Here is a 55536-nt window from a genome sequence, read left to right on the forward strand (position 1 = left end):
GTTTTGGACAGGGCTTCATACCCACGCCGCTCCACCGAAGCAAACACAGCAGGAGATAAAACAAGCCATGACGGTTGAATCGCAAAAAGAGACCCTGGGTTTTCAGACCGAAGTTAAGCAACTGCTTAACCTGATGATCCACTCCCTGTACTCCAACAAGGAAATCTTCCTTCGTGAATTGATTTCCAACGCGTCGGATGCAGAAGACAAACTGCGTTTCGCTGCCTTGAAGGACGACAGCCTGTTCGAAAGCGATCCGGAGCTGAAAATTCGCCTGGACTTCGACGCAGAAAAGAACACCGTCACACTGACCGATAACGGTATCGGCATGAACCGGGACGATGTTATCCAGAACCTGGGCACCATTGCCAAGTCTGGTACTGCCGAGTTTCTCAAACAGCTTTCCGGTGACGAGAAGAAAGACAGCAAGCTGATCGGTCAGTTTGGTGTTGGCTTCTATTCCTCATTCATCGTGGCCGATTCCGTGGAAGTGTTTACCCGTCGCGCCGGTACACCGGTAGAAGAGGGCGTTCACTGGCAGTCTGCTGGCGATGGCCAATTCACCATTGAGAACGTGGACCGGACTGAACGCGGTACGCAGATCGTCCTGCACCTGAAGGATGACGCCAAAGAATTTGCCGACGGTTTCCGTCTGCGCAACCTGGTGAAGAAGTACTCCGACCACATCTCTTTCCCGGTTGTCATGAAGTCCGAATCCGAGGAAGAGGGCGAAAAGGGCGAATATGAAACCGTCAACGACGCCACCGCCCTGTGGACACTGTCCCGCAGTGAGATCAAGGACGAGGAGTACAAGGAGTTCTACAAGCACATTGCCCACGACTTTGAAGACCCGCTGACCTGGTCCCACAACAAGGTTGAAGGCAAGCTGGATTACACCAGCCTTCTGTATGTGCCTGGCCGTGCGCCGTTTGACCTGTATAACCGGGAAGCGCCTCGTGGCCTGAAGCTGTACGTGCAGCGCGTGTTCATCATGGACGACGCAGAGCAGTTCCTGCCGTTGTACCTGCGCTTCACCAAGGGTGTGATCGATTCCAACGACCTGTCGCTGAACGTCTCCCGTGAGATCCTGCAGAACGACAGCACCGTTGAAAGCATCCGTACAGCGGTGACCAAGCGGGTTCTGGATATGCTGTCCAAGCTGTCCAAGAAAGAGCCGGAGCAGTACCAGAAGTTCTGGAATGAATTTGGCACTGTGCTGAAGGAAGGCCCGGCGGAAGACTTCAGTAACCGCGAGAAAATCGGCGGCCTGCTGCGCTTTGCGTCCACCCATACCGGTGAGCAGGCGCAGACCGTGTCTCTGGATGAGTACATCGGCCGTATGAAGGAAGGCCAGAGCAAGATCTACTACATCACCGCCGACAACTTCATGGCCGCCAAGAGCAGCCCGCACCTGGAAGTGTTCCGCAAGAAAGGCATCGAGGTGCTGATCCTCTCTGACCGCATCGATGAGTGGATGATGGGCTATCTGAACGAGTACGACGGCAAACAGTTCCAGGACGTTGCCCGTGGTGATCTCGACCTTGGCGAAGTGGAAACTGAGGAAGACAAGAAGCACAAGGAAGAGGCTGCCGAGGAACACAAGAACCTGCTGGAGCGCATCAAGACCGCACTGGATGACCGGGTGCAGGAAGTGCGGGTAACCAACCGCCTGACTGATTCACCAGCCTGCCTGGTAGTTGGCGACTTCGATATGGGCGCGCAGATGAAGAAAATCATGGAAGCGGCGGGCCAGAAAGTGCCCGACAGCAAGCCGATTTTCGAGATCAACGTTGAGCATCCGCTGGTTCAGCGCCTTGAGAACGAGCAGGGCGAGGACCGCTTCAAGGAGTTGTCTGCCGTATTGCTGGACCAGGCCACATTGGCCAGTGGTGAACAACTGCAGGACCCGGGCGCGTATGTAAGCCGCCTGAACCGCCTGCTGCTTGAGCTTGCCAACTAAGGCCGCCTGATGCAGCAGATTATCGTGGACGTCGATATCAGCCCTGATGAGTGGATCAAGCTCTATCAGGGTTCGGCGACGGACGTCCACACCAGGGCCCGGGACGGGCGTTCCGTCCGCTTCCCGGCCCGTATTCTCTCCCGCTTTTACCTTCGTGACGGCGTCCAGGGCAGTTTCCGTATCCTGTTTGATGACCAGGGCAAGTTCGTCAGCGTGGAACGCTTGTAATTCCGGCCTACCAACGCCCTTAAAAGTTCTCTACAATTCCCACCCGTTTATTCCTTGATCAATTCGTGGAGCCCCAATGCGAATAATCCTTGCCCCAATGGAAGGGCTGGTTGATGCACCCATTCGAGAGACACTGACAGCCGTTGGTGGCATCGACCGGTGCGTAACGGAATTTATTCGCGTGACTCAGGGCATGCTGCCGCCCCGTATTTTCTACAAATACGCCCCGGAACTGCACAACGGCTGCGAAACCCAGGTTGGCGTGCCGGTGGCCGTTCAACTGTTGGGCTCGGACCCCGTCCAGATGGGCCGGCATGGCGTCAAGGCGGTGGAGCTGGGCGCCACACAGGTTGATATCAATTTCGGTTGCCCCGCCAAGACTGTGAACAAGCACAAGGGTGGCTGTGTGCTCATGCGCGAGCCCGAATTGATGCAGCAGATTACGGAAGCGGTTCGTGCCGCCGTACCTGCCCATGTGCCGGTGACCGCGAAAATGCGTCTGGGGTACGATGACCGTTCCATGGGCGTTGCCTGTGGCCAGGCGCTGGAAGCGGCCGGCGCGTCCGAAATCGTGGTTCACGCCCGCAGTAAGGTGGATGGCTACAAGCCGCCGGCTTACTGGGAAGATGTGGCCCGGGTCAGGGAAGCGGTTAATGCCCATGTGATCGCCAATGGCGAGATCTGGACCGTGGCGGATTACTGGCGCTGCCGGGAGGTCTCTGGCTGTGACGATGTGATGATCGGTCGTGGGCTGATCGCCCGACCGGATCTGGCACGGCGGATTCGTGCCAGTCAACGTAAGGAATCGGTGGCGGATATGACCTGGCCCGAGGTGGTCAGGCTGGTAGAGGGCTACGCCGTTGCGCTGCAGGAACGCCTTGAAGACAGGTTCGTGACCGGCCGTATCAAACAATGGCTGAACTATCTGCGTGGCGGCTACGCGGAGGCCCAGTGGCTGTGGCCTGAAGCCAGAAAGATCCGTGACGTGGCACCCATGCTGGCTTGCCTGCGACAGCCCGTCCCGGTGACTGAAGCTGCATAGATCTGTTCACGTTTACTGCTCCGGAATTCCATTCTCCAGCTACACTGCTATGAAGTGACGCATCCATCGTATTGGTTACGGTACCGCCAAAAACCGTGGAGAGGGAGAAATGAACAACGCCTGCAAGAGCCTGGTTGCTGCCTTTCTGGTAAGCACCGTATCGCTGTCGGCTGCCGCCGACTCCGTCAAGGTCACCCCGCTTGGGAGCCATGATGGCGAATTCTGCGCCATGGACCGGGCGCTCATCTTTGAAGACCCCAATGGCACCCGTATTCTCTATGACGCCGGTCGAACCGTTGCGGGTGCCGATGATCCCCGATTAGGCAACATTGATGTGGTGCTGGTCTCCCACGTTCATGGCGACCATGTGGGGGATCGCCATATCCGCGACGTCAATCAGGGTAGCTGTGGTGGGCCGGAGGTTCCGGTGGTGGTGCTTCCTGAGTCCAATTCCGTGAACATCACCGCCGCCAAGAAGGCAAAGATCGTAACGGGTAGCGAAATGCCGGCGTTTTTCGCCAGCAAGCTCAAAAGCGTTGAGGGTAATCCAGAGGATTCACTGCTGGTGAGGTTCGGGGCTGAACGGGTGGTGGGCGGTGTGGCCATCACGACCGTGCCCGCCGTGCACAGTAACGGCCTGTCGCCGAGCTTTCTCACCGGCCCGCTGGCGGAATACCTGAAAGCGGCGGGCGTCGGCGCCAGTGTCGGACCGCCCACCGGCTACGTGCTCACGTTCACCAATGGCCTGGTGGTGTACCTGTCCGGCGATACCGGTATCACCGCTGAGCAGAAACTGGTTGTCAAAGACCACTACGGCGCCAGCCTTGTGGTTCTCAACATCGGTGACACCTACACCACGGGCCCGGAAGAGGCGGCCTACGTGGTAAATGACCTGATCACGCCAAACGCGGTGATCGCGTCCCACGCCAATGAGGCCGCCACACAGGATGGCATGGTCCGGGACGGAACGCGCACCAAACAGTTCATCAGCCTGTCCTCAATGCCCGTTCACGTTCCTCTTAGTGGCAAAACCATGAGCTTTGATGGTACTGCCCACTGCACCGACGGTTGTTGAAAGGAAGGCTGGCCGTAGCGGTCAGCCTTCCATTTCTGATGAGTATTGCCCCAGGGTGGCCAGGCTGTTCAACTTGGCACGTTTAACCATTGCGGCCTGGGCAGCTTCGCGGTTGGAGGAAATACCTGCCCAGGCTTTCTGGGCCGGCTCCTGCAGTGCCCGCCCGTAGGAAAAGCTGAGTGTCCAGGGCAGGGCCGGGCCACTGTTCATGGCGTTCAGGTTCAGGGTCGCTTCCGCCGGGGTCTGGCCACCGGACAGGAAGTTGATACCAGGCACCGCTGCCGGCACCACACGCCGGAACACTCCCAAGGTGTGTTTTGCCACGTCCTCTGGGCTTGCCTTCTGGCCATTGGCGTTGCCAGGCGTCACCATGCTGGGTTTGAGGATCATGGTCTCAAGCTCAACACGATGGCGTCGCAGGGCCTGAAATACCTCGTTGATAACGGCCTCGTTCACCTCCGCGCTTCGCTCGATGCTATGGTTGCCATCGATCAGCACTTCGGGTTCCACAATGGGCACCACGCCGCAGGACTGGCAGATGGCGGCATAGCGTGCCAAGACCTCGGCATTTGCCTCGATGGCAGCGCGACTGGGGTTGGTATCGGTGATGTGATATACGTTCCGCCACTTGGCAAACCGCGCACCGAGTTGTTTGTAGTCTTCAAGCCGTTGGGCTAGCCCATCCAGGCCCTCGGTAATCTCATCACCGGGTGCATTAATCATCGGGCCCTTGCCCTTATCCACCTTAATGCCGGGCACAATGCCCTGTTTTGCCGCCACAGAGGGCAGGCTGGCGCCATCGTCCGCGTGCTGTCGCAGGGTTTCCTCGAACAGGATCACACCACTGACGTACTCTCCCAGCCCCGGCGCAGCGAGAATCAGGTTGCGGTAGTGTCGTCGGTTCTCTTCGGTGGATTCCACACCAACCGCCTTGAACCGTTTGGCGATGGTTGGGTTGCTCTCGTCCGCCGCCAGAATGCCCTTACCTTCGCAGACCAGTTCACGGATGGTGCTTTCAAGCTGTTCCTGAGTGTTCATCCAAAACTCCCGTCGCTATGCCAGTGAACGTTTAAAACTCTGGTTTCAAACCCCGAGTGTTCAGTATAGATCTTCAGCAAGCAGATCACAGTTATCAACCGGTAACTCGCGGGAGATATAGTGATAAACAAAAACTATGACATTGGTACGAAAAAACAACCTGAACTAATAGTGAAAAATGGGAGTACATTGACTAGATTGGTAGCTGATTGGTTCAGTTTGTCAGTGCAACAACGATCAATGAAACAGTGAAATAGATGGTAGCAACCCACGGAGAGAGTGATATGAGCGGAAACGAAGGTAAATGCCCGGTTATGCACGGGGCCCGCACAAAGCTGCAGGACGAGGGTCCGGGTGTCAACGATTGGTGGCCGAACCAGCTGAACCTGGGTATTTTGCACCAGCACAACCCCAAGTCGAACCCGTTGGGGGAAGACTTCAACTACGCCGAAGAATTCAAGAAGCTTGACCTGCCTGCGGTCAAGAAAGACATCGAAGCCGTATTGAAAGATTCACAGGACTGGTGGCCCGCGGATTACGGCCATTACGGTCCGTTCATGATTCGCATGGCTTGGCACAGTGCCGGTACCTATCGAACCGGTGATGGCCGCGGTGGTGCCGGCACCGGCAACCAGCGTTTCGCGCCCATCAACAGCTGGCCTGACAATGGCAACCTGGACAAGGCCCGCCGCCTGCTATGGCCAGTCAAACAGAAGTATGGCAACAAGCTGTCCTGGGCCGACCTATTTATCCTGACTGGCAACGTGTCCCTTGAGTCCATGGGCTTCAAGACCTTTGGTTTTGCCGGTGGTCGTGAGGACATTTTCCAGCCCGAGGAAGACATTTACTGGGGTGCGGAAAGGGAATGGCTGGCCACCAGCGACAAGCCGAACAGCCGTTATTCCGGTGATCGCGATCTGGAAAACCCCCTGGCTGCGGTACAGATGGGTTTGATCTACGTGAATCCGGAAGGCCCGGATGGGAATCCGGACCCGCTGGCATCGGCTCGTGACATTCGCGAGACCTTTGCTCGCATGGCGATGAATGACTATGAAACAGCAGCCCTGACCGCTGGCGGTCACACCTTTGGTAAGACCCACGGGGCCGGTGATCCCGACAAAGTTGGTCCAGAACCGGAAGCAGCGCCGATCGAAGAGATGGGCCTGGGCTGGAAGAGCAGCCATGGCAGCGGCAAGGGCCGTGATGCTATCACCAGTGGTCTCGAGGGCGCCTGGACGCCCAGCCCCACCCAGTGGGACATGAGCTATTTTGACGTGCTGTTTGGCTACGAGTGGGAACTGACCAAGAGCCCGGCCGGCGCCCAGCAGTGGCGGCCGAAAGGATTGACCGAGAAAGACATGGCGCCTGATGCGGAAGATCCGTCCAAGCGCGTGGGAATCATGATGTCCACCGCCGATATGGCGATGAAGCAGGACCCGGAATACCGCAAGATCTGCGAGCACTTCCATAAGAACCCGGAAGAGTTTGCGGACGCCTTTGCTCGCGCCTGGTTCAAGCTGACGCACCGCGATATGGGCCCGAAAGCCCGCTATCTCGGCCCGGAAGTGCCGGCAGAAGACCTGATCTGGCAGGATCCGGTGCCAGCGGTCGATCACGAACTGATCAATGCCCAGGACATTGCTGACCTTAAGAGCAAGATCCTGGGAGCGGGCCTGTCGGTCTCCGAGCTGGTTTACACCGCATGGTCTGCCGCGTCGACGTTCCGTGGCTCCGATCTGCGCGGTGGGGCCAACGGCGCCCGCATCCGCCTGGCTCCCCAGAAAGACTGGGAAGTAAACGAGCCACAGCAACTGGCGAAGGTGCTACAGGCGCTTGAAGGCATCCAGAAGTCCTTTAACGATGCCCAGTCGGGCAACAAGAAGGTTTCCCTGGCTGACCTGATCGTGCTCGGCGGTAATGCCGCGGTTGAGAAGGCCGCCAAGGATGCAGGCCACAGCATCGACGTGCCGTTCTCACCGGGACGCACCGATGCAACCGATGACCAGACGGACGTTGAAGCCTTTGACTGGCTCAAGCCCGAAGCGGACGGCTTCCGCAACTATCGCCGCGCGGCGTTCACCGTTTCCGACGAGGAAATGTTGATCGACAAGGCGCAGTTGCTGAACCTGAGCGCACCGCAGATGACGGTACTGGTAGGTGGCTTGCGGGTACTGGGTGCCAATTACAAGCAATCGAAGCACGGTGTATTGACCAACTCGCCGGGCAAACTCACGAACGATTTCTTCGTGAACCTGACCGACCTTAACACCGAGTGGAAGCCAACATCGGCTGACGCGGACGTGTTTGAAGGGCGCGATCGCAAAACCGGCGACGTGAAGTGGACCGGTACGCGTGTGGACCTGATCTTCGGTTCCAACTCGCAGCTTCGCGCGGTGTCTGAGGTGTATGCCCAGGCAGACGCGAAGGAGAAGTTCGTCAAGGACTTCGTCACCGCCTGGAACAAGGTGATGAACGCGGATCGTTTCGATCTGTCGTGATTGAATGCCCGCACCAAAGTGCGGGCATTTCGATAGTAAAACGGCGTTTCAATGAAAGTTGAAACGCCGTTTTTTTATGCAAGTTCTGCTATTCAGAGCCCCTGGGCACCCCTGCGAAGCCAGTCATGCACAAACGCCAGCTTGTGGCGCGCGAAATCCGACAGAACAAAGGGGTACAGGTCAGACAGACCCATTGACCGGTTTACATGGTTCACGCCCATGGCGATGGACGCGGCGATATGGATCAAACGCTGGGCGTCTGGTTCTGAATAGGGATCCCAGTTCGGACCTGGCACTTCCGGAGAGGTTAAACCGGAGGCCACAAAGCTGTCGGTCAGGTCCGTCAGGTGTAACAGATGCGCCGCGGTTTCCGCCCAGTCTTCATGGGGATGGGCCGAGGCATAGCTGGTGAGGTAGAACTTTTTCCAGTCCTGCGGCGGGCCGTTCTCATAGTGGTGCTGAAGCGCGCCCGGGTAGCTGATGCGCTCGTCACCAAACATTGCGCGGAAGGCATCCAGGAAGTCCTCACGCAGGCTCAGACGCCACCAGAGCATGTGGGCAATCTCATGGCGCATGTGGCCAATCATCGTTCTGTAGGGCTCTTCCAGCGCCTCCCTGCGGGTGGTGCGCAGCACCGGGTCTGCTTCTGCGACACTGATGGTGACGACGCCTTGGGCGTGGCCCATTGGCACCGGAGTAGGGCCCTCGGCGAGCATATGGAACACCGGCCTTGCGCCGGGGTCTTCCGGGCGAAACCAGTGCCAGCGACCCAGATTATCGATCACCCAGCGTTTGGAGGCCTCGGTTTGGGCCCAGTTGGGGATGGCGTTGGCAATCGATGGGTCTGGTGCCAGCGCCGTCATTGCACAGGCGCGACAGAAAGCGCCTTGCTCCGGTGCGATCCAGTTGCAGCCAATCACGTCCCGGTTGGCGCAGAAGGGTGGCATCGGTAGAAATGCTCGCGCCTGGGGGTCGTAGGCCACCGGCGTACCGTCAGCCGTAGCAAGATTATCAAACCAGAGAGAGCCGGAACCGACGGGGTTGGCGAAAACGCGCATAAAGAAAGTCTTCCAGCGGAATGGACTTCGAGTATAGGAATTGACTGCGCCGGATGTCCAACGCTGCGTTGACGGGCTTGTCAGATATTTCACACGTGTAGTATATTTGATTCACATGTGAAGTAACTGGATGACTAATGGATAAACGGTTTTTCTATCTCCTGAACAAGGCCCGCCATCGAGTATACAAACACGCTGACCAGCGCAGCGAAGAAGCGCTGGGTATTTCGGTCACCCAGGTGGGGGCTCTGTTGCTGGTTGCGGGTGACGAGGGGTGTCTGCTGAAGGACCTGGCCCACAGCCTGCACCTGAACAGTTCCGCGCTGACGGGGCTGGCCGGGCGGATGGAGAACAAGGGCCTGTTGGAGAGACGCACCTGTGACAGGGATGGCCGTGCATCCCGCCTGTATCTCACCGATGTCGGGCGCGAGAAAATCGAGAGCGCCAAACCGCTGATCACGGAATTGAACAATCGTATGACCGAGGGTTTCAGTGACGAAGAAGTGACCGTCATCCTTAAGTTCCTCAATCATCTCGCCAACGATTTCTGACACCAGGGCAAGGTATTCGGCAAGTATCAGGAGAACTATCATGAGTGCCAGGGAGTCTTCATTACCCCCAACCAATAGAAAGGATGTGCCCGTCACAACACCGGGTGGTCATCGAATCCAGCTTCGGGTATTTCCTGCGGCTCAGTCCAGTTCGGTCGTCATCGTAGCTGGCGCTATGGGTGTGGGGCAGCATTGCTACGAGAAATTCGCACGCTATCTGAGCAGCCAGGGCTTTACCGCGATAACCTTCGATTATTTCGGTATGGGCGCCTCCCTGAACAGCCATCTTCGGGATTGCCCGGTCAAGGTGACGGAGTGGGGGAGTGAAGACTGCCGGGCGGTTATCGACTTCGCCCGTCAGCATTACCCGGGGCAGCGTCTTCAATGGATTGGGCACAGCGTCGGCGGCCAGTTGCTGGGTATGACGCCGAACGTAAACGATCTGGATCACGCGGTTACCGTCGCCTGTGGCAGCGGCTATTGGCGTGAGAATTCACCACCCACCAAACGCATTGCTTGGTTTTTGTGGTACTTCATGGCACCTGTCAGTGTGCGGATGTTTGGCTATTTTCCCGGAAAGCGCCTGAACATCGTGGGTGACTTACCGCCCAATGTGATACGCCAGTGGCGGCAATGGTGCCTCGACCCCGAATACGCGGTGGGGAAAGAAGGCCGGGCACTGCGCGAGCAGTTCGCTGCGGTAAAGGTACCCATTTCCGCCGTCGCCTTCTCTGATGACGAAATGATGTCCCGGCGGAATGTTGATTCACTGCACAGTTTCTACACTCACGCGGCTGTCACGATGCACCGAGTTCATCCGAAGGAGGTTGGCGAAAGTCGCATTGGCCATCTTGGGTGGTTCCGCGAGCAATATGAAACGTCGATCTGGCAAAACACGTTGCTGCCACTGCTTCGTTGATCGAGCAGAATGTTCACTATGGCGGGCGCTTCAGTGCGCCGATTTTCGCGCCCGCCAGAATCGAGCGATGGCCGGTTTAACGCTTACGCCATGAACCAGGATCGACAGGGCGACCACCACCAGGGTCAGGTGAATCAACTCCAGGGCAATGTTTTCCGGCAGCCCATGTTGGATGGCGTACATCAGATAGTAGAGAGAACCAATACCCCGCACACCGAACCAACCCGCGAGATTTCGCAACCGGATCGGCGCCTTGCTGCCGAGCAGGCCAAGGTGAACACTGATGGGGCGGGCGACGAAGAACAGAAAGGCGGCGAAACCAACCGCGCGCCAGCTCCATGAATCCCAGAACAGGGAACCGCCAATCAGCAGGACCAGAACGATTTCTGCCAGCCTCTCCAGATGTTCGTTGAATATCAGAGAGCTCTGATGCACATGGGCGATGGCCAGCGGCGCCTCGCCCGGATAGGTTTCTCCGGACGTTGCATCTGAATAGGACTGCTTAAGACCGGCCAGCTTCAGTTCGGTATGCCGCAATGCCACTGCCGCGCTGAATACCGCCAGAAATCCCCAGGCATTGACCAGCAGACTGATGCCATAGGCAAACGCAATCAGGCCCAGCCCAAGGAAACTTTCCAGAAACTCGGAGTGGGTGAACGTGGTGCGCAGTTTCTGAACCAGCCAGCCGACCAGACAGCCGGCCACAATACCGATGACGATTCCCGCGCCGCTGGCCCAGACAACATCAACCGCGAACCATCGCCACCCGACATCTCCCAGATCATGCAAACCTAACAGTCCGAGCCCCAGCATCACGAAAGGAAAGGCGCTGCCGTCGTTCATTCCTGCTTCACTGGTTAGCGCAAACCGCAGCCGGTCAGGATCATCGGCATGCCGAACCTGTACTTCGGTGGCAAGCACCGGATCGGTGGGCGCCACTACGGCACCAAGCAGTACGGCTGCGCCTAGGGGCAGGGCCAGCCAGAAGTATCCAAACAGCGCCACAATACCCACGGTCAGCGACATCGACACAACCGCCAGTCTCAGGGGGTTGCGCCACCGCCTGAAGGTCACCGGGGCGGGCATTTTAACGCCAGCGCAATACAGCGAAATCAACACGGCTATTTCGGTCAGTAGTTCCAGCAGTGCGGATTCTTCAAGTGGGTTGAAGTGGAACAGTCCAAAGCCCATCGGGCCGACAACAAAACCGACGAGCAGGTACACAATGGCTGACGTGGCAGGCCCGTTTTTGATGTAGGACGCCGTAAAGCCCACTAACAGAAGAAGGGCGCCCAGTAATAGAAACCAGGTAGCAGTGGTCATAGGTAACTCAGTAAGAGAGTGGTGAAGTAAAGGCCTCGCGGTAATCGAGATTCCTAACGATGCGCTCTTATCCGGAATTCTGCCAGCGGAAAGCCCCGAGTTTCCTATACGGTTCAGTAATTACCGATGCGGCCGCGGGTATCGGTGAATCGGGGGCTTGACCTAAACTAAGGTTTAGGTCTTATCGTCCATAACCACATCCACAATACAGCGAGGAGACCAATATCATGAGCCAGGACATTGAGGTGGGCGTTATCTATGGCAGCATCCGTGAGGCCCGGCTTAACAATCCTTATGGGGAGGTAACGGCATGAATACAGCAGTTAAGGAGGACTCTATTTCCCTGAACGGAGCACGTGTTCTGGTGTTGGGGCGTTCCGAGGCGGTCCTGGAAGCGGTGCTGGGTGAACTCACGGCCCTGGGTATCGATGCCCAGGGCACGGCTGAGCCTGAGAAGGCAACGGAGCGTTACGACGCCCGGAATTATGATCTCATCGCTCTTGGGCGGGGTCTTCTTGGTGAAGCCGGCCAGTCCCTCAAAGCACAGTTCCGGGAGCGCAACGCCGATGTGCGCTTCCTGGATACCTACGCCCCCTTTGCGGTCTATGAGATTGCCACGGCTCTGGAGTGCTCGTACCCACCGAATGTGGACCTGGAGCCTTACCTGGCACGCATCGGTCGTGAGGGGCCCGTGGCACCGACCCTGGAGACTCTCAAAGAACTCCATGAGCGCCATCCGGACGCCATCCCGTTCGAGGCCATTGATGTACTGCTGGAGCGCGGCGTGAATATCGCCCCGGATGCCGTAGAAGACAAGCTGGTCCATGGCAGGCGCGGTGGTTACTGCTTTGAGCACAATGGCCTGTTCAAAAGAGTGCTTGAGGCCATCGGTTTCCACGTGGAAGGCCTTTCCGCCCGCGTACGCTGGAATGCAGCACCCGGGACCGCCCCGCAGCCATACTCTCACATGGCGCTAAGGGTTGTTGTGGACAACGTGCCGTGGCTGGTGGACGTGGGTTTTGGAGGCTGCGTACTCACGACGCCGCTCCGCATGGACACGATAGAACCCCAGGCCACTTCCCACGAGACATTCCGGCTGATCCCGTTCGGGCCGGGAATGCTGCTACAGATGTGGATAGACGAGCAATGGAAGCCCGTCTACGAGTTGTCTGGAGAACCCCGTCTGGAAGGTGACTACGAGGTTGCCAACTGGTACACCGCTGAGCACCCGGATTCACACTTCCGGAGAAACCTGATGGTGGCTCGCACCACCACGGAGGCCCGCTACACACTGCTGAACGGCCGCTATACGGTCCGTTATTCCGATGGCCGTACTCACCGGGAGGTCCTGGAGGCAGATGGTATAGAACGGGTGCTGGCGGATACATTCCAACTGCCGGTGCAACCGGACTGGCGCCCAATGATTGAGCGTGCTGCCTTGCTGACCGAGCGCTAGCATGGCCCCTGCTGAATTCAGTCCCCCGAGAGGGCCTGATTCACCGCCTGCGCCGCATGGATCGCCGTTGTGTCATACAGCGGGACGGGGGTATCCGTCTGCTTGATCAGCAGGCCGATTTCCGTGCATCCCAGGATGACAGCTTGCGCACCTTGCTCGGCCAGTGAGTTGATGACGGCCAGATACGTTTCCCGGGAAGCCGCCTGGATCTCGCCCTGGCAGAGTTCTTCGTAGATGACCCGATGAACCTCCGCCCGCTGGGGAGCATCCGGTGTGACCACCTCAATGCCAGCCGCTTCCAGGCGCTCGCGGTAGAAGGCCTGCTTCATGGTAAACCGTGTACCCAAGAGCCCCACGCGCTGGATGTTGTCCTGTGTCAGCACCTTCGCTGTGGCATCGGCAATGTGAAGCAGGGGGATGTTGATAGCCTCTTCAATCTCCGGCGCTACTTTGTGCATGGTGTTGGTGCCGATCATCAGAAAATCCGCTCCCGCGTTCTCCAGGGAAAGCGCTGCGCCGGAAAGAATTCTGGCGGTTGCCGGCCAGTCTCCCTGGTGTTGAAGCGCTTCAATTTCCGCGAAGTCCACGCTATAGAGCACCAGCTTTGCGGAATGCAATCCGCCCAGACGTGATTTCACGCCCTCATTGATCAGCCGGTAATAGGTTTGAGTGGATTCCCAACTCATACCGCCAAGAAGGCCAATGGTTTTCATAAAACGCTCCCTGTTCTAACAATGGTAGACACGATGAGACTAACAAATACGTCCGTAGCTGTATTGGATAGTTGAACATCTCAGGTATTCGGGGCAATGTGGAACTTCCTGAACATACGCATAGGAGCGGTGCCGTGAGTAATGTATTGGAGTCTGCCGAACAACGTTGCGACGCTATCGAGGCACCCTGCAGTGCAATTCAAACCATACTGAGCCCTCGCATCACGGATCTGGGTGGTTTCTCCGTGCGCCGCCTGCTACCGACTGCAAAACGGAAAATGGTTGGCCCCTGGATCTTTTTTGATGAAATGGGGCCGGCGGATTTTCCGGCGGGGCAGGGCATCAATGTGCGCCCGCATCCGCACATTGGCATAGCAACCGTGACCTACCTGTTCGAGGGCGAGATTCTCCATCGGGATTCCATCGGCAGCCTCCAGCCCATCCGCCCCGGCGACATTAACCTGATGGTGGCCGGCCGTGGCATCACCCATTCTGAACGTGAACGCCCCAGCATCACAGTAGAGGATCACCGGCTGCATGGCCTGCAGCTCTGGCTGGCGCTGCCGGAAGACCATGAGGAGACAGAGCCAGCTTTCCATCATTATCCAACTGACGACATCCCGGCCATCACCATCCAGGATGTCCCGGTACGGGTTATGATCGGCAGCGCCTATGGTGTGGTTTCGCCGGTGCGACAATTCAGTGACACCCTATATCTGGAAGCCTCCATCAAGGCCGGGCAGACACTCGAGCTGCCCGATGCCCCCGAACGTGCTGTTTACGTGGCCCAGGGCGGCCTGACGGCTCATGGCTCCGAACTGCCAGCGCACAGTATGACTGTGTTTGCTCGTGAACCGGGTGTATCCGTCACCGCTACGGAAGACACCCGCATCGCGGTGATCGGCGGTGAACCGGTAGGCCGCCGGTTTATCGAATGGAACTTTGTATCGTCCCGGAAAGAACGAATCGAACAAGCCAAGGACGATTGGCGGGCAGGGCGGTTTGATAAGGTGGTTGGGGATGAGGCGGAATTTATTCCGTACTAGAGAACCGCAATTTTGTTCAATACCCGCTTCGGTGTTCGGGGCAAACTCCGCTCATAACCTGAACGGAGAATACCATCCATGAGCCTTTCCCTGATTCTGCCCATGTCCGCGTTTGCGTTGGCGGCGTCCATTTCCCCGGGGCCGGTCAACCTTGTTTGTCTGAGCAGTGGCACCCGCTATCCGGTTTCCCGGGGGCTGATCTTCGTAACCGGGGCAACCCTGGGCTTCATCGCACTGTTCGTTGCCGTGGGGCTGGGGCTCTATTCGCTGCTGACCGTGGTGCCGATGCTGGAGACGTTGTTGCGATGGGGCGGTGTCGCATTCCTGCTTTATCTGAGTATAAAGCTGGCCATGGACAGCGGTCAGTTACCGGAAACGGGTGTTGATAAGGCGCCGGGCTTCGGTACCGGGGCAATCATGCAGTGGCTGAACCCCAAAGCCTGGCTGGCCTCGGCGTCTGGCATCGGCGCCTATACCAGCGCCAACGATTTGAACCAGATCCTGCTGTTTGCGTCGCTCTACCTGCCGATTTGTTGGTTGTCCCTGGCGTGCTGGGTGTATGCGGGGGCTTTCCTGCGGCGATACGTGCAGCGGCCTGCGGTGCTGGTGACCATCAACCGGACTTTGGCTTTATTGCTTGCGATCAGTTGCCTGTATCTGGTGACTGGTTGAGGACTGTCGATACTGATTCGGCGTTGCCGCCATCAGCCGTTTGAACGTGCGCTGGAAATGAGGTTGGTCGGCGAAGCCTGCGTTCAGTGCCGCCTCGGCGATAGGGGTGCCGTTGGCGAGCTCAAGGCGCCCTAGCTGGATGCGGCGGTTGAGAAGATAGGCGTGGGGCGTAAGCCCGAAATATTGCCGGAACGCCCGGATCAGGTGGCCAGCGCTGTAACCGGAAATTTCACAGAGCGTATCCAGCGATACGTCTTCTGCAATGTGGTTGTCCAGATAGCGCGCCAACTCAGTCAGGGTATCCGGCGCCTTTGGTTGCTGAATCACCGGTTGCCGGGCCAACTCATGCATCAGGTCTGACAGGAACTCCACCACTTCGGTCTGCTTGTCGAGAAGGTCACGCTGAGCATCCAGAAGACACTCTGCCATGCGGCAGTAGCGCTCATACCAGGTGGGCTCCGAGAGGGTTGCAGTGGCAATGTCCTGCCAGTGTGGGGTGGGCAGCAGCCCGGCCCGAAACCGCAGATCTGTCAACCATCCGGTATCCACATACAGCATCAGGTAGGCCCAGGGCTGGTTATCGATGGGATTGCATGAATGAACCCACTCCGGGTTCATCAGTACCAGATCACCAGCGCGGACATGGAAAAGATCCTCCCGATACTGATAGGTGCTTTCGCCGCCGGTAATAGCGCCAATGGACCATTGCGTATGGCTGTGAGGGGCATAACAGACTTGGCGTCCGTCGCTGACCTTGCGTAATTCCACATGGGGCAGTCGGGCATCGCGCCAGAAAATGGGTTTACTCACGGTGGTGTTGGTCATGCCCGCCATCATATCCTCAGTGCGTTACGTGCCCCTGGGCGCAAACATAATGATGGCCATGCCCGTTAAAGCCACAGCCGTGCCCACCAGATCCCAGACCGTTGGCCGAACGCCATCCACGGCCCATAACCAAAGTATCGCCATAAAGATATAAACACCACCATAGGCTGCGTACACCCGGCCAGCGGCCGTCGGGTGCAGCGATAACAACCAGGCGAACGCGGCCAGGCTCAGGGCGCCGGGGATCAGCAGCCAGATGGTCTTGCCTCCCCGCAGCCACAGATAGGGCAGGTAGCAGCCGACGATCTCGGCCAGGGCGGTCACTAAAAAGAGGCCGACGGTTTTCAATTCTGGCATCACGCTGCTGTTTCCCGTTCAGTATCAGTCGGCGGCTTTCTCCGCGTTCATTTAGCCATGCTTCCGCTTGTACAGCCTGAGTATACCTCGAACCGTTACATCCAGCTGGCTGCCGGATGTGTAATCGCCCCGTACCACGTAGTTGGCCCGCTCTTCGGAGATAAGCTTTTCGATCTTATTCTGGGTATTGCCGTCGCCCCATTTGTCACCGTCGAACACCGCAAGACTGCACCCGCCCTGCGCCTTCACCATTTTCATTGCCGGGATATCGGTGTCACCGTCGCCGAAATAGATCATGTGGTCGAAGGGCACGGGGCGTTCACCGGGTTCAATGTATTCGTTAATGGTGACGTTGTCCCAGCTGTTCTCGATGCCCTTGTTGATGCGGAAAAGGTACTGGGTTTTAGTGGTGTAGTCGATGGCCACGGCGGGCCACTTGGCATGCCCTGTGGCTTCATCATAGTGATAACGGCACCCGAAAATTTTCTTGAAATGCTTTGCCACCGGCGTGCCGCGAATCATCTCCTCCAGCCCGCTGGAGACAATGTAATGGCTCAGGGCAATACCCTGGTCGCTGGCGAAGCGGTTGATGGCGTCAAACCAGTCCACGACCCCGGGGAACAGGGGGATGGACTTTCCGTAGGCCTGTAGTCTCTCCGGTTTCAGCTCATCCTGCTTGCCCTCATCGCGGGCGCGCTTGGCCAGTTCGCCGAGGTAGGTGAGTATCTCATCGCCGTCCCGCTCACGGTTCTTGCGATTCACTTCCGGCCAGAAGTCGGAATGCTCGTTCAAACCCAAGGCCGGCATCAGGCCGTGTTCGGCGCAGTTGCCTTTGGCAAGGGTGCCGTCGAAGTCATAGATCAGAGCGCATTGCATTGTCTTTGTGCCTTCTTTCCATGGATGACATCAGCGTAGCCGGTTATTACAAACGACGCCCGGCCAGGCGATTTTTCTGGGCGCGGACGGCCTCAGTCAGAAAATCCATCAGCGCATGAATCCTCACCACGCCTCGCAGGTCCGGATGCATCAGAAACCACAGGCCGTATTCCAACTCTGGGATGGGGTCGGTGAGTTGAACGATGTCCGGGTCCTCGTCCGCGAGATAGCAGGGCATCACGGCCAGCCCCATGCGGGAGCGAATGGCGCTGAGGATGCTCACCAGGGTATCCACACGGTAAACACAGGCCTGCTTCAGCGCGTGGTTATCCATCCACTGGTCCACGGAGGAATCCTGAAGCCTCGGCCCGGCGCCAATCCAGGGCTCACTGGCAAGGGCCTCTATGGAGGTTCCCGGCGTCAGGCCGAGGTCTTTGTGAGCATAGACAGCCTGGCCGAGGGTGGTCAGTGGCCGGCCAATCAGGTTTTCCGGTGGACGGTTGGAGGGACGTATAGCCACGTCCGCCTCCCGACGTGTGAGATTGAACAACTGGTTGGACACCGCAACATCCAACACAATGCCTGGGTATTTGTGCCGGAACTGCGTGAACAACGGTGCCAGCACACCCATCAGCAGAGAGTCCGTTGTGGTGGTCCAGATTTCGCCACTGGGCTCCAGGTCACGGCCGGCCACCTTGCGCTCGGCGGCCAGGGCGGCCTCGTCCATGACCTTTGCCGTGTCTGCGAGTTCTTCCCCTGCCAGAGTTGGCCGATAACCTGTGCGGCCTCTCTCAAAGAGAATCACCCCAAGGCGCTGCTCAACATCGCCCAGCCGCCGGAACACCGTAGCGTGGCTCACGCCCAACGCCCGCGACGCGCCAGAGAGCGAGCCAGAAGTAGCAATGGCGAGCACCAGTTCAAAGTCATTCCACGCCAGATTGCTCCGTGTTCTCGCGGAGGCGGCGGGCGATTTTTTGGGTTGTTTATCTGTTCGTTTTTGCAAAGTCTGTTCTCGGTTCTAGGGAATAGTTTGCAGTTTAGAACAAGTTTAGCATGTACCTGAACTCATACGACAACCAGTGCGATCCGCCACAAGGTGCGGCGCCAGGGAGGATAGAGACATGTTGATCTCAGCAGAAAAGACCTACCTTAGCGGTGGCAATTCGCTGGCTTTCCGCGAGCCGGCAGACGGTAATGCAAAAGAGTTGCACCGGAGCAGCATACCGCTCAGATATCGCGATGGGATGGGAGGCGTCAATCTTGAGCAAGTGAAGCGGGATCAGCGCAGGGCGCGTCGAGACCTCATGCGGGCGATGATCCGGGGCCTGAACCGGCTGCTACGTCTGCACTAGAAGAACGCTCCGGCTGCGGCACGCCAACCGGTGCTGATCGTTCAGTGTTGCTATAGTCATATAACAGGCACTGATGTCGGAGCGCGAAATGACCCAGAATATGGAATTGATCGAGCGGATTGAGCGTATGCGCGATCTCAATCCGCTGGATGCCGCTGAAGAGCTGATGCAGTCACCCGTGGACGATATTCAGTTCATCCTTTCGCGATTGCCTGCGGAACAGGCACAGATCATCGCTTCACATCTGGGGGATCTGTCCGCACCGGAAGAAGCGGCGACCCGCGCAGTGCTTTCCGGCATGGAAGAAACCGTCGGCGAACTGATGACGCCGGTAACAGCAACGTTACCGGACAGCTACACCGTGGCGGAGGCGCTGACCTTCATGGTGAAAAGCGCCGATGTTTCGGAGATTAGCTACATTTTCGTGACGGATAATGACTGCCTGGTGGGTGTGGTCGGCATGCGGGACCTGATTCTGGCCAAACCCTCTGAGGCGCTGGCTACCATTATGGTGCGAGAGCCGTTTGCGTTCCAGGAAGGCACGCTGGTGAAGGATGCAGTCAGTGAAGTGCTCTACCGACACTACCGCATGTACCCGGTGGTGGACGAGCAGCAGCACGTAGTGGGCGAGGTGCGGGGTTGGAAGCTCTACGAACGCATCGCATCGGAACTCAGCGCCCAGGCCGGTTCCCAATACGGTGTGGCAAAGGAAGAACAGATCAACACACCGGTGCTGGCGGCGTTTCGCATGCGCCACCCCTGGCTGCAGGTGAATCTGATTACCGCGTTCGCTGCTGCCTTCGTAGTCGGCATGTTCGAGAGCACTATCGCTCAGATTGTTGCCTTGGCCGCCTTCCTGCCGGTTCTTGCCGGGCAGAGCGGCAACACCGGTTGTCAGGCGCTGGCCATTACCCTGAGGGGCATCACCCTGGGGCAGATCAATGACTATCCGATCCGGCGATTGCTGCGCAAGGAAGTTCTACTGGGCGCACTCAATGGCGCTGCCGTCGGCGTCATTGCCGGTATTGCGATGTTTGCTTATGCCTTGTCCACCGATTCCGCTAACCCGGCCATGCTCGGCCTCGTTATCTTCATCGCCATGGTCGGCGCCTGCATGGGCAGCGGTATCTTCGGGGTGGCGGTGCCGTTGGTGCTCAAACGGTTCGGCGCCGACCCAGCCACTGCGAGCAGCATCTTTTTGACAACGTTCACCGACATTATCGGTATGGGCTTGATGCTGTTCCTTGCAACCTCGTTGGTGCTGTAACCACGTTGTCTTAGGACAGGCTCACTTTTCATCACTGTGCGGGTTCTTTGAAGAGTTCCTTTCAAGCGAGAAAAGCACGCCAGTTTCACGTTTACGGATGCCGTATTTCTTGAACTAGCGCAGCTGACTGTCCTTGCTGCCACGGCGATTGATACCACCATGAGACGTTTCGTGTTTTTCAAGACTAGACTGACACGCAACGCAAAGTTGAACCCCGGGAATCGCTTTGCGGCGCGCTTCCGGAATCGCACTGTCACACTCCTCGCAATGGGTGGCACTCTCGCCGCTCGCCAACTGGCTGCGTGCGCGCTGCACCTCGTCTTCTACGCTCGCGTCGATCTGATCCTGAACGGCGCCATCCCGGGACCAACCACCTGCCATAGCGCTCTCCCATCTTTGCAAAAGTCGTGTAAAACTGCGTCTGACCCGTTTCGTACGGTGCGCTAGTCTGGAAAACTGCTCGTACTCTCAATGACTTTGAATCACTGTCAATCATTTTCCAGCTTCTGCGCGGCTGCCCGCTATCGTCATAATCGCCGTGCAAGCTACATTCTGTTATTAAAAAAGAAAGGTGCCTTTGTGTCCACCAGCGTCCAGATAAGCGACATTAACCTTACCTACCCAACTGAGTCAGGCACCGTCGCGGTGCTCAACAACGCTTCACTCACGATCCCGCCCGGCGACACACTGGCGATTACCGGCCCCTCCGGAAGCGGGAAAACCTCGCTGCTTCTGTTGCTATCCGGGCTCCAGCGCCCGACCAGTGGAGAGATCCTCGTAGGCAACCAGCGCCTGGGCGAGATGGATGCCAACGCATTGGCCGACTGGCGAAGCGAACACCTGGGCATCATCTTTCAGTCCTTTCATTTGTTGCCGGGCCTGACGGCACTTGGGAACGTCAGTCTGCCGCTGGAAATCGCCGGGCAGTTGGATGCCCGCAAGCAGGCCCTTTCGATGCTGGAGGCGGTCGGCCTTACCCACCGGCTGCAGCATTATCCAGGACAGCTTTCCGGGGGTGAGCAACAGCGTGTCGCGATCGCAAGGGCACTGGTGCACCAGCCAAGTCTGCTGCTGGGCGATGAGCCCACCGGCAACCTGGACCATGCCACTGGAGAAAAAGTACTCTCGCTGCTGTTCGACCTCCACAAGGAAAGCAAATCCACCCTGGTGCTGGTGACCCACGACGAACGTGTCGCGGAGCGCTGCCAGCACCGGGTCCGGATGGATGGTGGGCGCCTTTATGAAGCGTAACGCCCAGACAACGCCGCTGTGGATGGTCAAATTCGCGATCACCGATCTGCGATCGCGCATCTCTGCGCTCAAGGTCTTTCTCGCCTGCCTTATCCTCGGCGTTACCCTGGTGGCCGCTACGGCCAGCCTCTACCGGGTGATCGAGCAGAGCCTGCTGGCGGATACCCGCATGTTATTGGGTGGCGATGTGGAGCTCGATGCCAGTGAGCCGTTACCAAGTGACGTGATCGATTGGGTAGGGCGCACCGGGACTCTTTCGCTGGTTCGGGAGTTCGACACGATTGTCAGTGGCGAAAGCGGTGACGGCTTCTTTCGCGCCGAGATCCTGATTCCGGATGCGGCCTATCCGCTCTACGGTGAGTTGCAGCTAACGCCGGACCAGTCGCGTACTGAGCTAACCGCTCGCAAGGATGGCCGATGGGGCGCGGTCATCGACCCCTTGCTGGCCGAACGCCTGGGCCAGACCATCGGGGACCAGATCGAAATCGGCGCGGCCAACTTTCGCATCAGCGGCCTGATCCAGAAACAGCCGGACCGTCGCCTGAATGCCAACTGGCGTGGCCTGCCCATCATGATTTCCGAACAGGCGGTCGAGGCGACGGAACTGATCCGGCCAGGCAGCCGCGTGGACTACGAATACCGGGTGAAGACCGACCGGAATCTGGATACGTGGCTGGCGGACTTCGAACAGGCATTCCCGGAACCAAGCTGGGACACCACTACCTTCGCCGAGCGCAGCCAACGCATCGCCGAACGGCTGGACCAGATTGCCACAGCGCTCATCCTGATTGCCTTCACCACGCTGTTTATTGGCGGCCTCGGTGTCGCCAACAGCATACACGCCTACCTGGATGAAAAACTGGGCACCATCGCCACCCTGCAGACGCTGGGCCTGCGCCGAAAACCCTTGGTGGCCATTTACCTGTTGCAGATCGGACTGCTGGGCAGCCTGGCTGGCCTGATCGGTGGCGGAATCGGATTGGGGTTTTCCGCGGTGGCGATATCCCTCGCGGGCGACGCCTACGCGCTGTCCGGGCCCAAAGGGGCAGGGGGCTGGTTATCCCTGTGGTTTGTTCCCTTGCTGCTGAGTTGGCTGTTTGCGGTGCTCACCGCCTACGTGTTCGCGCTGCCGGCCCTGGCCAGGGCCCTGGCTGCGTCACCGGCTGGGCTGTTCCGGGGGCAGGTACAGGCCGCCCGTAACGAACCCCGCACATGGCGGATCGCGAGCTACGTGCTGCTGGCGATCTATATCAGCGCCACCTTGTTCTGGTTGCCGTCGCCGCAACTGGGATTCCTGTTCCTGCTGGCGGTGGTCGTACTCTGGGCCTTGCTGGAGGGCATCATCAAAGGGCTGCGGCGAGGAGCCAAAGCGCTGGAAAACAGCGGCTTTGCTGACCGCAAGTTCGCCCGGCGGCTGGCGCTCGCCAACCTCCACCGGCCGGATTCGCCACTGCGGGCAACGTTGTTGTCGCTCGGCACCGCGTTGACCCTGGTGGTGGCTTGCACCCTGATGGTCACCACCCTTCTGAGAGCACTGGAAACCACGATCCCGGCGGAATCCCCCGCGCTGATCCTCTATGAAGTGTTCCCGGACCAGATGGAACCGCTCACGTCAGGCCTTGAATCGCTGGACCCGTCCAGCAGGACGGAGCTTCTGCCACTGGTTCGCGCCCGAATGGCCGCCATCAATAAAGAGCCCATCGCAGACGCGCTCGCTGACGACCCCCGAGCCAGGCGCGAAGCCATGGGTGACGAATACAAGCTCACCTACCTGGCGGGAAATCCGGAAGGCCTTGAGCTGGTAAAAGGCAATTGGTGGAGCACTCCGGCCCCGGAAGGGGAGCCGGCCTACATGGCGATGGAAGACCGTGAAGCCAACGCACTCGGGCTAACGGTGGGCGACCGGATTGAGTTCACGGCCCAGGACCAGCCGATTGTCGTCGAAATCCGGGCCATCTACCGCCAGAAAGGCTTACAGACCCGGTTCTGGTTTGAAGGTGTTCTGCAGCAAGGCGCCCTGGATGGATTGATCAGCCTGTACGTCGGCGCGGTCTACCAGAGCGACCCCGCCGCCAAGGAATCGCAGCAATGGCTGGCCGGCAACATCCCCAACGTGATCACACTGCGCACGGCGGACTGGCTTGAAACGGCGGGAGACCTGCTTAACAAGGCAGCCGCTGGCCTTGCGGCGGTTGCGTCCGTCAGCCTGCTGGCAAGCCTGTTGGTGTTGTCCAGCGTGGTCAGCGTCAGCCGCAGGCGCCAACTCTACGAGGCCAACCTGCTGCATTGTCTCGGTGCCAGGCACCAGGCCATCCGGAACTCCATGCTGCTGGAAACCGGCTTGCTGACCTTTCTCGCAACGGTGTTTGCCACGGCGCTGGGTTCGCTGATCGCGCTGCCGGTGGCAGACCTGGCGCTCAAACTGCCAGCGGGAGATCTGTGGTGGATCGGCGCACTGGTGGCCGGCGTCGTCAGCGCGCTGGCGTTGCTGGGTGGCTTGCTGCCGACGTTGAGGGCTATGCGGCTGAATCCAGCGGTTCTGTTACGGGATGGGTAATTGACCGGTTACATCGCCCTCGCGAACAACCCAAAGGGCAGGGCCTTCAACACGTAACTGAGCGGTGTCCAGGGCCACCAGGGCACATAGGCGCGGCGTTTTTCAGACTCGATGGCTTTCACCAGAGCTTTCACGCCGGTTTCCAGATCCACCCGGAAGGGAGCGTTCTTGGTATCGCGGTTGATGTCGGTGAGGATGTAGCCCGGCATAATGTTGCTGACGTTGATGGGCTTGCCCTTGGTGTCCAGTTGCAGGCCTTCAGCCAGTGACGCTACGGCGGCCTTGGTGGCTGCGTAGACGTTGATAGGGCCACGGAAGCCGCGAACACCGCTGACTGACGACATCAGTACCAGATGCCCACTGTTCTGTTCCCGGAAAATCTCCATCGCCGCCTCGCTCTGGGCAATGGCGGCGATGAAGTTGGTTTCCGCCGTCTGCCGGTTGGCGGCAAAGTGCCCGCGCCCAATCGGCTGTGAGCTGCCAATACCGGCATTCACCACCACGCGGTCGAGACTACCCAGCTCATCCCGGAATCCCCGAAACACCTCGAACACCTGCTCGTAGTCGCACACATTCAGGCCTCGGACCAGCACCCGAATATCGGGGTAGGCCTGCTGTAATTCCCGCTGTAATGCCTCCAGCTTATCCGCCCGCCGCGCACAGAGCGCAAGATTGCAGCCCTTGGCGGCCCATTCGCGGGCCATGCCTTCACCGAGGCCGGTGCTGGCACCGGTAATCAGAATGTTCTTTCTCATTGGTTTTGCCTTGGCTGGTTCGAGTTGTTTGAATCAGCCTAGCATGATTGGGTGAGTTTGGAATTGGGTGACGCGCCTTAATCTACGGTCCTCGTTAGCCCTGACTCATGCAGCGCCTTGCCAATCGCCTGATAGGCCCTTTCCGCTTGCGACAGTGCTGCATAATCGCGTGCGCAAACCGCGACGATAACCGCTTCATCGGGTGCCTGGGGGTTGAGCAGGCCGATATCGCAGGAGCGCGCCACCTGGGTGCCGGTTTTATGGGCGAAGTGGGTGCCCGCTGGCAAGCCCCCTGCAATCCGGTGATCACCCGTGGTTATTTCGGATAGATACCCCAGCAATTGGTCCGTGTGGGCGTCATTCAACAGTTCGCCCCTGACCAGTTGCTCCAGCAATGCCCCGAAGGCTTCGAGATTGCCTGAGTTGATTCCCCGCTGGTAATAGCGCTCAAAGGCTTCACGCACGCCTTTGGCATCCGCCTCTCTTGCAGTAATGTTGAGTTTTTCCAGCAACATATCGTACCGCGCCTGGTAGGTGCGGGCGGTTTTCAGATCGATGAAATCACGATTGGTCAGCACCGAAACACTGGGGTGAACTTCCCTGTATGCGTCGTAGCGCACCTGGAGGATCGTGGTAATCGGCCCCAGCCCTTCGGGAACCAGCCGTGCCACATCCTCTCCGAATGATTTCTCGCCAAGAAAACGTATCAACATGTCGGTTGCTGTGCTGTCACTGTCGACAATAGAGCGTCTGTTGAGCTCTTCCAGGCTGTAACGGGCACCGGGGTCCACCCAGAGCAGATCTCCAGTGCCATCCACATAATCTGCAGCCCGGAGAGTGAGTTTCTGCTCCAGATCCAGGCCTTCGTTCTCGGCACGTTGCATCAATACGATGGCTAGCGGAATTTTGACGGTAGAGGCCAGATACCAGTCCTGGTCGATGTTATGAGAAACCTTCTGACCCGTACCCAGATGACGGATGTAGACCCCGAGATCGCCAGAGAAGGTTCGGTCAATGCGTTCGATTTCTTTCTGCAGAGTCGGGGACCAGTCATCGGCCTGGGCCACAGAACCCAGGCTGAGAACGAAGAGGGCCAACAGTGCCGCACCGGCCTGCGAGAAGATAGGTTGCAGATTCATGGGGCTCCTGTTTGCGCCGGGTTACAAATGCTAAGGGTTCCAATGCTGCGTGCACAGTCCGACGGCTGTCAACGAACCGCCAGTTACGATCCGGTAGCCTTCAAGCGATCTTCATCTATTACCGCTAAACCTGATATGCGAAGGTTGCGTTTATACGGAAAGAACCCAACTGCGGCGCAGGGAGTATCCGAAATGGCGAGCAAAGGCGAACGTATTGACGGTCTGGATGCCCTTCGGGGCTTTGCCATCTTCGGTATCCTGCTGATTAATATTCAGGTGTTCTCGGGCTGGGGGTTCGTCTCCGCTGACACAAGGCAAGCGTTAACCTGGTCGGAATGGGACGAACCCATCGCCACCTGGCTGGACATCCTGGTGCGGGCCAAGTTCTATAGCCTGTTCTCCCTGCTGTTTGGTTACAGCTTCATGATGCTGGCCCAGCGGGTACAGCAAAGCCCCGTCCGCTATCACTTGCGGCGAATGCTGGGGCTGCTGGTTATTGGCACCGCCCATTCTCTGTTCCTATCCCCGTGGGACATCCTCATGCTGTACGGGGTAATGGGGCTTTTCCTGGGGGCCTTCCTGAACGTTCGCGCTCCAACGCTGGCTGCCTGCGGCGTTGCCCTGTTGGTATTCACCGGTGTGGCACTCTGGTTCGCGCCCCAGTTGGGGTTGGCGGATCTCGGAAGCGGCCTTTCACTGCGCCTGCTGCAGGACAATGTGCCGGCCCTGAGTGGGGGGAGTTACCCGGAGGTGGTGGAAGCTAATGCCTACCTCAGCGTCAGCGTGTTTCTGGATCGGATTGAACACCTGCGCCCCCTACGGGTGATGGCGATGTTTCTATTTGGCGCCGCTGCTGCCCGCCTGCACCTGGCGGAGCGCAATTCGGGCCATGTCCGGCTATTGATTGTGGTGGCACTGGTTGGCCTGGTGGTCGGCACCGCCCTGGCCATGGCCGAGGTCAAACTGGGTGAAGAGAGCCTGGCCCACAGGGTTGTAAGTTTGCTGGGCGGTGTAGGCGCTCCACCGTTGCTTGCCATGGGCTATGGTGCCGTTCTGCTGCTTTGGTGGCGGGGCAGGGGACGCTTGACCGGGGCGGTTCGCTCGGCCCTTGCGCCAACCGGTCGTATGGCACTCACCAACTACATTCTGCAGTCCGCCGTCTGCATCTGCGTGTTCTATGGCATGTGGGGCGACCGCTTCGCCTCACTCTCGCTCGCAGCGCTGATGCTGTATTCAACGGTATTTTTCATCGCCCAGATGATCTTCAGCGCCGTCTGGCTGCGGCTGTTCACCCAAGGGCCCCTGGAATGGCTCTGGCGCTGGCAGATGAAGCGCAAGCGGCCGAGGTTGCTCCGAGCAGAGGCATAGAAATAGAAATAGAAATCAAGCCTCGTCCTTCAACGCCAGGCTGACCAGCTTGTGAACCACGGGCGACACCAGCATGATGGTGGGAAAGGCGACGACAAACGCAAAAAGCCAGGCATTCAGCCAGATTGAAACGATATTGCTGGTCCACCCCACGTTAAAAACGCTGATCACCAGCGACATGATGCAGGACATCAACAGTGACATGAAAAACGAAAATACGATTCTGTGATATTTGCGGTCAATCATTCTTTATCTCTTCAATACATTGGTAGAGTCCGGCAAGGGTTCCCCAGGGCAGTTCAGACTCTTTATCGTTTTTTCCTTCAGCCAGATCGTCTCACCCTGATATGGATGTTTTCTCCAGTCTTCTGTCACCTCAATACAAAAGCCGGGCAAATCAGGCAGGCGCTTGATAAAGGTTTTTGGATAACCTTCGGGCTTTTCACCAATGATGGCAGAATCCGAGTTCTTCAGATCGACGGCTGGTTGTTGCGATGCACAACCAATAAGGCCTATGCCCAAAAGTATGGTGAAAATGCACTTCATAGCGTGGACCCATTCAGGCCTTTCACATAAACATGAGTCGTCTTTGTATGCTCGAAACCGATAGACGGGTAAAACCCATGGGACTCCGAACGACTCACATTGGATCGTACCACAACCCGTGACAGCCCTTTGGCGCGGGACCAGTCTTCAACAGCCTGAACGAGCAAGCGCCCAACACCCGCCCGTCGAACATTGGCGCTCACAACCAGCCCAGTGATCTCAGAGGTAAACAGCTCACGGATAGAAATACGCCTCTCGGCGACCGCCCACCCAACCACTGCGGCATCTGAAATAGCTACCCATATCTGATGGCTCGGGGATTCCAGTAATGCCATGAGCCATTCCCGAGCCTGGGATTCGTTGACGGAGTAACCCCATTCCAGGATCAGGCCGCGTATCTCTGATAGGTGCTCAGTTCTTCCTTCTGTGATCGAGACTTCTACATTCATTCAGTATGCCTACGGAGTGATGAATCTAATCCATATCGGGATTCGCGCATTCCAAGGTCGCTTCGACCTGCAGGTCGGGCCAAGGATCGGAAATGTCGGTGGCTCCGCAGCGCGGAGGTACAAGAGAAGCAGGGTCACTGGGAGACAGGCTCGCAGACCATTCTCCTTGCGGGTGGCCATTAAAGGCGTCAGTGCGTTGCCCCGGTTCCAGCGTGACCGGGCCGACTGCCGGGTTGTTCGTACGTAGCTGGATGGTGTGGCCCGTTGTGTTACGCACATTGACAACCCGCACGTTGTCGCTGGCATATCGACGCTCTCTCCAGCCAAATTCCTCATCAAGATCGAGCGGTAGCCATCCCGGATTTGCACCGGTGCACACAAACGGAAACTCATAGACCGGGGTGGATGGCGGGGTGAGTTGCACCATTTCTGTGGTTCCCGCCATGGTGTAGTTTTCGCCTTCAAAACTGACCTGGCCGTTGAAAATAGTGGTGGCGGTGGGCATAACGGTCCGCGAGCCGGCTAATTCCTCGTTCTCGTTGTTCACCGGTGGGGTAAGCGTGAGCGTATCTGCGGTAACGGCCAGTTCGAACGGCGGGTAGCATCCATTATGGTTCGGGCAGGACTGCGCAATGCCGGTCGGAAACGAGGAAGGACAGCAAAACCCATCAATGCAACTGCCATCCGTAGGGCATTCAGCCGTGCTGCTGCAGCTAGCGTCGGACGTGTAATCCTCGCCCAGAACAACGCAATGAGATCGATCACGCGGGATATTGCCGACATCCCAGCTGACGGTTACTTCATCGCCCGGGCAGAACAGCTTGGGCTCAACTTTTAGATGGGCAGGATCGCCGGGTAGACCGCCGGTTTTCACAGCACAGGCGCTTAGGAGAAGCAGGGCAGGCAGACAAATCTTGAGTAGTTGGGCAGACATTGTTTTCTTCCTTAATCATTACCAATCGTGATTATTCCCAGTACGAATGGTGCTGCACTTCTTGCTCCTATATTGGGGCGCAGCTAACCCTTCACCACTTTGAGTGTAGACGTGATTTTCTATCCTGAGGCCAGCGTGGCTATTTGCCAGTCCGGAGTCACCTCAATACCGGCTTTGGTTATACCTGCGTTTCATCTGGAATCAGTGCTAACAGGTCGGTAACGCCAACATCCACGCCCATCTGCGACAGCAACGTTGAAACTTGCCCGCGGTGGTGGGTTTGATGGTTGAAGAAATGAAGAACCAGGATTGAATACCGCTTACTGGCAGGAATACCTTTCATGTTGTGGTAGGTGAGAACAAAATCCAGGTCCTCTTCTGAAAGCAGGGATGTCCATTCGATTATCTGGCGATCCAGCCAGATCCGGTGTTCCTTCAAGCCGTCCAGGTCGTCAAAGACAATCTGATCCAGGCTCTTAGGGTTTTCAAGATCAACGACAGCCTGAAATGAGTCCAGGCAGGATGGGTGGGTCACAAACCGTTTGAGCCAGACGGTGTCAGCCACAACGATGTGATTGAGCGTTCCCAGAATGGAGCCGAAGAAGGCCCCACGGTCCTTGGTTAGCTCCGAGGCGGAGAGGCGACCGGCCGCTTCGTAGACCTTTGCGTTCATCCACTGATTGTAAGCGGCCAATAATTGGAAATGTTCTTTCAGACCCATCGGGGCTTCTCCCTGGTGGAGGGTGTCACTTCAAGTACACTGCTCTCATTCTACGCACGCACACCGAGCCTCACAGCGAAAGAAAGCGCTCGAGGCGTACCCGCTCGTCCTGCAACGCTGGATTGAACGCGGTGTCGTCTGGGGCATGTCCGCGCACATACCCTGGCTCCAGCTCCAATTGCCCATCACGTACGGAGGCATTAGCCCAGCCTATGACATGACCGCGCCACAGCATAGGTAGTGCATAGTAACCACGCACCCGTTTTGGCGCCGGAGTGTAGGCCTCAAAACGGTAGGCCCAGCCCCAGAAACGCTCAAAGCGATCGCGGTCCCAAACTAAAGGATCGAAGGGCGCCAGTAGGCGCAGGCGGTCATCCAGCACATTGTCACTCGCAAAGCGGCGGCTGCCAGGATTCTCGCCGATGGGCCAAAACCAGCGACAGCCATCGACTGTCGCCTGGGGCAGGCGAGCCTTTGCACGCGCGAGAGCTTCACGTCGACGCTCGCGCCACTGCGGGACTGCTGAAGAACTCACGCTCGTTACCAGGCGGCTGAGCGTAGCCGCAGGCAGCGGGGCATACTTTGCGACTGCGACGTCGACCAATGCGTCCAGTGTGGTATCCGGGTTCACCGCGTCGTGCTCATCAGCGAGCGGCGGCGCATACAGGCGTACCCCGGCTTCGCGCTTTGCCACACGCAGCAGCCCACGATAATGCATGCCGTCCAAGAGCTGCGTACTGGCACGGCTATTACCGCCGAACCAATTCTTGGTGGTGCCATGCTCGAAGGCTGAGTCCACCTCGCGCGGGTGAACGACACCACGGCTATGCACAAATTCCTGCACCGCCTGCGCCTGTTCCCAGCGTGAGCGTGGCCACTCGGTGCGCGCCGTGCGCGGGTGCATAAGGCGCTGCGTGGTGCGGGGCAGAACCCCGTAGTTGATAAAGAAATCTTCCTCGACCGCCAGGCGCGGGTAGCGAGCCTCCAGGTCACCCGCCTGGTAGTCGATAACACGATGGCGGAGCGTCAAATCCTGCGCCCGTGCCGGCGCTCGTATTGGGTCGAGCTGGACAAAACCCAGTTTATTGATCGCACGTGACAAAGTGGTCGGCTTGAAGAGACTGCGCGAGATGGCGTAGCGGCGCAAATGATCCATGGTGAGGGGAGCGGTCATAGTAATCAGTTGCCTTACTTGTCCGGCTGAATCGAGATGTGCCGGTCCGGCGGCGGCAGTTTGGGTAGCATGGCTTCCGCATCAACCGTGTGGGTAGCGAAAAAAGCTTCCGCCGCTTCAATCAGAGCCGCCTCGGTTTTGAGGATACCAAGATAGACCGGCCATTCGGCGTCGATCAGTTCCGTGCTGTAAAAGTTCGGATCGACTTCCACCAACTTTGCAAGAAACCGGAACTCCATTTCGTTCATGACGGCGTAATCGCAGCGTTTGTTCAGAAACATGCCCAGCATCTGTTGGGCATTGTAAGAGTCATGGCGGGCCAGGTTGGTACCAATCCGCCGCTCAAGTTGATCACTGTAGACAAACCATTTTCGCAGACAGATGCTGCCATCAAGATCATCGAAGGAGGCCGGTTGCCGGCCAGGTTGTGCGAACAGACGATCACGCCAGGTTAACACCGGTCCGACGGCGTGCATCCGGCTTGGTAGCGGCATCCACAACGGGTTGGCAAAAACCGCGTTGGCTTGTCCTTTTTCCAGGGCCCAGGCCTGGCGCTTGCGCGGCATCGGGCGAAAACCGGCTGTAATACCGGCTTCCAGGCTGAACTCATTGATCACCTCGACCAGAATGCCCTTGTTAAGGTTGTCACCGTAATAAAACGGCAGAAAACCCTCGTCCGACCCCATAATTTCGAGCGTTTGGGAAGAAACTGGAAGGCACCAGAATGCCACGATGATCAGCAAGCCTACTCTCATGAAAACTCCTCTTATGCTCCGATCCTAGGCTAGGAGCGCCTACTGTACCGGGGTAAGTCCACATTGAGAAATTCGCACGCGAGTTTCGTCTCGGCGAGCGGGTCGAGCTCATCGTCTATCAGGATACTAAGAAGTTGCTGTCAATCCTCACGCGGTTCGTGAAAGTCGCGAACGAGTAGAGACCAAACGATCGAGGCTGACTGATCCGATTCGGGCGCAAAGTGCAGAATGAGATGCTCGCGGGCATTGGCCTTGAGGGGCTTCCAGATCGGATTACCGCGCCGACGGCCCGTGTATCCGAGGAAGTTTCGGCCTTGGCCACCGAAGGCGAGAAGCTGGATCAGAAAGCCGGCAATGCAGCCGATAAAATTCGGAAACTATAGCAGTCCATTGAAGCCTTCCGCGATTCACTTGCGGAAATAATAGTGGCATCGACAATCCTGCCTTCACGCAATATCAGGCCGTTTTTCTCCAAATGCTTGTTTACCTCTTTGACCAGTACCTTGCCAAGGCTGGGCTGCTCCAGTAAATGACGGAAGTTGAGAATGGCGTTCTCGTCCGGCAAACGGTCCAGTCTCAGATCAGCGAAGTGCCGCATGGATTCGATCTCGTACAGAGCGTCTTCCATCGCCAGGTCGCTCAGGTTATAGAGCAACTGCATGCAGTGGGCTCGCTGCATCGCAGACAACGGGTACGGAGGTCGTCCTTTCGGGCCCTTGGGGTAATAACGAGCTACCTTCCTCTCTAACTGCTTCTAGGGAATCAATTTGTCCATTCGCTCCAGAAAAATTTTTGCGGCGGCTCTTCTGCTTCTTAGTCTGGTACTCGGTTTCGGAGAAGGTGATCTGGTCCATGGTGGCAACGAATCCTGTGCAGTTGACGATGTTCGTTATATCGCTGATTTTGGGGACTAATTCTGAAACTCTCTAAGTAACTGCAATGTGGGGATAAGATCTGCACAGAAGGGATATCAACCTCAAGCGAAATGCTTTCCAATAGAAGCACTAAAATAAGAGTTGGAGCACTCAAAAATGAATAAGTTTAAAACCTATTTCGTAATGCTAGTGTTGGGATATTTTATGAGCATGGCTACAAATACCGCGCTCGCATCTTCCGATATAAAAATTGGAGTAATGCAGCCATTGAGTGGGGTATATGCTGGACCGGGCCAGTCTGGGCTTGATGGTTTTTTGCTTGCACTGAAACCATATACGAATAACTCTCATCAAAATTCAATCGAAGTAATTACACTTGACACGGAAGCCAAGCCTGCGCGAGCTCCGGAATTAGCAACATCCCTACTTATGCAACACAAAGCAGATTTCATTTTTGGGCCAGCTCACTCTGGCGTAGCAATGGGGATGATCAAGGTGCTGCGAGGCAAGGATACCGTGATGATTATTCCGAATGCCGGCGCTGCCGCCGCCACCGGATCGCTTTGTTCGCCGAACATTTTCAGGACCTCCTTTTCTTCTTGGCAGCCGTCCTACCCCATGGGTAAGGTTGCTCTCGATAAGGGCTACAAGGACGTGTACCTAATTAGCTGGAATTACGGTATGGGTCGAGAAAGCTTGGAAGCCTTCGAAGAGTCCTTTGAGGCTGGTGGCGGCAACGTAGTTAAGAAGGTATTGATGCCTTTTCCATCCACCAACTTTCAGCCACACATCAGTGACATCGCCGCCCAAGATCCCGATGCCGTATTCGTATTCTTTGCGGGCGGCGGCGCAGCCAAGTTTGTCAAAGACTACGATGCGATGGGCTTGCGCGGCAAAATCCCGCTGTTAGGTTCGGGCTTTCTCACCGAGGGCACGTTGGAAGCTCAAGGCGAAGCAGCCGAGGGCGTGCTTACAACCCTCCACTATGCCGAGCAGTTGGATGTGCCAAAAAACCTGGAGTTTAGAGAGACCTTCCATACCGAGTATGGCCACTATCCGGACATCTACGCAGTCCAAGGCTATGACGCAGGCCAAGCTATCATCAAAACCATCAACCTGCTTGACGGAGACGTCAGCGACAAACAGGCAGTGATCAACACCATGGAAAAACTGACCATCAACAGTCCGCGCGGTGACTTCACTTTCTCCCGGGCCCATAACCCAGTGCAGAACATCTATCTGCGGGAAGTGAAAAACGGCGTGAACGTAGTGGCCAGCGTGGCAGCGGAAGCTCTGGAAGATCCGGCACGAGGCTGTAAGCTCTGATCCGCCTGTAAAACACACCCCGGCCCGCCAACAACGGACCAGGGTGTCTCATGAAAAACACCCTCTCGGACCCGGCATGGGTCCGCTGCAACATCGCTGGGTACCTCTATGACGACCGAACTCTTCTTCGTGCAACTTATCAACGGGATTCAGTACGGCTTGCTACTGTTCCTGATTGCCTCCGGACTGACGCTGGTGTTTGGCGTTATGGGCATCCTGAACCTGGCCCATGGTTCCATGTACATGGTGGGCGCGTACCTAGTGTGGTACTTCGTCACCGTCACCGGCAGCTTCACCGTTTCGGCGGTGATCTCGGCCATCATCGCGCTGACTCTGGGCATCCTGATCGAGCGGGTGCTGATACAGCGGCTGTATAATCGCAACCACTTGGACCAGGTGCTGCTGACCATCGGCATGATCTTCGTGTTCAATTCGTTGCAGAGCATCCTGTTCGGTAACGATCCCTACGGCGTGGCCGTGCCCGGCGCGCTGGGCGGGGGTATTCCGTTTACCGACAACTCCAGCTATCCCATCTACCGCATATTCGCAGCCCTGATCTGCGTAGCCATCGCCGGCGCGCTGTATTACGTGGTGCGCAGCACCCGGCTGGGCATGCTGATCCGAGCTGGGGAGTCCAACCGGGAGATGGTGGAAGCCCTGGGCGTCAACATTAAAAGCCTCTACACCATCGTGTTTGCTATCGGCGTCATGCTGGCGGCTGTCTCCGGCATCATCGCCGCGCCCATGCGCTCGATCGTGCCGGGCATGGGCGAGAGCGTTCTGATTACCTGTTTTGTAGTGGTGGTCATCGGTGGCATGGGCTCGATCACGGGTGCATTCGTGGGCGCCTTGCTGGTGGGCCTGATCAGCACTTTCTCATCAGTGCTGATGCCGAGCATGTCCAACATGATTATCTACATCTTTATGATCCTGGTGCTGCTGGTAAAGCCCCAGGGCCTGTTCGCGAAGTAGTAAGCGGGAGCCGATCATGATTTTCGAGAAACGCACCGAGCGAATCCTCGTTCCGATGTTCTTCGTGGTGACTCTGTTCGTGCCACTGTTCCTGGAGTCCAACTCCTTTTTCGTGGATAAGGTGACGACCATCATCATTCTATCCATCTTCGTGATGTCCCTGGACTTCCTGGTAGGCCGTGTCGGCCTGATTACCCTGGGCCACGCGCTGTTTTACGGTCTGGGTGGCTACCTGTTTGTCATCCTGTCACCGGAATACGAAGCGGTGAACTTCTGGGTCTACAGCTTCTATATCTGCGGCTTAGCGGCCTTGATCGCTCTGGTGACCGGCGCCGTGGTGCTCCGGACCACGGGTATTTACTTCATTATGATCACCCTGGCGATCTCCCAGATGATGTTCTATTACTTCTTCGACTCGCTGGACTTCGGCGGTGACGACGGTGTGTTCATCTTCATGAAGCCCGAGACCAGCATCTTTGGCCTCAGTTTCCTGAACCTGGATGACCCGCAGCACTTCTACTACTTGGCGCTGTTCTCCCTCTTCAACACCCTGGTGTTCTTCAAGGTGCTGCTGCGTTCGCGCTTCGGCCGAATCGTCGAGGCCACCAAGCAGAATCCGGACCGCACCGAAGCCCTGGGCTACAACATCTTCGCTTTCCGGATCACGTGCTATGTGATTGGCAGCACCCTGGGCGCTTACGCCGGCTTCCTGTTCGCCTTGCAGTATGGCTTCGTGAATCCGTCCTTCCTGGCCTGGGAGATGTCGGGCACGGCGCTGGTCATGTCCATCTTGGGCGGTCTGGGCACCATCTACGGCGCCATCCTCGGCACCTTCGCCTATGAGGGCTTGCAGTACTTCTTCGAGCACCTGACCGAGGAATGGCTGTTGTTCATGGGCTCCGCCATCATCCTGATGGTCATGCTGCTGCGCAAAGGCATTGCTGGCTACCTCGAAAAGCTTCTGGAGAAATAACCATGGCTAACGACATCGTTCTGGAAACCGAAGCCCTGAGCAAATACTGGGGCGGCATCAAGGCCCTCAACGACATCAGTTTGCAGTTCCGGGACCAGCAGCTGCACGGCGTGGTCGGCCCCAACGGCGCTGGCAAGAGTACTCTGCTGAACATGCTTTGCGGCACCCTGAAGCCCACCTCCGGCTGTATCTTCCACAAGGGCCAGCGCATCGATACCCTGAAGCCCTGGAAATTCGTCCGGCGTGGTATCGGCCGGAGCTTCCAGAAGACCAACATCTACCCGGAAGTGACCTGCCTGGAGAACTGCGCCATTTCGGCCCAGCGCCGCTTTGGCGGCAACTTCAACCTGTTTGTCTCCCGCCACGGCAACGAGCTAGTGCGCAAGGCAGCCGAGCAGGCCCTGGCGCAGGTGGGCCTCGAGGACCGGACCCACACTATTGCCGCCGAGACCTCCTATGGCGAGCAGCGCCAGCTGGAAATCGCCATGGTGCTGGCGACCGAACCCTGCATCCTGTTGCTGGACGAACCCATGGCCGGCATGGGTCACGAGGAGTCCCAGCGCATCATCGAGTTGCTCAAGGAGCTCAAAAAAACCTACTGCATCGTACTGGTGGAGCACGACATGGATGCCATTTTCGAGCTCTCAGACCAACTCACAGTACTGGATAACGGCTGTCACCTGATAACCGGCACGGTAGATGAGGTAAGGGCCGACCCGCAAGTGAAAGAAGCGTATCTGGGAGCGGAAGAGGACGATGCAAAGGAGCGGGTAGCATGAGTACGGCACTGCTGGAAATCAAGAACATCCATACCCTGTATGGGCGCAGCCACATCCTGCACGACCTCTCGTTTCGGCTCGACAAGGGCCACTCATTGAGCCTGATGGGCCGCAACGGCATGGGCAAGACCACCACCCTTAAGTCCATTCTTGGCATCGTGCCGCCCCGTAGTGGCCACGTGTATTTCGATGGCGAAGACATCGGCAGGCTGCCTACCTGGAAACGCATGCGCCGGGACATCGCCTACGTGCCTGAGGGGCGGGGCATTTTCCACAACCTGACGGTGAAGGAACATCTGCAGATGGCGGCCCGTCCCGGCAGTAATGGCCAAGCCAGCTGGGACTACGATAGGGTGATGGAAACCTTTCCGCGCTTGCAGGAACGGTTGTCCAACCTGGGCACCGAACTGTCCGGGGGCGAACAGCAGATGCTGGCCATCGGCCGAGCCTTGGTCACCAACCCGCGCCTGATGATCTTGGACGAGGCCACTGAAGGTCTGGCACCACTTATTCGCCAGGATATCTGGAACGTCATTGCCACTATTCGGGAGTCCGATATCTCCACTCTGGTGGTGGACAAGAACATCACGGCGCTCAAAAAATTGTGTGACCGTCACGTGGTCCTGGTCAAGGGAAGAGTGCACTTCGACGGCAGCTCGGCAGAACTTGACCGGAACCTGGAAAAGGTTGAAAGGGCATTGAGTTTATAGATTTACAAGAAACGGATAAGAATAGTCATCTATCGGATAGTTAACATTGCTCAAATTGGCGATTCTTGGTTTTCAATAAAATGGAGAAATAAAACCATGAACTATCGAAATTCTTCGCTGACATTTATGATCGCGTCCAGCCTCGGAGCCGTACCTGCAACCTACGCGGTTGATCTCGGCACCTACAACGACACCTCCTTCAGCGTCGCGGGATTCCTCAAGGCGGAGGGCATCTTCGAGGATCCCGAAAATGGTGATAGCCGCATTTTTGGTCGCGCCAACCAAAGCCGATTCAACTTGAAAACCGTAACCCAAAAGCAGGGACACACCGTGATAGGCTTCATAGAGGGAGACTTCTATGGGGGCGTCTATCCGGGCGAGAACAGCGACTGGCGTTTGCGCCACGCTTTTATCAAGATTGATAACACCACTGTTGGTCAGACTTGGACCGGCCAGTTCTGGGCTGTGGCCTTCACCGACTACCTCGACTTCTTGGGTGGCCCACGTGGCACCCTGGCCGGTTTGAACTTTCGTACTACTCTAGCCAGTTACGAGTTCCAGGGCCTGCGGGTAACTGCTCAGGATCCGGTATACGCTGATGCTGATATTCCTGATCTCGCCATCAATTACAACCTCAATCTGGAGGGTGGTCACAGGATTATCCTGACCGCCAGTGGCCGGGAAGTGGACAACGGGGATTTCGTCGCCGGCGCTGCCGTCGGCACCAAAGTCATGCTGGGTCGCCATAGTCTGAACCTCAATGCCCACTATGGTGAAGGTCTGGGCGCCTTTACAGGCGTAGGCGTGAACGGTTCCCTGTCCGACGACGTCGAAAATGGAGATGCTGTGAGCCAAGCCGGCCTGAATGCTGGTTTTCGCTATGTCTTCAACGATCAGTGGCGCGCCAATGTGGCTTACACCAAAGTCGAGGTGGACGACCAGGCAGAGACCGATTACGAGGGCCAACGCGTGAACTTGATTCATAACATCATTCCAGAGTTGGAAGTCGGGGTTGAATGGCGGAAGTATAACCTGGCTTTTGGCCCGCTGGCTCCGGAAGGGCAGCAGGTCGAAGTCATGGCCAAGTACGCGTTCTGAATTGATCGTTCAGAATTAGCGTTTTTGCTGTATCGAACTGCATCGAGCAGGGAGCGGGGCGCCCCCTGTTCCTCTCGACTTGGCCGGGTTTATTTCTTCAGCTCATCCAGAGATGATCGCTGCTCAGTAATCAAAAATAGATTTCGGTGCTGTCAAATTAACTAACGTCGAACCAAGTTGTGACCTTCCCGCCTTTGTCATGCCGCAGCCACTTTCCAATCCGAGAACGCACCTACAGTGAGTTTCCAGTAGTGCCCTGCACCGATCAAGTAACGGTCGAGACTAAACAACGTGTAATATGCAGCCCTGCGCCTGTTGGGGCGATTTGAATCAACGCATCGGCCTCTCCCGCACACCGGGGGTGGCTGATGCGATAGCTCCGCTTTGTTACTAGCATACTGGGCGCTGTTATGAATGACCTCCGGCACCATATCTCGGTGTGCGACTCCATAGATCCTCGATTTATCGGACAGAAAGAAGGTAACGGTGGGAGCCTTCAAGGGGCATCAACTCCCATTGACCAGCCACTGACTAATGATGAGGAATCTCCGTCATTGGAGGCCGGAGCCACATCCTTGATGTCCCACCGGTCAAACTTTCGTTTTCCCGTCCAATGATGACGGTCCGTAAAGCCTATAATGGCCGTCGCAGGCCTGGAGCAAGAGGTTCGGAAACCGCTAGTGAGCCAGGTGAGGGCCAACCGGAAATCATTACCGACGAGCCGACTATTCAGGGTAACTTGCCGGCGGGCAGATTTGATGCCGTTGACGATCAAAGTAATGATTCGCATCTTTATACTCGTAACTTTGACGCGTTTCCCGCAATGATTGAGTTGCTCGAAAATAGAGGATGCCGATTGCTGTTTGGGGGTATCAGGAAGCTGCCGGTGTTGAAAGACTACTCAAAACGCCTGCTGGCGGTCGGAAACCCCCGGTGCTTGTCGTATCGAGTATTGAACTACGCAAGCCGAAATTACGCACTCTTGGAAGTGGATAAGCCGGATATTAACAAAGGACTATCAATCCTCCTCTTAGAGCAGCCGAGGCCAGACTTTACCTGGCATGCAACTGTCGCGGAGTTGGAACAACGGCTCATCAAGAAGTCGTTGCGCTGGCCAACAACCTATCTGGACGAGACGTTTTCTGGTGCTTACAGGCGAATATCGCACCATGGAGTGCGAGCAAGAGAAACAATGGTTAGCAAAGTAGCGTATCAGGATGTAAAGGCCATTTGTTACTGGTCCTAGAAAATCTTAGCAGAGTTATTGTGAACTGACTGTCAGGCTACTTCGGGAACGTAATCGACCCTTCGGTCCGGTCATTATATGAACGGTCCGAAAATAGAGTTACGGAGACTCTGAAAAAGTTGCGTTCAGCAACCTGATGATTGGATAAAAATAGATGCTGGTGCAAGGCCGTTCAGATTGTCGCCTAGCACTTAGCGGGCAACCGCTGGGCTGGTTGGGGAGAAAGCTCAATCTGTATCAAAACACGCAAGGCAAGCGTCTCATCATTTGTGGTCGACCGAAAAAATCGGTGTTGTAGACAGTAAGTCAGCATCCGGGAGCAAGTTCGTTGGCGTGCGCTTCAATCCAGCTTTGGCATAGAGCCCTTCGGTGAAATCGCGATCTCGATGTTGTAGACGGCGTGATCAGAATTGGCGCTCAGGTCTGTTACTGGGTCCCCTTGTGTCATCAGTGTCCGCTGAAGGCCTGCTGTCTCCGGAGGAGCGAGAAGTTCCATGTCTCACCGGAAGCTTATGAGCTGGCCCGGTAATCCGCGTGATGTTGCATATTGATCTGGCGGAAATCTGGTTAATGTGTAACTTACGTTTGCCCTAATGATTAGCTTACGATTTACTGTTACTGAATCATCGATAGCAGGGCAGTGACATGGATCAGAAAACCCCTCGAGATCAGTTTCTTTTCGCTAATGCCCGGGTAGCGAGGCGCTGGCGCAAGTTGTTGGATGAACGCCTGAATGACCTGGGGGTTACGCAGGCGCGCTGGTCCACCATGGTCTGCCTTCAGCGTAGTGGTGGATTGACCCAGCGGGAGTTAACCCACCTGATGGCCGTCGAGAATCCGACATTGGTCCGCCTGCTTGACAGCCTCGAGGAGCAGGGTCTCATTGAACGCCGGCCCAACATGCGTGATCGGCGGACCAAGCTGCTTTATCTCACCAATGCCGGCGAGCGTTTTATGAGCACATTAAATGAGCGGGCGAGTGTGTTGCGGCACGAGATGCTGAAAGACATTGAAAACACAGACCTGGAAGTTGCCCTGCGTGTTCTTGAACGGGTTATGGAGAATTCTGCCAACCTCAAAAATATTTGAGTCCGAGGCATTTTTCAGGTCCGAGCGAAAAAAATAGAGCCGGGGCGTTCCTCAAATTACAACGGTGCAGGACAATTCCACCACGGCTAGCTGTCAATAATTATCCGTGTTAGTTTTAGTTTGCACTGAACAATTTGAACGAGCAGCCGTCTCATCATTTTTGGCCGATCACCGAAAAGGTCAGTCAGCACCCGGGAGCAAGTTCTTTTGCAGCCGGTTTAACCCGACTTTGGCAGAGGGAACTTCCTTGAAATCTCGATGTTGCAGAAAATGTTATCGGAATTGGTGCTCAGGTCTGTTGCTGGGGTTCTTTGTGACATCAGCTTCCGCTGGAGGCCTGCTGTCCCTGAAAGTGGAAAACGATGCGTTTTCCGCCGGCGGCGATGGTCAATATACCAACGGCGCAGAGGTAATCTGGGCCTTCGAGCCGGCTGATCAACATTGGACCCGCCGTCTTGCGGATTTTATTCCGGGCTGGTCTGCCAGTAGTCTTGCCGGTGTAACTTACCGGTTTGGCCAACAGATCTATACGCCGGAAGACATAGAGGTGGAAGCGCTTATTGAAGATGACCGTCCCTATGCCGGCCTTTTGTTTGGCGGGATTTCGCTACTGAACGAAAGAAAGCTCGGCGGCTTGCGTTTGGCAGAAAATTTGTATATCGACGTGGGCATGGTAGGACCGGCTTCTGGTGCCGAAATGGTCCAACGAAATACCCATGAACTTATTGCGTCAGCCAAGCCGAGGGGGTGGGACAACCAGGTTGATAACGAGCCAGTCATCAATTTCGGTTACGAACGTGCCTGGTTTGTTCAGCAGGATTTCGCTGAGCTGACCGTTGAATACGGACCGTCTGCCGGGTTTGCGCTCGGCAACCTGTATACCTACGCTTCCAGTGGCCTTGGATTTCGTTTGGGGGAGGGTCTTGATCGTAGTTTCGGCATTCCGTCAGTCGCCCCTGCACAAGGCGGACAATCTTCATTTCGGCCTAATCGGGGCTTTAGCTGGTACGTCTTCGCTGCCGTTGAAGGGCGCTATATGGCACACAACCTGTTTTTAGACGGCAACAGTTTCGAGGACAGCCACTCGGTTGATAGCCGCGAATGGGTTGGCGACGCTCAGGTAGGTGCGGCATTGACCTGGGATCGCTGGCAGATCGCCTACACCTACGTGTGGCGCAGCGAAGAATTCGAGGAAAAGGACGGCTTCGATCAGTTTGGATCGATCGTTCTGTCTACCTGGTTGTAAGTAAAGGCATGGATCGAACGGTCTTTGAGTCTTTTGTCCATTCAGAGGTTAGTTATATGCAGGTAGAGAAGAGTTTGATGGCGCGTCTATTTGTTGCAAATGCAATGGAGGTGCTGCTGGGCCGGGATCCGCGTTAGATGATGGAGGATGTCATTACCGCGACCAATACGATCAATGCCATTGCACCCCTGCAGGCGTACCCGCCGGGCGGCCTGGGGATTTTTTGGTTTGACTCCCCGACATTGTTGCCGCCGAGCAAGAACTTGTGGCCAGAAACGCTGAAATCGGAGTTACCCATGCCGCCTTCCTGCCGACGATTTCGTTTACCGAGCTGCTGGGTCAACAAAGTGCCACCGGCGGCGATCTGTTCCAGGGATCCGCATCTACCTGGCAACTGGGGGTGGCGTTGGTCGGGCTATTGCTGGACTTCGGGCGCGCCGAGGCATTAGTCAATCAGGCGGAGGCACGTCAGCGCCAGGCTCTGATTGCCTACCGTCAAGCCATTCAGACGGTATTTCAGGAGGTGCTCGACGCCCTAGTAGGGCTGCGCGGCTCCGACGAGTGCCTGCAAACGCGGGCTCGACAAGTAGCAGCCCTGCGCAACACTACTGAACGTGCCCGGCTGCGTTTTGAAGGCGGTGCTTCCAGCTACCCGGAGGTCCTGGACGCTGAGCGACGCTGGTTCACGACCGAGCTCGACCTTGTAGCAACGAAACGCGACCGTTTGCGTTCGATGGTTAATCTCTATCGTGCCATGGGCGGCGTCTTCGGGGTGCTATTAACCGCGCAAACTGAGGCCAAAGAAACGGTTGATTAAGCGGTCAATACACCAGAACATGGAGAGTTGTGATGAGCTGCAGGAATTGGTGGGGAAAGCACACAATCAAAACTCTCCTGAGGGCTGGGTGGGTGCGTGGCCTGACCGCTTTAGTTGTCGTTGGCTTGGCAGCGTGGGTCAGGTGGTCTAAGCAGCCGGAAGAGTCGAGGCGGTTGAGATTAACATTGCCACCAAAACAGTCGGCCGGGTCAGGGATTTTCTGGCCGGTGAAGGAGAGTTTTTGAGAGCCGGCGATGAACTGGCGAGAATGGTACAACTGTCCTGGAGGCACAGCGCAGCGAGGCTCAAGCGCGTTTGCAGCGTCCGGATGGGCACAGAGCCAGTGGCCCAGAGGGAAGCTGAGAAGCAGGCTGTCGAGGCGCTCATTGCCCAGAGGCGAGAAGAGCTCGGCGCAGCGCATCGGCGCCTGGCGAGTAGCGAAGAACTTGCAGCCAAAGATGCCGTCCAGTGCATCATGCTTGCCTCGCCCAACACGCATTTCGTGGTGCTGGCCCAGGCGATCCTCTATCGTGGCGCGGGCTTCACCCCCGTCTGACCACAATTCCTGGCTATCGCCGTTGTCGGGGCCGCCCTTTTCGGATTTGCTCTCGCACGTTTCCGGCGGCCCCTTAACACCATGGCGTGATCAGTGCTTGGAAAAGCGCCAAGACGCGTTCAAGTGTACTGGCCCTTGGCAGGGCACGCCTGGCGAAGACCGTGCTCAATCAAGCCTGAGCTTGTAGGAATGCGACGCGACCGTTTAAAGTACGCGTTTAATCCGTATCGCATTTTGTTGGAGGACTGGCAGGGCCCGCACGGGCCCTCTGACTATGAAAATACTCACTGAATCAGACGCGCGCTTTATTGAACGCATGGGCCAGTTAGCCCAAGCAGAGGGGCTTTCCCGCATAGCAGGACAAATCTGGGCGGTCCTCATCGTGTCTGATGACCCGGTCAGTTCGTCAGAGTTGGTGGGTCTGTTGCGTGTCAGTAAGGCCAGCGTGAGTACAAATACCTGCTTTCTTGAACGGTTGGGCATTGTCGAACGTCGTTCAGCGTTAGGTGAACGGCAATATTTTTTCTCAATCCGTCCCAACCCTTATACTGCTTTCCTAGAAGGTCAGATTAAAAGATATGCGACCGCAAAATCGGTCGTCGCGGAAGCCAAGTCGACGATTACGAATGACCGCACTCGCGCCAAGCTTGCCGATCTGGAAAAGTTCTACGGCATGTATTACCAGAGCTTGAGCGATCTGTTGGAACATTTAAATGTTCAAGCCTCTGAGGATGAAAAATAGGGCATCGGGATGACCCTGTCAGTGCGGCGTATCGCCCTTGACAGAGGCAGACTGCCGTTCTTCCCGTCAACGGCAACGCCGAACATAGGTTCGCGGAGATGGCAGGTACGGTAGTGTGTTCAGTATTGTACGCGGTTCTCCCGGATTTTTTAGGTTTCAAGTTACAATCCGATTATCAGGAAATGGCTGCGAGGCGAGAGAATGAATGGGCCACGTTATTTATCTGTTCAAAAAGTCCAGCCCTGAGGCCGGCCTTATATCGGGTTTAATCAGTTTTGTGTTTAAGGCGACACATACCTGAGGTGAAGTTCATTCGGAGCGATTTCTATTGTCAGTTCCGTGTTTATGTCGATCACTAAGTTTACTACTCCATTAACAACTCCGCCGAATAGGCGGCAAAGAAGTCCGGTTCCGAAACTAAAAATTGCGGACTCTTCTTCAAGCAAACCCACCCACAGTTGCTTCACCCAAGAGGCAGGTCAGAAGCAATATCGGTTCAACGTTTCGTTGGTCGATAACTAGTTGCCCATCATCAAGGAAACTCATCGGGCCGGAAAGCTTCAGTCCATCGATTGGAAAACTGCGGAGGTTGTCCTCAAGGCGGGTATTGGCTAAACCACTCAGTCTGACATTCTGATACGGTGCATCAAGGTATACATCCGGCTCGGTCTCGAAAGTCAGCTCGCCATCTTTTTGAACAATTACGCCATTAATGAGATCGTCTCGGTTTTCGCCCTGGCAACGCATGCGCAAGACGAGAGGGCCTATGTCAAACTCTTGAGAGGCCTTTAAATCACTGGTTGCAAGTGCTGCCAGCAGTTGATTGCTCAGATCGACCCAGATGTTGCTGGGTGTGGTAAGCAGACCGAAGGACGCAACTTCACGCGTACTCGCATGCTGCCATCTTCGGCAACTGTTGGTTCACCCGCTATCTCAACATTCAGGTTTGCCGTCAGAAAGATAAATTTTTTGAACTCATCGCAAACTGAGGCACCTACTTTACAGCCAATCTGCCCGTTGTCCTCCAGAACCCCGCTACTGATCTCCGTGATGGTAAGCTTCATGGCATTTTCAGGGATTCCGCTAATCGCTTCAGGCTCTGCGGGATCCAGTTTCAGGTTAGTATTTACATCCCTGTCCGGGAGGTTTTTTCAGCGGCAGAGGTACGGATGCTCTGGTTATATCTATGGCAATAAATCGGTTTTCAAGCGATTGCCCGTCTGACGAAAGATCCCCAAGGCTCCTTCCCGGGTCGGCATACTGGCTAAGAAGTCTGGTGCACAGGGGGCACCCTGTTGATTGGTAATACCATCGGTCGGCACGTAACGGTAGGTTGTGCCTGGTTCCCAACTTTCAAGCGGTATGGCTCTTAGTTCACGGCCGTGTTGGCCGCCCTTTGCACGAGGCCGAAGTGTGCTTCGCCCAACCGAAGCTCAAGTATCACGCAATGTATTCGGACTTTTTGTCCGGGCAGATTCACTTTGATTGCAACCAGTTCAAATTCAGCTTGCCGATGGAATTATGTCGGGAACCGAACTCCTCCGCCAACCATGAAAATTATCGTCTGGCCATGCGACAGCGTGAAACCATGCTTGCGCAACTTCAGTCCGATAAACTGAGCTACCAGACCCGCCTGACGAAGATGATGTTGTCCCGACCGCCCGGAACGCTCAGTGAAGACGAAGCGGCAGCCTCTTTATTCATGAGCAAACGCACCCTGGCACGCAAACTCAAGCGCGAAGGCCGCAGTTTCCGAAAAATTCGCGACGAGATTCTGTCCCAGCAGGCAGCGACCTACTTGCATGACAGCCAACTGTCAATCGAGGCCATTGCCGCGTTGATGAACTATCACGACAGTGCCAATTTCAGACGCGCCTTCAAGCGCTGGTGTGACCCGTCCTCTGAGCAATTCAGGCAAAATGTCAGATCACAAACAGTGCATCCGTATGATTAGTGATCATAAACAGAGGCTACTTGCGTTTGTGAAGCCAGAACCTATGCCTGAACCCCTTTATTGATCACACCGTCCATAGCGATTTGCCAAATCAAATCACCAATGGCGTCGAGTGAATGAGCCCCGTTCGGGTCGAACCAGGTTGCAACCCAGTTGAGCGCCCCAAGGCCGATCAGGCGGAGCAATCGGCCGTCAACATTCTTCCGGATCACGCCCTGTTCAATCATTGTTTCGAGGATCTCAGCCCACAGGGACTCGTATTGGTCACGCAGTTCGATGATTTCCTCGCGAGCCTCCGGGCCGAGCGCTCGCCATTCAAACAGCAGCACGTAAACCGCGTCCGAATCTAGCAACAGGGCCCGCAGATGCGCTTTGATACAAAGACGCAATCGCTCAACTGGATCATCCGAACTGGCGTAAGCCGACTCGACCTCTGCGGTAACTAGGTCGACTCCCCGGCGCATCAGCTCGACAAGGAGCGCTTCCTTGGTACTGTAACGATAATACAGACTTCCGGGTAGCATATTGCAGGCATCGGCAATCTCCTTGAGCGAGGTCCTTTCGAATCCGCTCTCACGAAAAAGCCGGGCTGCGTTAGACAAAATATTGCCCTGATCGCCCAGTTTGCTTGTAGGAGTAATCTGTCTGTCAACCATGGCTTAAACATCTCCTCAGCAAGCCAGTTTTTTATTCATCAGAGCGGCCGCCACCAGACTCGTTTCACTGATGGTACGCCATTACACCGGCGGCGAGCCATTTCCCTCAACAGATTCTTGACTTTTGGTTGGTTAACCAACCAAAATCCAGAAACGAATGTTATTCGGCAGAAAGTGACATGGCAATGACTTATGAAAATCAGCTGTTTCCCATCATTCCCGCCCCTGTGTGGAATGCAAACCGGAGTGCGCAGATCTGATGACGGATTCGAACAGAGTTCAGCATAGTGATGCTGTGTCGACGGCGTGGCAGTTCACCGAACAGGTTCCTCACGGCAGGGATCTGGGTATGCAGGTTGTCTCTGTGAACGGAAACCAGGTATGCATGCGCCTGACCCCTGAGTCTTGGATGTTCGCCGAAGATAGTAGCGAAGAGATCTGCACCAGCGTGCTCTACTCGCTGGCAGACTCGGCCAGTGGACTGGCGGTATTCGCAGAAGCCCGGGAGTTGTCGCCCACTGCCACGCTGGATTTGCGCATGGATTATTTGCGCCCTGCCATTGGCGACCGGGCCCTGTTAGCGGTGGCCACCTGTCGTCATTTAACGGACGAGGTCGCGTTCATCCATTGCGACATCCTCAGCGAGAGCGATAGTGCACTGTTAGCGACGGCAAACGCCACCTTCATGCGCAACACCCAGGGCCAGCGATTCCAGGCCGGTGGACGAAAAAAGGAGGGCGCATGAGCACGACTGGCGATTCGGCACAACCCATCTCAGGCCCTACCGAAAGCGGGAAAGAATGTTCCGACTGGGGAGCCCTGCTGGAGCGCATTCCCTACGCACGGCATCTTGAGCTTGAGGTTCAACGCTATGTCGCAGGTCTTGTGGTTCATATGCCATGTCGTGAGGCCCTGATTGGCAACTTTATGCTCCCCGCCCTCCATGGCGGAGTTATTGGTGCACTGATCGAACTCATTGCGCGGGTCGCTGCGCAAAGCCAGGATACAGAGACACGTTGCCCACGCATTCTCGACAGCCACATCAATTACCTCCGCTCCGCGCAGGCCCGATCGACTTTCGCCAGCGCCGAGATCGTCCGGCAAGGCAGGCGGACCAGCCTGGTCCGGGTGACCTGCTGGCAGGGCGATAAGAGCAAACTGATCGCCAGCGGTCAGGTTCAGTTGTTGCTCCCGACGATGGCGGACAAACAAGCAGACCTTCATGAACAATAAGCACAACAGACCTGAACGCGAGGAATTCCAGGCGCCGGATGGCGCGGAGATCGCCCTGTGGCGCTGGTGGCAATCCAAAGCGCGCCCCACGGTGCACTGGGCCCATGCCACGGGTTTCCATGGTCGCCTGTACCACCCCCTGCTTGACGAGCTTGCCACGGACGTCAATGTCCTGGCCTGGGACATGCGGGGGCATGGGGCCAGCGCCGGTGCGACGAACGTGTCGACATTCCGGGGCTGGGAAACCTATTATCGCGACATGACCGCTCTGCTGGAAAGCCTGGACGAGCCGGTCTGGCTCGCCGGCCATTCCATCGGTGCCACCACCAGCATCATGGCCGCTGCCCGACGGTCAGACAAAGTGCTGGGCCTGATTCTGGCGGAGCCGGTGATCATGGATCCGGGGCAGGGCCTGAAGCTGTGGCTGGCCAAACTGCTACGCCAGTCACATCGGTTGTCACTGGCCGCCGGAGCCGCACGTCGGCGCAGGGTATTCGATTCGCACGCTGCTGCGCTGGACAACTATCGTGGCCGCGGTGGCTTCAAGACCTGGCCCGAAGCGTGGCTGGAAGCCTACATCCAACACGCTTTCCTGCCGCAGGACGATCAAGTTCGCCTGGCGTGTGCGCCGGAGTGGGAGAGCACCACCTTTGCCCATACCGAACACAACCCCTGGCCCGGTATTCGTCAGTTGCGGTGCCCGGTTATCGCGCTGGCGGCGGAACGCGGGTCAACCTTCTCACCGGCGGCGCGAAAACGCCTGCAGACCCTGCTGCCTTCGGCTGACGTCAGGGTTATTGAAGGTACGACCCATTTTCTGCCCATGGAGCAGACGGAAACCGTTCGCGATGCCATCCTGCAACTTGCTTTGTCCGGACACCGCGAGAGCTGATACCCACACCTTGATTTTGCCAATCGGGACACCTGCCATGCGCTGTATGCTGACACTGTTTATCTCGCTGCTCATTCTGTCTGGTTGTCAGCAGTCTTCGGAACCGCCCCCAGAGGCCCACGCCCCTATCCCCTGGGTAAAAACAGTTGAACTGAAGGATGCTGGCCCAACAGCGCAGAGATTTTCAGGGACCCTGCGAGGCCGCCACGAAGTTCCTCAGGCCTTTCAGATCGCCGGTCGGATTCAACATCGTTACATCGATCCCGGTCAGCGCGTGGAAAAAGGCGACTTACTGTTCAAGCTCGATACACGAGACCTTTTAGCAACGGCGGAGGGAGCCGCCGCGGATCTGAAGCGTGCAGAAGCCGCCCTGGCAATTGCCACCAATGAGCTCCAGCGCCAGCAGCAACTTGTGGGGCGTCAGTTTGTCAGCGAACAAACTCTGCAACGCCTTGAATTGGCAGAGCGTGAGGCGCGCAGCCAGGTGGAAACGGCTTCTGCACGCAATCAGCAGGCTCAGAATGCCTTGGGGTATGCGGAACTAAAAGCCGCTAATGCGGGCGTGGTCACTGAGGTCATCGTTGAACCCGGCCAGGTTGTGGGTGTGGGACAAACCCTTGCCGTTCTGGCTGAAGATCAATCGCTGGAAGTCGAGGTTTTTTTACCAGAGGGCAGTAATCCCCCCGAACGCGGTTATCTTCCTTTACCTAATGGCGAACAGCTTGCTGTGAGTCTGAAAGAGATTGCCGGGGCTGCCGACCCCCGAAGCCGGAGCTGGCGTGCCCGATACAGCCTGGAGGGCCCCTACCCCTCGTCTTTAACCCTGGGTTCGGTGGTGAGTGTGCGGTTATCACAGAAGCAAACCGCGTCCAGCCATCGCGTACCGCTGGGTGCCCTCGATGAGAGAGGGCAAGCGCCGCAGATCTGGTTGATCTCCGACGGCACGGTGAAGCCCCTTGCGGTCGAGGTTATTGATTTGGGCGAGGAGTATGCGCAGATCAAGGCCGATATCAACGTGGGAACGCTTATCGTCGCATTAGGGACACACCTGCTCACGCCTGGCATGGCGGTGCGGGAGCTGACTCAATGAGCTTACCGAATCTTTCCGCGCTGGCAGTGCGCGAGCGTTCGGTCACCCTCTTTTTTCTTTTGCTGTCCGTTGTTACCGGTTTCTACGCGTTCTCGTCCCTTGGCCGGGCGGAAGACCCTGCGTTCACCGTCCGGGCGATGGTGGTTTCTGTCGTCTGGCCAGGAGCAACCCCCGAGGTGCTGCAGAATCAGGTCGTGGATCGTCTGGAAAAGCGAATTCAGGAGGTGGCGTATTCCGATACCATTGAAACAACCATCCGGCCCGGGCAGGCCGCCATGCTTATCCGATTCCAGGATTCTACGCCCAGCAAAAAAGTGCCGGACCTCTTCTATCAAGTCCGCAAACGAATGCTCGATGAGAGGCCCAACCTGCCCCGGGGTGTGATCGGCCCCATCGTCAACGATGATTTCGCGGATGTGTATTTCTCCCTGCTGGCCCTGACGGCACCCGGGATGCCGATGCGTGAACTGACCCGAGAGGCAGAATCGATACGGGATCGCTTGCAACGGCTGCCCGGCTTGCAAAAAGCACAGCTCTTGGCGGAGCGTCCTGAGCGGGTGTATCTCGAATTTGATCAGGACCGGCTCAACAACCTCGGTTTGTCGGCAGAAGAGGTGTTGCAGGCGATAGAGGCCAACAACCGTCTTCAGCCTCTTGGCTTTGTTGATATTGCCGGCCCGCGGGTTTATGTCCGCAGCAACATCGACCTGTCTGACATTGAACGCCTCACCTCAGTACCTCTGCGTATCGGAGACCAGCATATCACCGTGTCTGATCTGGCCGAGGTGCGTTTAGGTTATGAAGATCCTTTGAACTACATCGTCCGCTCCAACGGTGAGGATGCGATCCTCCTGGGTGTGGTCATGCGTGCGGGTGAAAATGGCCTGGAATTTGGCGAGCGGCTGCGCGAGTTTGTCAGAGCTGAACAGGCCAGACTGCCCCTGGGAATGTCAATACAGACCCTGACCGATCAGGCGGAAGCGATTACTCAGGCGGTTGATCTTTTTCAGGTCAAGTTTCTGGTTGCGTTGGTCGTGGTGATGGGGGTCAGCATACTGGCGATCGGTCTGCGCGCGGGTTTGGTGGTGGGCATTGCGATTCCTGTGACCCTTGGCCTGACCTTTTTATTGATGAAAATGGCGGGCATTAACCTGGACCGCATCACCCTGGGTGCCTTGATTATCGCACTGGGCCTGTTAGTGGACGATGCGATCATCGCCATTGAAATGATGATTGTGAAGATGGAGAGCGGCTGGGACCGGGTGCGGGCAGCCAGTCATGCCTGGAGCATAACAGCCGCGCCCATGCTCTTTGGCACGCTGGTGACGGTGGCCGGATTTGTCCCCATCGGATTTGCCCAGTCCGGGGTGGGAGAATACACCGGCAACATCTTCTGGGTGCTGGCTTTTTCGTTGTTAATTTCCTGGGTGGTGGCGGTAACCTTTACGCCTTATCTGGGCGTCAAACTCTTGCCCGATTACACCGGGCATACGGGCCAGGACCTCTACCAAAGCGCGTTTTATCAGCGGTTGCGCGGGGTGATCACAGCGTGTGTACAGTACCGGAAAACCGTCGTTTTTATCACAGTGGGTTTGCTGGCGATCAGTGCTTTCGGGATGGCAACCCAGGTGCAGAAGCAATTTTTTCCCAGTTCTGATCGCCCCGAAGTTCTGATCAGTGTCTACGCTCCGCAGGGGAGCGCTATCGCCACCACGGATCAAAGTGTCAGACGCCTGGAAGCGATTCTGATGGACATGCCGGAGGTGAAAAGCCTTTCTGCTTACATCGGTGCCGGTGCGCCCCGATTCTTCGTATCGGCCAACCCCGAGCAGCCGGACCCGGCATTTGCCAAGTTGATTGCCATTGGGCAGGACGTTGAAGGGCGCGATCGCATCATCTCGGCACTGGAAGCCAGAGTCGCGGCGGGTGAATTTCCGGAGGCACGAGTGCGTGTAACGCGTTTGCTGTACGGTCCCCCGGTGGTCTGGCCGGTCAGTTTTCGTGTGCTGGGTCCGGAAGCCGATCAGCTCAGAGAGATCGCGCACCAGATCCGGACTCTCATGACCGGGCATCCGAACATCGTCATGCCGCATCTCGAATGGGATGAGCGCGTACCCACGCTCTATCTTGATATGGACCCGGAAAATCTGGGTTGGATGGGCCTGACCCCGGCGGAAGTTGCCCGGCAACTGCAGTTCCAACTTCGCGGAGTGGCCGTCACCGAACTGCGCCAGGGCATAAGGAGCGTTCAACTGGTGGCGCGTAATGCCCGTGGCGAAGTGATCATGCCGGAAGATCTTGAGATCAAAACCCGCGACGGCCGCAAACTTTCCGTACAGCAACTGGGCAAGTGGCAGGTTCGTTACGAGGACCCCGTCATAAAGCGTTACAACCGTGACCCCTTCCTGGCCGTTCAGGCCGATGTAGAAGGTGCCCAGCCACCGGATGTCACCAAGGAAATCTGGAGTGCGATGATCGCCCTGCGTGAACAGTTGCCGGAGGGTTACCGTATTGAAATCGGCGGTACGGTGGAACAATCAGCCAAAGCCAATGCGTCCATCCAGACATTACAACCGGTGATGTTGGCGTTGATGCTGATCTTAATCATGCTTCAGATGCGTTCATTTATCGGCACATTGACCGTTCTCGCCACCGCGCCACTGGGTCTGATTGGGGCTGTGCTGGCTTTGCTGCTGTTTAATCAACCCTTTGGCTTTACCGCGTTGCTGGGACTGATTGGCCTGGGCGGCATCCTGATGCGAAATACCATGATTCTGACCCAACAGGTGCAGGACAACTTCAAAGCAGGGATGGTTGCCCGGGAAGCCGTGGTCGAGGCGGCAGTCCAACGCGCCCGCCCTGTGGTGCTCACTGCCCTGGCGGCCGTTCTGGCGTTTGTACCTCTGACCTTTGACCTGTTCTGGGGGCCGCTGGCTTATGTCCTTATCGGGGGCGTAGCGGTCGGCACTCTGATCACGCTATTGTTTGTGCCGGCGCTTTATGCCCTCTGGTTTCGTTTAAAGAGCGAAAACTGATGAAGGTCGGAATAGCGTCAAGTTTTGTTAGCAAGTACTTTTCAATTAGGTCTGCCAGGGAGGTGTTTGAATTCTGAGATAATCCTCGCATACGATCTGTCGTCACACTCCTTTTCTTAATATCTAGTCGCCCCGCCTGCCCATGCGGGGAGTTATACTGATGCCCAGCCAGCCAGCCAGCCAGCCAGCCAAGCGAGTAGGCCGAGGGGGATAATGAATAGACGGCGCTTCCGTAAACGCAGCATGCTCCCATAAAGGAGCATGCTTTGGAAGTTCGCTGCAGGCTTTCATAAAGTTACCAACTCTTTAATGATGCCACGCTGCCGCAAGAATTCGAAGCTCTGACAGAGCGTCTTCCATCGCCGGGTGGCTCAGGTTATAGAACAATTGCATGCAGTGGACTCGCTGCATCGCGGACAACGGATACGGAGGTCGTCCTTTCGGGCCTTTGGGGTAATAACGGGCTACCTTCTTCTCCAGCTGCTTCCAGTAAATCAATTTGCCCGTTCGCTCCAGAAAGATTTCGCGGCGGGGTTTCCGCTTCTTGGTCTGGTACTCTGCTTTGGAGAAGGTGATCTGGTCGATGGTGGCAACGAATTCTGTGCAGTTGATGATGTCCGTATTATCGCTGATTTTGGGGACTAATTCTGAGACTTCTTAACACGCTGATGCTGTTTGTGTTTTTCTGGTGTCAGACAATATCCCGATAACACTATTGGGATGTTAGGATACTTTGTTTGTCATAACTTGAATCAGTTACTCCACCTCCTCAATATACCCGGGCGGGCACGCCCCAAGCCAATTTGTCCAGGAATATGGCCAAAGTTGAGCTATTGATTCCCAACCTTCCCAGGCAAAGCCGGTCGTTGAGTCGAATTGATCAATTTGTGGTTAGTTCATGAGATTCAGACAATAGACAGTGGTCCCGGTTAGGGCGCCGGGTGAGTTAAAGGTGACGGGATGTTCGAGTGACTTATCCGAAAGAGGCAAGACCTCGATAGAGGTCCCGACAAATGACAAAACCCGGAAAGTGTCGGCCAAATCGCAGCAGCCATTGTCGGCCGCTGTGAATTAGTCGGCGCGCCATGTAAATGAGGTCTTGCATCATCATCTTTAGGCGACGGCGTTCGGCTGGGTGGCGCATTCGGGCCGGTGAGTCTCTGGCCCATCCAGCGCAGCAGGTTGTATACCATTGTGGCGAAAGCTATTGCCAGGTTGTTGGTGTGGAGCTTGCCCGAAGGTAGACACTCCAGGTCCAGGTCGGTCTTGAATTCACTGTAGAACTGTTCACTGATGGCGTGGTAGCTACACAGTGCCATGACTTGCTGCTCGTTGGCGATGTCGGCTGGTAAGGTCGCGATCCAGCCTTCGAGGCTAACGTCCGGTTCCAGATACAGCTGTCCACTGGCGTCGCTGATGTGCACGGTCTCCTTGAGGACTCGGCGGAACCCGAGCTCGTCCGAAACTTCTTCTGACAGTACCGCTTCCATCTTGTCGTCACGGTCCAGGTTCCAGGCGCAACAGAATGGGCTTGTCCGTGGGTGTCCGGGCCTGAGGCAGAATTCGCCGGAGCGTGTCTAGGAAACCGTTGTTGGCATGCTGGCTGCCAGGGCGCAGCTCGCAACCCAGGCACCAGCCCCCCGCCCCTGGGAAGCGGCTATCGGGAGATGGCCGTCATCCCCCTTGTTGACGCCTTCCTTATGGGACTGCCTGTTGTCCTTGGGAAAGGCATCCACATTCAGCGCGACATGGCCCAGCCTCAAGGGCGATATCGGGGCTTCGACGGACTGAATAAACTCAACGATGGCCTCAACCAATACGGGCGTCAACGCCTGTCCATCCTCATCAATTCGCTGTGGCAACTGCGGAGATGGTTGTGATTGCAGAAGCCGGACAATGAATGCAGTAATAGGATTTCGATCTCTGACTAATTTAGAGAATATTAACGCGAACCATCGTTGTTTATCTCCATGTTGGGTCTTTGTCCCTTGCCTTGGTGAGGGACCTTTTTAAGAGTCTCGACTCGGTAGTCTTATACGTTGATAACTACAAGTTTGGTTCATTCTCTATTAATTGAGAAGTCGTGAGGTATATATGTCAGACCGCATAAAAGAGAAAATCGAGTCAATGCTTGTCACGGATTCGGAGAAAGGAATTTATAAGCTACGGAGGGATGCCTTCACTGATGAGGAAATTTTTGAGCTAGAAATGAAGTATATTTTTGAAGGTAACTGGGTATATCTTGCCCACGAAAGCCAAATTCCAAAAAATAACGATTTCTTTACGACCTACATTGGTCGACAGCCGGTGATTATAACGCGAGACAAAGCCGGCAATCTTGA

55 protein-coding genes and 3 pseudogenes (1 of these 58 only partly in view) are annotated in these 55536 nt (G+C 56.6%); 34 read left to right on the forward strand and 24 right to left on the reverse strand.

Going from position 1 to position 55536, the window contains the following annotated elements:
* The first annotated feature begins 67 nt into the window (after window positions 1-67).
* The 4 genes from htpG to ACTRWH_RS18460 all read left to right on the forward strand — a co-directional run bounded on the left by htpG (window position 68) and on the right by ACTRWH_RS18460 (window position 4305).
* Window positions 68-1960 (forward strand): molecular chaperone HtpG, encoded by a 1893-nt coding sequence (htpG, locus tag ACTRWH_RS18445; RefSeq protein ID WP_462826725.1) that lies wholly within the window; start codon window positions 68-70, stop codon window positions 1958-1960.
* A 9-nt stretch (window positions 1961-1969) separates the two neighbouring features.
* Window positions 1970-2188, forward strand: a complete 219-nt coding sequence (locus ACTRWH_RS18450) for a DUF2835 domain-containing protein (RefSeq protein WP_036208369.1) — start codon at window positions 1970-1972, stop codon at window positions 2186-2188.
* A gap of 76 nt (window positions 2189-2264) precedes the next feature.
* Window positions 2265-3230, forward strand: coding sequence for a tRNA dihydrouridine synthase (locus ACTRWH_RS18455; RefSeq protein ID WP_228210741.1), 966 nt, complete (start codon window positions 2265-2267; stop codon window positions 3228-3230).
* Between the two features lie 109 nt (window positions 3231-3339).
* The gene (locus ACTRWH_RS18460) at window positions 3340-4305 is read left to right on the forward strand and encodes an MBL fold metallo-hydrolase (RefSeq protein ID WP_228210740.1); all 966 of its coding nucleotides are present in this window, start codon (window positions 3340-3342) and stop codon (window positions 4303-4305) included.
* 21 nt (window positions 4306-4326) lie between these two features.
* Here ACTRWH_RS18460 and ACTRWH_RS18465 read toward each other — a convergent pair whose 3' ends face one another.
* Window positions 4327-5343: a class I fructose-bisphosphate aldolase gene (locus ACTRWH_RS18465; RefSeq protein WP_085680991.1), complete on the reverse strand. Its 1017-nt coding sequence runs from the start codon at window positions 5341-5343 to the stop codon at window positions 4327-4329.
* Between the two features lie 284 nt (window positions 5344-5627).
* On the opposite strand from ACTRWH_RS18465, the gene katG reads away from it, so the two are divergent.
* Window positions 5628-7841: a catalase/peroxidase HPI gene (gene katG / locus ACTRWH_RS18470; RefSeq protein WP_075196896.1), complete on the forward strand. Its 2214-nt coding sequence runs from the start codon at window positions 5628-5630 to the stop codon at window positions 7839-7841.
* A 92-nt stretch (window positions 7842-7933) separates the two neighbouring features.
* Here the strand turns inward: katG and ACTRWH_RS18475 are convergent, their stop codons facing one another.
* Window positions 7934-8899: a zinc-binding metallopeptidase family protein gene (locus ACTRWH_RS18475; RefSeq protein WP_041333119.1), complete on the reverse strand. Its 966-nt coding sequence runs from the start codon at window positions 8897-8899 to the stop codon at window positions 7934-7936.
* A 137-nt stretch (window positions 8900-9036) separates the two neighbouring features.
* Between ACTRWH_RS18475 and ACTRWH_RS18480 the strand changes: the two genes are divergently transcribed.
* Entirely contained in the window at window positions 9037-9450 is a 414-nt protein-coding gene (locus ACTRWH_RS18480; RefSeq protein ID WP_036208355.1) for a MarR family winged helix-turn-helix transcriptional regulator, read from the forward strand.
* A 40-nt stretch (window positions 9451-9490) separates the two neighbouring features.
* Complete coding sequence (locus ACTRWH_RS18485) at window positions 9491-10369, forward strand: alpha/beta hydrolase family protein (RefSeq protein WP_036208352.1); 879 nt, start codon at window positions 9491-9493, stop codon at window positions 10367-10369.
* Between the two features lie 30 nt (window positions 10370-10399).
* Here the strand turns inward: ACTRWH_RS18485 and ACTRWH_RS18490 are convergent, their stop codons facing one another.
* Window positions 10400-11692, reverse strand: coding sequence for a cation:proton antiporter (locus ACTRWH_RS18490; RefSeq protein WP_091641968.1), 1293 nt, complete (start codon window positions 11690-11692; stop codon window positions 10400-10402).
* Window positions 11693-12002: 310 nt separating this feature from the next.
* Here ACTRWH_RS18490 and ACTRWH_RS18495 point away from each other — a divergent pair, with 310 nt between their 5' ends.
* Window positions 12003-13148, forward strand: a complete 1146-nt coding sequence (locus ACTRWH_RS18495; RefSeq protein ID WP_228210739.1) for an arylamine N-acetyltransferase family protein — start codon at window positions 12003-12005, stop codon at window positions 13146-13148.
* Window positions 13149-13165: 17 nt separating this feature from the next.
* Here ACTRWH_RS18495 and ACTRWH_RS18500 read toward each other — a convergent pair whose 3' ends face one another.
* Window positions 13166-13861, reverse strand: a complete 696-nt coding sequence (locus ACTRWH_RS18500) for an aspartate/glutamate racemase family protein (protein WP_228210738.1) — start codon at window positions 13859-13861, stop codon at window positions 13166-13168.
* Between the two features lie 134 nt (window positions 13862-13995).
* Between ACTRWH_RS18500 and ACTRWH_RS18505 the strand changes: the two genes are divergently transcribed.
* Complete coding sequence (locus ACTRWH_RS18505; protein WP_228210737.1) at window positions 13996-14907, forward strand: pirin family protein; 912 nt, start codon at window positions 13996-13998, stop codon at window positions 14905-14907.
* A gap of 78 nt (window positions 14908-14985) precedes the next feature.
* Entirely contained in the window at window positions 14986-15579 is a 594-nt protein-coding gene (locus ACTRWH_RS18510) for a LysE family translocator (protein WP_228210736.1), read from the forward strand.
* Here ACTRWH_RS18510 and ACTRWH_RS18515 read toward each other — a convergent pair.
* From ACTRWH_RS18515 to ACTRWH_RS18530, 4 genes are read right to left on the reverse strand one after another with little or no spacing between them, the layout of a single operon-like run.
* Window positions 15538-16404 (reverse strand): AraC family transcriptional regulator, encoded by an 867-nt coding sequence (locus ACTRWH_RS18515; RefSeq protein WP_228210735.1) that lies wholly within the window; start codon window positions 16402-16404, stop codon window positions 15538-15540. The genes ACTRWH_RS18510 and ACTRWH_RS18515 overlap by 42 nt on opposite strands.
* Before the next feature lie 24 nt (window positions 16405-16428).
* A complete protein-coding gene (locus ACTRWH_RS18520) occupies window positions 16429-16761 on the reverse strand; it encodes a YnfA family protein (RefSeq protein WP_228210734.1) in 333 nt (110 codons plus the stop codon).
* A 51-nt stretch (window positions 16762-16812) separates the two neighbouring features.
* Window positions 16813-17637, reverse strand: a complete 825-nt coding sequence (locus tag ACTRWH_RS18525; RefSeq protein ID WP_151981969.1) for an HAD family hydrolase — start codon at window positions 17635-17637, stop codon at window positions 16813-16815.
* 46 nt (window positions 17638-17683) lie between these two features.
* The gene (locus ACTRWH_RS18530; protein ID WP_228210733.1) at window positions 17684-18640 is read right to left on the reverse strand and encodes a LysR family transcriptional regulator; all 957 of its coding nucleotides are present in this window, start codon (window positions 18638-18640) and stop codon (window positions 17684-17686) included.
* Between the two features lie 118 nt (window positions 18641-18758).
* On the opposite strand from ACTRWH_RS18530, the gene ACTRWH_RS18535 reads away from it, so the two are divergent.
* Window positions 18759-18989, forward strand: a complete 231-nt coding sequence (locus ACTRWH_RS18535; RefSeq protein WP_007154336.1) for a hypothetical protein — start codon at window positions 18759-18761, stop codon at window positions 18987-18989.
* An 88-nt stretch (window positions 18990-19077) separates the two neighbouring features.
* Window positions 19078-20256, forward strand: coding sequence for a magnesium transporter (locus ACTRWH_RS18540; RefSeq protein ID WP_228210732.1), 1179 nt, complete (start codon window positions 19078-19080; stop codon window positions 20254-20256).
* A 114-nt stretch (window positions 20257-20370) separates the two neighbouring features.
* On the opposite strand, the gene ACTRWH_RS18545 is transcribed toward ACTRWH_RS18540, so the two are convergent.
* The gene (locus tag ACTRWH_RS18545; RefSeq protein ID WP_085680970.1) at window positions 20371-20637 is read right to left on the reverse strand and encodes a DksA/TraR family C4-type zinc finger protein; all 267 of its coding nucleotides are present in this window, start codon (window positions 20635-20637) and stop codon (window positions 20371-20373) included.
* A gap of 198 nt (window positions 20638-20835) precedes the next feature.
* On the opposite strand from ACTRWH_RS18545, the gene ACTRWH_RS18550 reads away from it, so the two are divergent.
* Together ACTRWH_RS18550 and ACTRWH_RS18555 are read left to right on the forward strand one after the other, a co-directional pair.
* Entirely contained in the window at window positions 20836-21507 is a 672-nt protein-coding gene (locus tag ACTRWH_RS18550; protein WP_228210731.1) for an ABC transporter ATP-binding protein, read from the forward strand.
* Window positions 21497-24064, forward strand: coding sequence for an ABC transporter permease (locus ACTRWH_RS18555; protein ID WP_228210730.1), 2568 nt, complete (start codon window positions 21497-21499; stop codon window positions 24062-24064). The genes ACTRWH_RS18550 and ACTRWH_RS18555 overlap by 11 nt, the downstream gene beginning before the upstream one ends.
* Window positions 24065-24072: 8 nt before the next feature.
* On the opposite strand, the gene ACTRWH_RS18560 is transcribed toward ACTRWH_RS18555, so the two are convergent.
* Window positions 24073-24819 carry an SDR family oxidoreductase gene (locus ACTRWH_RS18560; protein ID WP_228210729.1) on the reverse strand — a complete coding sequence of 249 codons (747 nt, stop codon included), beginning with the start codon at window positions 24817-24819 and terminating at the stop codon, window positions 24073-24075.
* A 77-nt stretch (window positions 24820-24896) separates the two neighbouring features.
* Window positions 24897-25958, reverse strand: a complete 1062-nt coding sequence (locus ACTRWH_RS18565; RefSeq protein ID WP_228210728.1) for a serine hydrolase — start codon at window positions 25956-25958, stop codon at window positions 24897-24899.
* 192 nt (window positions 25959-26150) lie between these two features.
* On the opposite strand from ACTRWH_RS18565, the gene ACTRWH_RS18570 reads away from it, so the two are divergent.
* Window positions 26151-27326: a DUF418 domain-containing protein gene (locus ACTRWH_RS18570; protein WP_228210727.1), complete on the forward strand. Its 1176-nt coding sequence runs from the start codon at window positions 26151-26153 to the stop codon at window positions 27324-27326.
* A 15-nt stretch (window positions 27327-27341) separates the two neighbouring features.
* On the opposite strand, the gene ACTRWH_RS18575 is transcribed toward ACTRWH_RS18570, so the two are convergent.
* From ACTRWH_RS18575 to ACTRWH_RS18610, 8 genes and pseudogenes are all read right to left on the reverse strand, one after another.
* Window positions 27342-27572, reverse strand: a complete 231-nt coding sequence (locus ACTRWH_RS18575; RefSeq protein ID WP_036208309.1) for a DUF2798 domain-containing protein — start codon at window positions 27570-27572, stop codon at window positions 27342-27344.
* 3 nt (window positions 27573-27575) lie between these two features.
* A complete protein-coding gene (locus ACTRWH_RS18580; RefSeq protein ID WP_228210726.1) occupies window positions 27576-27872 on the reverse strand; it encodes a hypothetical protein in 297 nt (98 codons plus the stop codon).
* Complete coding sequence (locus ACTRWH_RS18585; RefSeq protein ID WP_085680960.1) at window positions 27869-28321, reverse strand: GNAT family N-acetyltransferase; 453 nt, start codon at window positions 28319-28321, stop codon at window positions 27869-27871. The genes ACTRWH_RS18580 and ACTRWH_RS18585 overlap by 4 nt, the downstream gene beginning before the upstream one ends.
* A gap of 25 nt (window positions 28322-28346) precedes the next feature.
* Entirely contained in the window at window positions 28347-29255 is a 909-nt protein-coding gene (locus ACTRWH_RS18590) for a hypothetical protein (protein WP_085680958.1), read from the reverse strand.
* A gap of 178 nt (window positions 29256-29433) precedes the next feature.
* Window positions 29434-29976, reverse strand: a complete 543-nt coding sequence (locus ACTRWH_RS18595) for a DinB family protein (RefSeq protein WP_085680956.1) — start codon at window positions 29974-29976, stop codon at window positions 29434-29436.
* Between the two features lie 70 nt (window positions 29977-30046).
* Entirely contained in the window at window positions 30047-31150 is a 1104-nt protein-coding gene (locus ACTRWH_RS18600) for a DNA glycosylase AlkZ-like family protein (protein WP_085680954.1), read from the reverse strand.
* 14 nt (window positions 31151-31164) lie between these two features.
* A complete protein-coding gene (locus tag ACTRWH_RS18605) occupies window positions 31165-31905 on the reverse strand; it encodes a substrate-binding periplasmic protein (RefSeq protein WP_085680952.1) in 741 nt (246 codons plus the stop codon).
* 340 nt (window positions 31906-32245) lie between these two features.
* Window positions 32246-32596: pseudogene (locus tag ACTRWH_RS18610) on the reverse strand (transposase); the annotation flags it as partial.
* 340 nt (window positions 32597-32936) lie between these two features.
* On the opposite strand from ACTRWH_RS18610, the gene ACTRWH_RS18615 reads away from it, so the two are divergent.
* The 12 genes and pseudogenes from ACTRWH_RS18615 to ACTRWH_RS18670 all read left to right on the forward strand — a co-directional run bounded on the left by ACTRWH_RS18615 (window position 32937) and on the right by ACTRWH_RS18670 (window position 44334).
* A complete protein-coding gene (locus tag ACTRWH_RS18615; RefSeq protein ID WP_040474606.1) occupies window positions 32937-34106 on the forward strand; it encodes an ABC transporter substrate-binding protein in 1170 nt (389 codons plus the stop codon).
* Window positions 34107-34214: 108 nt separating this feature from the next.
* Entirely contained in the window at window positions 34215-35078 is an 864-nt protein-coding gene (locus ACTRWH_RS18620; RefSeq protein WP_007154320.1) for a branched-chain amino acid ABC transporter permease, read from the forward strand.
* Window positions 35079-35094: 16 nt separating this feature from the next.
* Window positions 35095-36051 (forward strand): branched-chain amino acid ABC transporter permease, encoded by a 957-nt coding sequence (locus tag ACTRWH_RS18625; protein ID WP_085680950.1) that lies wholly within the window; start codon window positions 35095-35097, stop codon window positions 36049-36051.
* A gap of 2 nt (window positions 36052-36053) precedes the next feature.
* Window positions 36054-36830 (forward strand): ABC transporter ATP-binding protein, encoded by a 777-nt coding sequence (locus tag ACTRWH_RS18630; RefSeq protein WP_085680948.1) that lies wholly within the window; start codon window positions 36054-36056, stop codon window positions 36828-36830.
* On the forward strand, window positions 36827-37540 hold the full coding sequence (locus ACTRWH_RS18635) for an ABC transporter ATP-binding protein (RefSeq protein WP_085680946.1): 714 nt from the start codon (window positions 36827-36829) through the stop codon (window positions 37538-37540). The genes ACTRWH_RS18630 and ACTRWH_RS18635 overlap by 4 nt, the downstream gene beginning before the upstream one ends.
* Before the next feature lie 96 nt (window positions 37541-37636).
* On the forward strand, window positions 37637-38638 hold the full coding sequence (locus ACTRWH_RS18640) for a hypothetical protein (protein ID WP_007152448.1): 1002 nt from the start codon (window positions 37637-37639) through the stop codon (window positions 38636-38638).
* Between the two features lie 613 nt (window positions 38639-39251).
* Entirely contained in the window at window positions 39252-39884 is a 633-nt protein-coding gene (locus ACTRWH_RS18645) for a Tn7-like element transposition protein TnsE (RefSeq protein WP_085680944.1), read from the forward strand.
* A gap of 645 nt (window positions 39885-40529) precedes the next feature.
* Window positions 40530-40973 (forward strand): MarR family winged helix-turn-helix transcriptional regulator, encoded by a 444-nt coding sequence (locus ACTRWH_RS18650; protein WP_007152446.1) that lies wholly within the window; start codon window positions 40530-40532, stop codon window positions 40971-40973.
* Between the two features lie 295 nt (window positions 40974-41268).
* Window positions 41269-42219, forward strand: a complete 951-nt coding sequence (locus ACTRWH_RS18655; protein WP_410174372.1) for a lipid A deacylase LpxR family protein — start codon at window positions 41269-41271, stop codon at window positions 42217-42219.
* A 265-nt stretch (window positions 42220-42484) separates the two neighbouring features.
* Window positions 42485-43036: a TolC family protein gene (locus ACTRWH_RS18660; RefSeq protein ID WP_157665609.1), complete on the forward strand. Its 552-nt coding sequence runs from the start codon at window positions 42485-42487 to the stop codon at window positions 43034-43036.
* Between the two features lie 457 nt (window positions 43037-43493).
* Window positions 43494-43682, forward strand: a pseudogene (locus tag ACTRWH_RS18665) (hypothetical protein); the annotation flags it as partial.
* 184 nt (window positions 43683-43866) lie between these two features.
* Window positions 43867-44334, forward strand: coding sequence for a GbsR/MarR family transcriptional regulator (locus tag ACTRWH_RS18670; RefSeq protein WP_007152442.1), 468 nt, complete (start codon window positions 43867-43869; stop codon window positions 44332-44334).
* Window positions 44335-44772: 438 nt separating this feature from the next.
* Here ACTRWH_RS18670 and ACTRWH_RS18675 read toward each other — a convergent pair whose 3' ends face one another.
* Window positions 44773-45087: a hypothetical protein gene (locus ACTRWH_RS18675; RefSeq protein ID WP_157665608.1), complete on the reverse strand. Its 315-nt coding sequence runs from the start codon at window positions 45085-45087 to the stop codon at window positions 44773-44775.
* A 74-nt stretch (window positions 45088-45161) separates the two neighbouring features.
* The gene (locus ACTRWH_RS18680) at window positions 45162-45398 is read right to left on the reverse strand and encodes a hypothetical protein (RefSeq protein ID WP_007152440.1); all 237 of its coding nucleotides are present in this window, start codon (window positions 45396-45398) and stop codon (window positions 45162-45164) included.
* A 383-nt stretch (window positions 45399-45781) separates the two neighbouring features.
* Between ACTRWH_RS18680 and ACTRWH_RS18685 the strand changes: the two genes are divergently transcribed.
* The gene (locus tag ACTRWH_RS18685; protein WP_227517748.1) at window positions 45782-46288 is read left to right on the forward strand and encodes a helix-turn-helix domain-containing protein; all 507 of its coding nucleotides are present in this window, start codon (window positions 45782-45784) and stop codon (window positions 46286-46288) included.
* Window positions 46289-46329: 41 nt separating this feature from the next.
* On the opposite strand, the gene ACTRWH_RS18690 is transcribed toward ACTRWH_RS18685, so the two are convergent.
* Window positions 46330-46944 (reverse strand): TetR/AcrR family transcriptional regulator, encoded by a 615-nt coding sequence (locus ACTRWH_RS18690; protein ID WP_085680932.1) that lies wholly within the window; start codon window positions 46942-46944, stop codon window positions 46330-46332.
* 259 nt (window positions 46945-47203) lie between these two features.
* Between ACTRWH_RS18690 and ACTRWH_RS18695 the strand changes: the two genes are divergently transcribed.
* Genes ACTRWH_RS18695 through ACTRWH_RS18715 form a run of 5 tightly spaced genes read left to right on the forward strand, consistent with a single transcriptional unit; the run spans window position 47204 to window position 53194 of the window.
* Entirely contained in the window at window positions 47204-47689 is a 486-nt protein-coding gene (locus tag ACTRWH_RS18695; RefSeq protein WP_085680930.1) for a PaaI family thioesterase, read from the forward strand.
* Window positions 47686-48177 (forward strand): PaaI family thioesterase, encoded by a 492-nt coding sequence (locus tag ACTRWH_RS18700; RefSeq protein WP_085680928.1) that lies wholly within the window; start codon window positions 47686-47688, stop codon window positions 48175-48177. Before ACTRWH_RS18695 ends, ACTRWH_RS18700 begins: the two co-directional genes overlap by 4 nt.
* Window positions 48167-49069, forward strand: coding sequence for an alpha/beta fold hydrolase (locus ACTRWH_RS18705; RefSeq protein ID WP_085680926.1), 903 nt, complete (start codon window positions 48167-48169; stop codon window positions 49067-49069). The genes ACTRWH_RS18700 and ACTRWH_RS18705 overlap by 11 nt, the downstream gene beginning before the upstream one ends.
* A gap of 37 nt (window positions 49070-49106) precedes the next feature.
* Window positions 49107-50159: an efflux RND transporter periplasmic adaptor subunit gene (locus ACTRWH_RS18710; protein ID WP_085680924.1), complete on the forward strand. Its 1053-nt coding sequence runs from the start codon at window positions 49107-49109 to the stop codon at window positions 50157-50159.
* Entirely contained in the window at window positions 50156-53194 is a 3039-nt protein-coding gene (locus tag ACTRWH_RS18715) for an efflux RND transporter permease subunit (RefSeq protein WP_085680922.1), read from the forward strand. Before ACTRWH_RS18710 ends, ACTRWH_RS18715 begins: the two co-directional genes overlap by 4 nt.
* Before the next feature lie 306 nt (window positions 53195-53500).
* On the opposite strand, the gene ACTRWH_RS18720 is transcribed toward ACTRWH_RS18715, so the two are convergent.
* Entirely contained in the window at window positions 53501-53827 is a 327-nt protein-coding gene (locus ACTRWH_RS18720) for a transposase (RefSeq protein WP_470368385.1), read from the reverse strand.
* Between the two features lie 340 nt (window positions 53828-54167).
* A pseudogene (locus ACTRWH_RS18725) lies at window positions 54168-55110 on the reverse strand (transposase family protein); the annotation flags it as partial.
* A gap of 178 nt (window positions 55111-55288) precedes the next feature.
* Between ACTRWH_RS18725 and ACTRWH_RS18730 the strand changes: the two are divergent.
* Window positions 55289-55536 carry the beginning of an SRPBCC family protein gene (locus ACTRWH_RS18730; RefSeq protein ID WP_228210724.1) on the forward strand. The gene runs 1108 nt beyond the window's last position, so the window shows 248 of its 1356 coding nt (coding positions 1-248); the start codon lies at window positions 55289-55291; its stop codon lies beyond the right edge, outside the window.

The organism is Marinobacter sp. G5_S1_61_S3, assembly GCF_054968585.1.

What these genes read in the sequence shown, in the direction of transcription:
- htpG (WP_462826725.1), top strand. Translation starts at nt 68, where the DNA reads ATGACGGTTGAATCGCAAAAAGAGACCCTGGGTTTTCAGACCGAAGTT.
- ACTRWH_RS18450 (WP_036208369.1), top strand. Translation starts at nt 1,970, where the DNA reads ATGCAGCAGATTATCGTGGACGTCGATATCAGCCCTGATGAGTGGATC.
- ACTRWH_RS18455 (WP_228210741.1), top strand. Translation starts at nt 2,265, where the DNA reads ATGCGAATAATCCTTGCCCCAATGGAAGGGCTGGTTGATGCACCCATT.
- ACTRWH_RS18460 (WP_228210740.1), top strand. Translation starts at nt 3,340, where the DNA reads ATGAACAACGCCTGCAAGAGCCTGGTTGCTGCCTTTCTGGTAAGCACC.
- ACTRWH_RS18465 (WP_085680991.1), bottom strand. Translation starts at nt 5,343, where the DNA reads ATGAACACTCAGGAACAGCTTGAAAGCACCATCCGTGAACTGGTCTGC.
- katG (WP_075196896.1), top strand. Translation starts at nt 5,628, where the DNA reads ATGAGCGGAAACGAAGGTAAATGCCCGGTTATGCACGGGGCCCGCACA.
- ACTRWH_RS18475 (WP_041333119.1), bottom strand. Translation starts at nt 8,899, where the DNA reads ATGCGCGTTTTCGCCAACCCCGTCGGTTCCGGCTCTCTCTGGTTTGAT.
- ACTRWH_RS18480 (WP_036208355.1), top strand. Translation starts at nt 9,037, where the DNA reads ATGGATAAACGGTTTTTCTATCTCCTGAACAAGGCCCGCCATCGAGTA.
- ACTRWH_RS18485 (WP_036208352.1), top strand. Translation starts at nt 9,491, where the DNA reads ATGAGTGCCAGGGAGTCTTCATTACCCCCAACCAATAGAAAGGATGTG.
- ACTRWH_RS18490 (WP_091641968.1), bottom strand. Translation starts at nt 11,692, where the DNA reads ATGACCACTGCTACCTGGTTTCTATTACTGGGCGCCCTTCTTCTGTTA.
- ACTRWH_RS18495 (WP_228210739.1), top strand. Translation starts at nt 12,003, where the DNA reads ATGAATACAGCAGTTAAGGAGGACTCTATTTCCCTGAACGGAGCACGT.
- ACTRWH_RS18500 (WP_228210738.1), bottom strand. Translation starts at nt 13,861, where the DNA reads ATGAAAACCATTGGCCTTCTTGGCGGTATGAGTTGGGAATCCACTCAA.
- ACTRWH_RS18510 (WP_228210736.1), top strand. Translation starts at nt 14,986, where the DNA reads ATGAGCCTTTCCCTGATTCTGCCCATGTCCGCGTTTGCGTTGGCGGCG.
- ACTRWH_RS18515 (WP_228210735.1), bottom strand. Translation starts at nt 16,404, where the DNA reads ATGACCAACACCACCGTGAGTAAACCCATTTTCTGGCGCGATGCCCGA.
- ACTRWH_RS18520 (WP_228210734.1), bottom strand. Translation starts at nt 16,761, where the DNA reads ATGCCAGAATTGAAAACCGTCGGCCTCTTTTTAGTGACCGCCCTGGCC.
- ACTRWH_RS18525 (WP_151981969.1), bottom strand. Translation starts at nt 17,637, where the DNA reads ATGCAATGCGCTCTGATCTATGACTTCGACGGCACCCTTGCCAAAGGC.
- ACTRWH_RS18535 (WP_007154336.1), top strand. Translation starts at nt 18,759, where the DNA reads ATGTTGATCTCAGCAGAAAAGACCTACCTTAGCGGTGGCAATTCGCTG.
- ACTRWH_RS18540 (WP_228210732.1), top strand. Translation starts at nt 19,078, where the DNA reads ATGACCCAGAATATGGAATTGATCGAGCGGATTGAGCGTATGCGCGAT.
- ACTRWH_RS18545 (WP_085680970.1), bottom strand. Translation starts at nt 20,637, where the DNA reads ATGGCAGGTGGTTGGTCCCGGGATGGCGCCGTTCAGGATCAGATCGAC.
- ACTRWH_RS18555 (WP_228210730.1), top strand. Translation starts at nt 21,497, where the DNA reads ATGAAGCGTAACGCCCAGACAACGCCGCTGTGGATGGTCAAATTCGCG.
- ACTRWH_RS18560 (WP_228210729.1), bottom strand. Translation starts at nt 24,819, where the DNA reads ATGAGAAAGAACATTCTGATTACCGGTGCCAGCACCGGCCTCGGTGAA.
- ACTRWH_RS18565 (WP_228210728.1), bottom strand. Translation starts at nt 25,958, where the DNA reads ATGAATCTGCAACCTATCTTCTCGCAGGCCGGTGCGGCACTGTTGGCC.
- ACTRWH_RS18570 (WP_228210727.1), top strand. Translation starts at nt 26,151, where the DNA reads ATGGCGAGCAAAGGCGAACGTATTGACGGTCTGGATGCCCTTCGGGGC.
- ACTRWH_RS18575 (WP_036208309.1), bottom strand. Translation starts at nt 27,572, where the DNA reads ATGATTGACCGCAAATATCACAGAATCGTATTTTCGTTTTTCATGTCA.
- ACTRWH_RS18580 (WP_228210726.1), bottom strand. Translation starts at nt 27,872, where the DNA reads ATGAAGTGCATTTTCACCATACTTTTGGGCATAGGCCTTATTGGTTGT.
- ACTRWH_RS18585 (WP_085680960.1), bottom strand. Translation starts at nt 28,321, where the DNA reads ATGAATGTAGAAGTCTCGATCACAGAAGGAAGAACTGAGCACCTATCA.
- ACTRWH_RS18590 (WP_085680958.1), bottom strand. Translation starts at nt 29,255, where the DNA reads ATGTCTGCCCAACTACTCAAGATTTGTCTGCCTGCCCTGCTTCTCCTA.
- ACTRWH_RS18595 (WP_085680956.1), bottom strand. Translation starts at nt 29,976, where the DNA reads ATGGGTCTGAAAGAACATTTCCAATTATTGGCCGCTTACAATCAGTGG.
- ACTRWH_RS18600 (WP_085680954.1), bottom strand. Translation starts at nt 31,150, where the DNA reads ATGACCGCTCCCCTCACCATGGATCATTTGCGCCGCTACGCCATCTCG.
- ACTRWH_RS18605 (WP_085680952.1), bottom strand. Translation starts at nt 31,905, where the DNA reads ATGAGAGTAGGCTTGCTGATCATCGTGGCATTCTGGTGCCTTCCAGTT.
- ACTRWH_RS18615 (WP_040474606.1), top strand. Translation starts at nt 32,937, where the DNA reads ATGAATAAGTTTAAAACCTATTTCGTAATGCTAGTGTTGGGATATTTT.
- ACTRWH_RS18620 (WP_007154320.1), top strand. Translation starts at nt 34,215, where the DNA reads ATGACGACCGAACTCTTCTTCGTGCAACTTATCAACGGGATTCAGTAC.
- ACTRWH_RS18625 (WP_085680950.1), top strand. Translation starts at nt 35,095, where the DNA reads ATGATTTTCGAGAAACGCACCGAGCGAATCCTCGTTCCGATGTTCTTC.
- ACTRWH_RS18630 (WP_085680948.1), top strand. Translation starts at nt 36,054, where the DNA reads ATGGCTAACGACATCGTTCTGGAAACCGAAGCCCTGAGCAAATACTGG.
- ACTRWH_RS18635 (WP_085680946.1), top strand. Translation starts at nt 36,827, where the DNA reads ATGAGTACGGCACTGCTGGAAATCAAGAACATCCATACCCTGTATGGG.
- ACTRWH_RS18640 (WP_007152448.1), top strand. Translation starts at nt 37,637, where the DNA reads ATGAACTATCGAAATTCTTCGCTGACATTTATGATCGCGTCCAGCCTC.
- ACTRWH_RS18645 (WP_085680944.1), top strand. Translation starts at nt 39,252, where the DNA reads ATGATGACGGTCCGTAAAGCCTATAATGGCCGTCGCAGGCCTGGAGCA.
- ACTRWH_RS18650 (WP_007152446.1), top strand. Translation starts at nt 40,530, where the DNA reads ATGGATCAGAAAACCCCTCGAGATCAGTTTCTTTTCGCTAATGCCCGG.
- ACTRWH_RS18670 (WP_007152442.1), top strand. Translation starts at nt 43,867, where the DNA reads ATGAAAATACTCACTGAATCAGACGCGCGCTTTATTGAACGCATGGGC.
- ACTRWH_RS18680 (WP_007152440.1), bottom strand. Translation starts at nt 45,398, where the DNA reads ATGAAGCTTACCATCACGGAGATCAGTAGCGGGGTTCTGGAGGACAAC.
- ACTRWH_RS18685 (WP_227517748.1), top strand. Translation starts at nt 45,782, where the DNA reads ATGTATTCGGACTTTTTGTCCGGGCAGATTCACTTTGATTGCAACCAG.
- ACTRWH_RS18690 (WP_085680932.1), bottom strand. Translation starts at nt 46,944, where the DNA reads ATGGTTGACAGACAGATTACTCCTACAAGCAAACTGGGCGATCAGGGC.
- ACTRWH_RS18695 (WP_085680930.1), top strand. Translation starts at nt 47,204, where the DNA reads ATGACGGATTCGAACAGAGTTCAGCATAGTGATGCTGTGTCGACGGCG.
- ACTRWH_RS18700 (WP_085680928.1), top strand. Translation starts at nt 47,686, where the DNA reads ATGAGCACGACTGGCGATTCGGCACAACCCATCTCAGGCCCTACCGAA.
- ACTRWH_RS18705 (WP_085680926.1), top strand. Translation starts at nt 48,167, where the DNA reads ATGAACAATAAGCACAACAGACCTGAACGCGAGGAATTCCAGGCGCCG.
- ACTRWH_RS18710 (WP_085680924.1), top strand. Translation starts at nt 49,107, where the DNA reads ATGCGCTGTATGCTGACACTGTTTATCTCGCTGCTCATTCTGTCTGGT.
- ACTRWH_RS18715 (WP_085680922.1), top strand. Translation starts at nt 50,156, where the DNA reads ATGAGCTTACCGAATCTTTCCGCGCTGGCAGTGCGCGAGCGTTCGGTC.